This is a genomic window from Moorena sp. SIO3E8 (assembly GCF_010692445.1).
Taxonomy (GTDB): Bacteria; Cyanobacteriota; Cyanobacteriia; order Cyanobacteriales; family Coleofasciculaceae; genus Moorena; species Moorena bouillonii.
Genome location: NZ_JAAHHM010000007.1, coordinates 1 through 57671 on the forward strand (window position 1 = coordinate 1; position 57671 = coordinate 57671).

A 57671-nucleotide genomic window follows, 5' to 3' on the forward strand; every position below is an offset into this window, starting at 1 on the left:
CTACGGGTATCGGTAATAACTTTGAGTTGGTTGGAGTTGTCCAAAAAACCCCGAAAAACTACGGTGCGGTTAGCAGGATAGCCCTTGGGGTCAACCGTTGCCAGTTGAAAGTAACGAGCATAAGCTAGGCTCCGATTTCGGTGGAGTGCGCGAGCTAGGGGCGATCGCCAAAGAGCAATAGGCATTTTTTTTGAGACATAGCCCATAAAATAGCGCAAAGGTGCGCTTTCCGCATCTAATTATTAAATTCGCCACGGGTCGCACCTAAATGTAGGGTAGTTTCAAGCTCAGGATGGAAGCAAGCCCCAAGTTGGCTGACTAAACGTTAGAATCCCAATTAGAATCCCAATTTCATCAGCCATACAACTATTGGCAGCACAACCAGCACCAGGAGATCAACTCATGTTCCTTAATGAACTGACACCAATTTTTGAAGAATTTACTCAGCAGCCTGTCGCTTTTTTGGGCGGATTTTTTTCAGGAGTGTTCCGCCTGAATCTCTCAGATGATCCTCTCAAGAGTTGGCTAGAGGCTCAAAATGGCTCTGAGATATACAAAGATGGTCATAACAGAAGCGAAAATGATAAAAATAAAGGGCCGCAGTCTATTTCCATTGATTAAGAGCTAATTCAACTATATTTAGCGTGGTTGTTTGGGGTCTAATTGGTGCTTAAGCACCACCCCAAGACATTTTTTTGATGAATTATTAAATACTGTCAACTAGACAACCACTGATAATCCCGTAAGTGAGCTATCATGAAACGGTATTCACAAGTTCAGTGGATTCCTTTGGTAAAACTTTGATTTTGCTTCCCCCCCCTGAGGTGGTTGCCCACTGTCGAAATTTACCACTGGTTCCTCAGATATGACCGTGAGCAACCAAAATACGTTGTACTCCGTTATTCTGTGCCTCTGAACTTTAGTTCTATGTTCTGCCTCATCGATCGACATGACCATTTACGTCGGAAACCTGTCCTATCAAGCCACCGAAGACGACTTAAAAACAGTTTTTGGAGAATACGGCACCGTTAAACGAGTTGTTATGCCCACAGACCGTGAAACCGGCAAAATGCGGGGGTTTGCCTTTGTGGAAATGACAGAATCAGATCAAGAAGACTCAGCTATAGATCAATTGGATGGTGCTGAGTGGATGGGACGTAGAATCAGGGTCAATAAAGCCAGACCTCGGGAAAATCGTAGTAACGCTCCACGGCGCAATAATTCCTGGTAGTAACTGGTAATAAGCTGTTGAACATCTAATCGGTATAACTGATTAAGTGTTCTTTAAGAGTTCTGAATTTGACCGTTGACCGTTGACCGTTGACCACTACCAGTCAACAGTCAACAAGATTCATGTACTTAAAAGGTTCATGATATCAAAACAGTCTAATCTCCTAGACAAATACCCAATCCTCTAGCGGTTCTGACCAAAGTTCCGTTGGGATTGACGGCTTGATAATGCTTAATGGTTTCCTCAATCGGTACGCTGACAACCTGGCGATATTGCCATGTAACCATCTGGTCATATCGTTCATTGGCGATTAAGTCAACTGCTGCGACACCAAAGGCTGAGGCAATTAAGCGATCAAGGGGTGAAGGAGTGGCACCCCGCTGGGTGTGTCCAAGAACTGTAACTCGCGTTTCCGCTCCAATGGCATTACAAATCTCTTGGGCTAGATATTGACCAATACCACCTAAGCGACATTCACCAAATCCAACATTACTCTGAAGCACCTCACCGCTTGCAGTGCGAACCGCCTCGGAAACCACGATTAGACAAAAGTTTCGCCCTTGGTCCTGAAGCTGCTTGATTTTGTGGCAGACATTCTCAAGGGTATAAGGAATTTCTGGAATCAGAATAACGTCAGCCCCTCCTGCAATGCCAGCACTGATAGCAATGTGACCAGCATCACGCCCCATCACTTCTAAAATCATCACCCGGTCGTGGCTAGCCGCTGTGAAATGTAAGCGATCTAGAGCTTCGGTGGCAATGTTAACGGCAGTGTCAAACCCAATGGAGCGCTCGGTAATGGCAACGTCATTATCGATAGTCTTCGGTATACCTACCAATTTCATCCCCCCTTGTTGGGCAAGTTTGCGCAAAATAGCCAAACTACCATCGCCCCCAATACCAATTAGACCGTCTAGACCCAGTTGGTGATAGCCATCAGCAATATCAGCGCTGCGATCGCATAGCGTACCATCTGGCATCGGAAAAGCAAAGGGGTCGCCTTTGTTAGTAGTGCCAAGCATTGTACCACCCATAGTCAAGATCCGATCAACCTTGTCCAAAGTTAGGTTAATCGCTTGAGGCGGATTTTGCATCAACCCCTGAGTAGCCCGACAGATGCCAAGCACCTCCCAGTTGTAAGTAGCCACAGCTCGGTGAGTCACAGCTCGAATCACCGCATTGAGACCAGCACAATCTCCACCACTGGTGAGAATGCCAATGCGTTTACGTTCTCCCATAATCTCCGTTTAAGGTTGTAATGCCTATGTTCACATCAATTTGACCTCAGGTATAGGCTCCAAGACAAGAAAAATGGTGTGAAGATTTGATTTCTGTATTTCTTCTAAAGTTATTAAGCATCATCAAAAATGCCTCCCTAAGATAGAGAGTGAAGAGGACTAGGCACTGGGCCAATCGGTACTCTTGCGAACACCAACATCTCTGACAAACCACGTGCCCTAAGACCTAGGGAGGACAAAAATTATGGCAGAGGTAGCTGAAGCTAGAACTCAAGAAAGAGCCCTGGATCGGGATTGTAAAACGTTATCCCGTCACGTTTTCGAGCAACTCCAAAGTTTTTCCATGGAGGCACAAGACCTAAGTGCCCTCATGAATCGCATCGCCCTAGCTGCTAAGCTAATTGCTCAACGCATGAGCCGAGCTGGTTTGATGGAAGGGGTGTTAGGATTCACGGGTGAAGTCAATGTGCAGGGTGAATCTGTCAAAAGGATGGATCTCTATGCCAATGATGTTTTCATCTCGGTATTTAAGCAAAGTGGTCTCGTCTGTCGCTTGGCCTCCGAGGAAATGGAAAAACCCTACTATATCCCGGAGAATTGCCCAATTGGACGTTACACTCTGCTGTATGACCCCATTGATGGTTCCTCCAATATCGACACGAACTTGAATGTTGGTTCGATTTTTTCGATTCGTAAGCAAGAAGGAGATGATCTAGACGGGGAAGCCCGTGATCTTCTCCAAAACGGGCATAAGCAAATTGCTGCTGGCTACGTTCTCTATGGTCCTAGCACAATCCTGGTGTATTCCATCGGTACTGGTGTTCATGCCTTCACCCTCGACCCAAGTTTGGGAGAGTTTATCCTGTCGAAGGAAAACATTGAGGTGCCAGAACATGGCCCAGTGTATAGCACCAATGAAGGAAACTTCTGGCAGTGGGAAGAATCCATACGGGACTATATTCGCTATGTCCATCGCCATGAAGGCTATACCGCTCGCTATGGCGGGGCATTAGTGGGAGATTTTCACCGCATCTTGTATCAGGGCGGTGTCTTCCTTTATCCCGGTACTGTTAAGAAACCAGAAGGGAAGTTGCGTCTACTATACGAATCTTCTCCCCTAGCCTTTTTGATAGAACAAGCCGGAGGCGCTGCCAGTACAGGTACCGAAGACATTTTGGATACTGTGCCAAAAACCCTCCATGCTCGTACTCCATTAATTATTGGCAGCAAAGAGGATGTAGCTTTGGTCAAGTCCTTCATTGAGGAAAAGGCAAGGCAAGCGCAAGAAAATTTGGAAGTGGCAGGGCACGTAGATCAGGGTTAAAAGGTTGAAGGTTAACCGGTTGAAGGTTAATCGGTTGCAGGTTAATCGGTTGAAGGTTAACTGGTTGAAGGTTAAGCGGTTGAAGGTTAAGCGGTTGAAGGTTAACAGGTTGAACGCGATCGCGTGGCCTTTTGGCCAAGGTTAAGCGGTTGAACGCGATCGCGTGGCCAAAGGCCAAGGTTAACTGGTTGAAAGCGATCGCGTGGCCAAAGGCCAAGGTTAACTGGTTGAAAGCGATCGCGTTCAACCAACCAACCTTCAACCTTCAACCTTAAACCTTAAACCTTAAACCTTCAACCAACCAACCTTCAACCTTCAACCAACCAACCTTCAACCTTCAACCTTCAACCAACCAACCCTACACCGAACCCGAAAGGTGAACAACCTTAAACCCTTGAAAAATAACACATAAGGAGCTAAGCAATGACAACGACAGCCGAGAATCCGATTTTTCAGATTGAAAAAAATTATGGTCAGAGTATCTGGATGGATAATCTCAGCCGCACGCTGATTGAGTCTGGAGAACTAAAAGAACTGATTAAAACCCGGGGAATTTGTGGGATAACCTCCAACCCAGCAATTTTTGAAAAAGCGATCGCAGGCAATGCCATCTACGATGCAGATATTGAAGCCGGTATTCGTGCCGAGAAGTCGGTGATGGAAATTTACGAATCCCTGGTATTTGAAGACATTTCTAATGCTTGTGATATCTTCAAACCTGTCTACGACCAAACCAATGGGTTAGATGGTTACGTCAGCATTGAAGTCCCACCCACTATCGCCAAAGATACTCAAAGCACGATTTCCGAAGCCCAACGCTATTACGAAGCTATTGGTAGGGAAAACGTGATGATTAAGATTCCCGGTACCCCAGAAGGGTTACCCGCAGTAGAGCAAGCTATCAGTGAAGGCATCAACGTTAATGTCACCTTGCTCTTCTCTGTAGAAAGCTACGTTGAGACATTCTGGGCTTATATCCGGGGTTTGGAAAAACGAGCCGCAGAAGGGAAAGATATTAGCAAGATTGCTTCTGTAGCTAGTTTCTTCCTCAGCCGCATTGATACCAAAGTGGATGCCAAATTGGAGGAAAAAAGTGCGGCGAGCGATGACCCCAATGTGACAGAGAAGCTAAAGGGAATCGAAGGCAAAGTTGCGATCGCTAACGCTAAAGTTGCCTACCAGAAGTACAAAGAAATTATCCAAAGCGATCGCTGGAAAGCTCTATCAGCAAAAGGTGCACAGGTACAACGGTTATTGTGGGCAAGCACCAGCACCAAAAACCCTGCCTACAGCGATGTAATGTATGTTGATGAACTCATTGGACCTAATACTGTCAACACCCTGCCTCCCAATACCATCGAAGCTTGTGCCGATCACTGTTCCCCAGAAAGTCGGATTGAGACAGGTGTTGAAGAAGCTTACCAAACCATAAACTCTCTTAACGATCCTGATGTCAATATCAATCTCAGCGAAGTTATGGATGAATTACTTGAGGAAGGGATCGTTAAATTTGTTAAGCCCTTTGATTCCTTAATATCATCTTTAGAAAGCAAAGTCAAACTATTGGCTACGGTGTAATAGAAGACGTTGAAGGTTGCCAGTTAATTTAGGTTGAAGGTTGTTGGGTGACAAAATAGCTTCGTAAGAAAGCTAATGTAAAGTCTTAACCTTGGCTTTTAGGCCACGCTACGCGAACACCCTTCAACCTACCCTAAAAGGGACGCCTGAGCAAAAACAACCTTTAACCTTTAACCTTTAACCTGATAACCTTTAACCTTTAACCTTTAACCTTTAACCTTTAACCTTTAACCTTCACCTTGATCACCTTCAATAGGCAAAGATGGTTACTCTGCTAGAAAATCCCTTAAGAGTGGGCTTGCAACAGGAGCGCACGCCAGAACCATTGATTATGGTGATTTATGGCGCGTCCGGAGATTTGACTAAACGCAAGCTCGTACCAGCACTTTACCAGCTTAAACGAGAACGACGCTTACCACCAGAAATTACCATCGTTGGTGTTGCCCGTCGAGATTGGACTCATGACTACTTCCGGGAACAAATGCGGGAGGGAATTGAGGAATTTTCCGACGGGATTCAATCGGAGGAGTTGTGGCAAGACTTTGCCGATGGCCTGTTTTACTGTTCCGGTGACATGGATAAAGCCGAAAGTTACCAGAAGCTGAAAGCCTTCTTGGCAGAACTCGATGGTAAACGGGGAACACGGGGAAACCGGGTATTTTATTTAGCCGTAGCTCCCAGATTCTTTACAGAAGCCATCCAGCAATTGGGGGCAGCGGGAATGCTGAGTGACCCAATGAAGCAACGCTTGGTAATTGAGAAACCTTTTGGGAAGGATTTAAGTTCAGCTCAATCTCTTAACCGAGTGGTACAAAGAGTCTGCAAGGAAGAGCAAATTTACCGCATTGACCACTATCTGGGCAAAGAAACAGTTCAGAATCTGTTAGTGTTTCGCTTTGGTAATGCTATCTTTGAGCCTCTTTGGAATCGCCAGTTTGTTGACCATATCCAGATTACCGTAGGCGAATCAGTAGGGGTAGAGGAACGGGCAGGTTACTACGACAAATCCGGCGCACTGCGGGATATGGTGCAGAACCATTTGATGCAGCTATTTTGCCTAACGGCCATGGAAGCTCCCAATGCTCTGGACGCTGACAGTATGCGTACTGAAAAGGTCAAGGTAATTCAAGCTACTCACCTGGCAGATATTCATAATCTAGAAAATTCAGCAGTGCGGGGTCAGTATGCAGCAGGTTGGATGAAAGGCAAACAAGTGCCTGGGTATCGGGAAGAAAAAGGGGTTGACCCCAATTCCACTACTCCCACCTATGTCGCCCTAAAGCTACTGATTGATAACTGGCGCTGGCAAGGAGTTCCCTTTTACCTGCGCACGGGGAAACGACTACCGAAGAAGGTCAGTGAGATCTCCATTCAGTTTCGTAAAGTTCCCCTAATGATTTTTAAATCTGCGGCTCAGCAGACTAGCCCCAATGTCTTAACTCTGCGCTTGCAGCCCAATGAGGGAATTTCTCTGCGTTTTGAGGCGAAACGGCCAGGACCAGATTTGCGCACCCGTACCGTAGATATGGACTTTAGCTACGGTTCTTCCTTTGGTGTGGCAACCGCTGATGCCTATAATCGGCTGTTACTTGACTGTATGTTGGGGGATCAAACCTTGTTTACCCGTGCTGATGAAGTGGAAGAAGCTTGGCGGGTAGTGACACCAGCCTTGGCAGCTTGGGATGGTCCAGCTGATCCAGCATCCATACCTCAGTATGAAGCAGGAACTTGGGAACCGAAGGAAGCCGAACACCTAATTAATCGAGATGGACGTCGCTGGCGCAGACTTTAAGTTAGTTAGTCAGTAGTCACTACTGACTAGTGACTACTGACTAATCAGGACTTACGCACAGACTCAATGGGTAGGGTGGGCAAAACCTTGCCCACCCTACAGGTAGCGTTAAATTGCGGGATTTGCCTAAGTCCTATAATGACTAGTGAGTAATGACTATTGACAAAAAACAAGTGAATTGCTATGGCTACACAATCTCCTCCGTTGCTTTCGATACAACCACCCAAAGATGTTTCCTTGGGTGAAATTGAAGCGGAACTGCGTCAAATTTGGCAAAGCTATGGTGAAAACGGTGACTCTCCCAGTGCGATCAGGGCAACGACCTTTAGTTTAGTGGTTTATGAACCGGAAGAAACCCAGCAGCTATTAGCAGCACTGGGATATTATTCCGGTCCAATTGATGGTATTCTAGGCCCGCGCATGGTCGCTGCTCTCAAGGCAGCACAGAAAGCCTACGGATTGGAAAGAACGGGTAGAGCAGATGAGGCGACTAAGGCAAAACTACGGGAAGAATACAATGAATCTGTCCAGAAGGGACAGACCCAGAAGAAGCTAGAGTATTCCGGTGATTTAGAAGGATTTGGAATTGCCGATGCGATCGCAGCCTCTAACCCCTGTCGCATTATTGCCCTTTGTCCTATTGCCGGAGAAGATGAAGGGGTTAAGGCTCAGGTATCTGCCTCTTGCCCAATTCAAAAGCAAAGCCAGAGTACATTAATATGTTGTGAATACATCACCCTAACTGGCACCGCTGCTGCTTTGGAACGGATTAGTGGTGTCATTTCGGAATTGATGTTACCAGAACTGCCGAAATTCCTCTGGTGGAAGGGAACTCCTGATCCTAATTATGGGTTGTTCCAACGCTTAGCAGGGCTAAGTAATACCGTCATTGTTGACTCAAGTAGCTTTAGCAATCCAGAGGAACAGTTATCACAAATGTGTGAGCTGATCAATCAGGGCACACCAGTGGCTGACCTGAATTGGGCACGGTTGGCAGCATGGCAAGAGTTAACCGCAGAAGCATTTGATCCACCAGAACGTCGTGGGGCAATCTACGAAGTTGATCAAGTTACCATTGATTACCAAAAAGGGAATGAGGCTCAAGCACTGATGTTTCTCAGTTGGTTAGCGTCTCGCTTAGAATGGGTTCCCAAGTCTGATCTCAAAGAGGGTGGGGATTACGACCTGCGGCGTGTTAAATTTATCAGACCCAACCAGCAACCTGTAGAAGCAGAATTGGCAGCTATCCCGGTAGCTGATGTCGGAGATGTGGCAGGTGATTTGATTAGCCTGCGCTTGGGTTCGACCAACCTGCAAGCTGATTGCTGCACTGTATTGTGTTCACAAACCACTGGTTGTATGCGGATGGAAGCTGGTGGTGGGGCTCAGTCTTGCCGCATTCAGCAGGTATCGCCTTTGTTTGACCAGAAGACAGAGTTTTTGCTCTCTCAGCAATTACAACGCTGGGGTCGGGAGATGCTATACGAAGAAAGTATGGCAGTGACCAAGGAAATTTTGAAGTTGACGGTAACAAGTTGAAGGTTTGACAGAAGCGTTGAAGGTTAACAAGTTGCACGTTCAATGTTGAGATCATAAACTTTAACCTTAAAACCTTAAACCTTCAACTCTTCAATGGCTTTAATCATTGCTGGTGAACGTAGTGGGGTGGGCAAAACAACAGTTACGCTCGCCCTATTATCGTATTTATCCAGATGTAACTATACAATTCAATCCTTTAAAGTCGGTCCGGATTACATTGACCCGATGTTTCATCAGCGGGTTACGGGACGTCCTTGTCGGAATTTAGACCCAGTATTAACCTCTGAAGATTATGTTAAAGATTGCTTTTATCGCCATTGCCAGGGAGTAGATTATGCCCTGATTGAAGGGGTGATGGGGTTATTTGATGGAGCATCAGGAAAAGATGATTTTGCCAGCACAGCTCATGTAGCGCGGCTGTTAGACGTGCCAGTGTTATTAGTGTTGGATTGCTCTCGGTTATCTCGTTCCGTGGCTGCGATCGCATATGGCTATCAATCCTTCGATCCCAGGATTACCATAGCTGGGGTAGTTTTGAATCGAGTCGGAAGCTCACGCCATTTGGAATTGCTGAAGGATGCTCTCGAACCGTTACACATTCCTGTATTAGGAGAGCTACAGCGTCAGGATAATATAACTATTCCCGATCGGCACTTGGGCTTGATACCTACTGCTGAAATTACTCAACTGGATGCTTTGATTAACCGACTTGCTGATCTAGGACAGAATTGCTTTAATTGGGAGCATCTTGACTCACAGTTGAAGGTTGGCCACCAGCAACCTCTAACCTCTACTAACCAGCAACCTGCTCTAATCCGAATTGCTGTAGCATGCGATCGCGCTTTTAGTTTCTATTACCAAGACAATCTCGATAGTTTGGAACAGCTAGGAGCAGAGTTAGTGTATTGGAGTCCCCTCACCGATACCACTTTACCTCCTGATATACAAGGGATGTACTTTGGTGGTGGTTTTCCAGAAGTTTTTGCTGAGCAACTCGCCGAAAATACTAGTGCGCGAGAGTCAGTGCGAACAGCGATAGAGTCAGGAATGCCCACTTATGCTGAGTGTGGCGGATTGATGTATTTAGGGGAGCAGATTACAGATTTTGACGGGAAATCTTGGTCAATGGTAGGGGTATTACCCACGGTTACGGTGATGGGAAAATCCCTTACTTTAGGATATCGACAGGCAACTGCTTTGGTCGATGGACCATTGTTACCTGTCGGAGCAACGGTTTGGGGACATGAATTTCATCGCTCCCACTTGACAGTCATGCCCTCCCATCCCTTATTTGAGTTACAGGGATATCACCAGAGAAAGGTTGGAGTTGAAGGTTGGCAAGTCTATCAGCTCCATGCTTCCTATGTTCATCTCCATTGGGGTAGTTGTCTTGAGGTTCCCCTGCGATTTTTGCAACGCTGTCAGCAGTTCACTTTTGAGGGAGTGACAAGCTAGTTCAGGACTACATAGGCAATCAGTCTAGTTTCTTCTTTAAAAGTTTCTCAAATCAACATTTGCCTCTTGCCTCTTGCCTTTTGCCTCTTGCCTCTTGCCTTATTTAACTACTTTTTTATGAGCTATTCCACCAGTACAAAAAAATAATAACGGAAGTGACAACAATGAATTGAAGTACCGAAACCATCAAATATTAGCACTGTTCCCTGTTCCCCGTTCCCTGTTCCCTTGAAACCCAAATACTATATCCTCAACTATTCTTCCCTTGCTATATTTTCAGGCAACGCAATAATATTCAGTCTTCCTTGTAAATCCTCCCTAGAATTTATCGGAATTAGCTGCCCTAGGTAAGGCTGATATTGATATAGTTGATAGTTCTTGGATATGAGAAAATCAGCAACAGCTAGGTTACTCCCCCGACTCCCTGCAATATTTTCGTACAGTATCGTTGGGGTAAATTCCGTCAAAATCCTGTTGCTCCCTGCTAAAACTTGCAGTTCGTGACCTTCTGCATCAATTTTAAACAAATCAACCTTGCTAATAGCTTCTTGCTCCATCAAACTATCCAGAGTAAAGCAGGAAACTTCCTCAAAATTACCAGATTTTACAGTTGCTTGTTCATCACTAGAAACAATTTCATTAAGTTCGCTCGCACCATGAAGAGCCAGTTGAGCTGTACCATTGCGATCGCTAGCTGCTCCTGCACACACTTTCACCCAGTCTAACTGATTAATAGTACAGGTTTCTTCTAAACAACGAACACAACCAGAAAACGGTTCAACCGCTAGCACACAGCCTTCTGATCCTACTCGTAAAGCAGCACTAAAAGTGTAGACTCCCACATTAGCACCAACATCAATAACAGTCATTCCAGGTTGGAGCCAGTTGCGCCAAAACTCCATTTCTTTTTCAAACCAGTCTCCTTGAGCAATTAACACACTTGTCACCAAACTCCGGAGACTTGGCTCAACCGCTAATAGTAACTCCTCTTCAAAGGTCACATAAGTAAATGGACTTTCAACCTCCAATTCAGTCCATTCAAACCCGATTAAATCCGAATTTTCGTCCTTAATCTCGCCAGCCCTAGCTAGCCCGATATCTCGCCAATACTTAGCTAAGTCTATCTGTCCTAAATCTCGATAAGCGAGGTATAGGGATTGTATAATCCTAGCAGAATATGGAGCCAAATTTTTAGCCTGGTGTAAATTAAATAATCCTTCCCATTGACTATTGATCAGGCTAGCAATTCCCAACTTTAAATGAATAGAGGGGGAATCGGAGAATAGTTGAACAGCAAGATGGAGAAATCGCAATCCCGTAGCATTATAAAATACCAATTGTGAGCGACATAAAACCTCACTTAACAAAAAAATTGATTGAGCGTAGCCATCCTCAGCGTCTAGAATGTGAGCCAATTGCTCATACCGATTATCTGTAAAGTCATTTCCAGGAGGTAGATAAACTAGTCCTAGAGGAATGGATTGCTCATTAATATCAGCAGGATGTAGGGTATTAATTAACGTTGGAAATGCTGTTTGTATCCCCTGCTCCATTTCTCCAGTCATGGCGAAAACTAAAGCTAAATGAGCAGCACACAGGGGATGACCAGACAACTCAATTCCCTGATTCAAAGCATCAAAAGCCATCTCAAGATACATGGCACGTAGGGATGAGTTTTCATATTGCTCAGCTTCAACTAATGCTAATACCGCACAGTTGTTCAACTCTATAGCAGAAGTCGGATTATCCCAAGACGTACTTTCAATACTGGTCTCTACAGTAGATAAAGCCTCTGAATCCAGATTCAGACCAGCACTTTCGAGATATTGCCAATAGGAATCAGCATAATTGACAGACATTTCCACTTTCTCTTAATAAAAGGTTAGCTGTCCTATTTTTCCCTCTAACACGCAGTGATCGAGTGATAGGAAAGACGATAATGATCTATTTTTGTTCACCAATCCATTACGATTACTATATGGATTATCCCACAATCTGATCAACAAACCCCGTCAGCTTTTATGAATGCGATCGCTTCAACCCTCGAACCAATTGTCGAAAATTCCAATATCTACACCTGGGAAAACCTAGACCCAAGCTGGCAAGAGCGAATCAAACCAGCCATTGCTCCCGACACCCTTCCCAAGAGTATCATTTACCCTAGCACACCCGAGCAACTAGCCCAAGTCATAGGTCTAGCTCATTCCCAACATTATCATCTCCTCCCCTGTGGTAACGGCAGTAAATTAGGCTGGGGAGGTATCGGTAAAGACATTGATGTGGTAGTTAGTACCAAGCACCTAAACCAAATCATTGACCACGCCGTAGGAGACTTGACAGTTACCGTAGAAGCCGGAGTTAAATTAGCTGACTTACAAGCTATTTTATCAAAAACCGGTCAATTTCTAGCATTAGATCCAGCTTATCCCCAAGAAGCAACCATTGGAGGTATTATTGCTACCGCAGACAGTGGCTCCCTAAGTCAACGCTATGGAGGGGTTCGGGATATGTTGCTCGGCATTTCCTTTGTCCGCAGTGATGGACAAATCGCTAAAGCCGGGGGTCGAGTGGTAAAGAATGTCGCTGGATATGATTTGATGAAGCTGTTTACTGGCTCCTATGGCACCCTCGGAATTATCACTCAGGCAACCTTTCGGCTATATCCAATACCAGAAGCATCAGCAAGTATGGTGTTGACAGGTGAAATGGATGGAATTGCCTCAGCTGTAAAAACAGTATTAGCCTCAGCCTTGACTCCCACAGCACTAGACTTATTATCCCCTAAGTTAGTCACAGAATTAGGGATTGGTCAGGAGATGGGATTGATGGTAAGGTTCCAAAGTGTAGCAGACAGTGTCAAGGAGCAATGTGCTCGAATACAGTCAGTTGCGGAACAGTTAGGGTTACGCAATAGTTTTTATAGTAACGGGGATGACACGAGTCTATGGGAATCATTAGCAAACTCAATTGGGAAATTGGGACAATCCTCAACAATTGTCTGCAAAATAGGAGTATTACCAACTGCTGCGGCTAAGACATTGAACACCTTGGAAAGCTTAGGAGGATTGGGATTGATTCATGTTAGAAGTGGCTTAGGTAAAGTGTGGTTTGAATCCCAAGCAGTTAGTTCAGAAATGATTAAAACTATGCGCAATTTTTGTAAAAATGAACAAGGATTTATGACAGTATTAGAAGCTCCCATAACCTTGAAGCAGGAGTTAGATGTTTGGGGATATCAAGGTAATGGATTAGAGGTAATGCGTGGAATTAAACAAAAGTTTGACCCAGAAAATGTTTTAAGTCCTGGTCGATTTATTGGAGGAATTTGATTTATGGGTTTTAGGGAGTCGGAACCCACCCCTAACCCCTCCCAGGAGGGGAACGGGAGTCGGGAGTCGGGAGTCGGGAGTCGGAAGTCGGGGTAAAAAACTTGAAAGTATCTTATAACTATCATAAACGCTATATCAATCATAAATGATAAATTCCCAATCACCATTCACCAGTAAACCTTAAACCTTAAACCTTAAACCTTCCCACCTTAAACCTTAAACCTTCCCACCTTAAACCTTAAACCTTCCCACCTTAAACCTTAACCCTTCCCACCTTAAACCTTCAACATTACAACCTTAAACCTTTAAAAATGACCAATATCCAACAACTAACCACGAATAAGCAAAATGGTTTTGATGCTGAAAAACCGCCCAAGCAGGAATTGATTGATTCCTGCGTTCATTGTGGCTTTTGTCTTTCCACCTGTCCGAGTTACCGAGTTATTGGGAAAGAGATGGATTCCCCTCGGGGTCGGATCTATTTAATGAATGCCATTAGTCAAGGGGAGGCTCCCCTGGCCAAGGCGAGCACACAACATTTCGATTCTTGTTTGGGATGTTTAGCTTGTGTAACAACTTGTCCGTCTGGGGTTCAGTACGATAAGCTAATCTCCGCCACTCGTCATCAAGTTCAGCGAAATCAGCCTCGTAGTTTTCCTGATTGGGTGTTTAGACAGCTAATTTTTAGATTGTTTCCCTATCCGGGGCGATTGCGTTCATTATTGTTTCCCTTATATCTCTACCAGACCTTGGGCGTACAGAAACTAGTGCGCTCTACGAATTGGCTCAAACTGCTATCTCCTCGGTTAGCAGCCATGGAGTCAATGCTGCCAAAAGTTACTCTAGATTCGTTTCGGGATAATTTGCCCGATGTTATTCCCCCTGTGGGCAAGAAGCGTTACCGGGTAGGAGTAATACTTGGCTGTGTGCAACGGTTGTTTTTCTCCCCAGTGAATGAAGCAACGGTGCGGGTGTTGACCGCCAATGGCTGTGAAGTGGTGATTCCCAAAACCCAGGGCTGTTGTGCGGCTTTGCCAGAACACCAAGGACAAACAGAGCAAGCTCAAGCCTTGGCACGACAGATGATTGATAGCTTTGAGGGCACAGAAGTTGATGCCATCATTATTAATGCTGCTGGCTGCGGTCATACCTTGAAGGAGTATGGTCACATCCTCGAAGATGACCCCGAGTATGCCCAAAAAGCTCAGGAATTTGCGGGTAAGGTAAAGGATGCCCAAGAGTTTCTAGTTAGTGCAGGACTAACGGCAACCCTTTCACCGCTTAGGGATGAGCCATTGACTATTGTCTATCAGGATGCTTGTCACCTATTACATGGACAGAAGATTAGTGTACAACCGCGACAGTTATTGCGGCAAATTCCAGGAGTGACTTTACGGGAACCGATGGATGCCGCCTTGTGTTGCGGTAGTGCTGGAGTTTACAACATGCTGCAACCGGAAGTAGCGGATGAGCTGGGACAACAAAAGGTGAATAATTTATTGAATACTGGGGCAGAGTTGATTGCTTCCCCGAATCCAGGCTGTTCATTGCAGATCAAGAAGCATTTGAAGCTGCAACGAAAAGACATTACCTTAATGCATCCGATGGAGTTACTGGATTATTCGATACGAGGATTAGGAATTTAGCTTTAGGCACACAAGAACAACTGTCAACAAGTAACTAACTCACACAAGACCTAAGTATCCAACCAATCACCAAACCCAATCCCCCAAAGCGCACCCCATGCCAAAACGGTTCCCGTAGACTATGCCAAGAAAACAACTGACTCTCTAAATTGAGCTCCAAGACTTCCAGTTGTTCCTGGATTTGCCTTAACTCAGCCTTTAGGGCTTGTCGATTAGTTTTAGTATTAGTAGTTTTAGTCTTATTACTATTAGTCTGATTACTTTTAGTCTTGCGCAAGTCTTTCCTAACTTGCTCTCGACGCTCCTGGAGTTGAGCTTGCTGTCGCTGATCCCGCTGCACCTGAGTATAACGTTTCTTGAGAGTATTAAGCGATCGCTCTATCTGACCCAATTCCTCTTCAAACTCAGCAACATCTTGTTGATCCTCTCTATTTTTTGCTGAATTACGGTAAGATGAATCAAACGATTCTGGAGGCATATAGCAATCCTAAATCCTAGGTTAAAATAGTTGGGAGTTAGTCAGCACTGACACACTCCCCCACTCAGCACTCAAAAAACAATGCCTGAATCCATCCAATTCCCCAAAACTGATGCTAAGATCGAACCTAGCACTCTGGAATTGGCTCAAGCCTTAGCAGAGCGTTTGGCGATCAGACCCAATGATTGGCATCGCCTCAAGTCTAATCGCTCCGCCCGAGCCAGTGAGCAGGCTGCTGCTGCTTTGGTATTTCTGCTCAATGAACATCCAGAAGAAGCCCTTGAACGATTGCGCCAAGCATCTGGATGGCTAGACCGCTCTATTTCAGCTCCCCCGTGTCCAACTCATGGGACACGAAACCCTAAGTAACGAAACCCTAAGTAAAATAGGTGCTTAAGACAATAGGGGCCGCTTAGAGGGATGCTTCACTTGTTTACAAAGCCTAATTTCTGTGCCCTGGTTATTCCAGAGGACTTGATCGAAGATTTGGTGAAGGAGGCTCATGCCCCTACCGCTTTCTGATTCATCGCAGGGTAGGCTAACGTCGGTAGTCTCTTGGTCGTCACCATGGGTAAAACCAGACCCTTCATCTGAAATTACCCACCAATATTCACCATTGACTACTGAAAATTGAACCTCTACGGTCTTACTTGGGTCTAAATTATTACCGTGCTTTGCTGCATTCACTAATGCTTCTTGTAATCCCAGCCGGAGTTCCGGTTGCCATTTATTGGGAATTTGTTCAAGAAGCAAATCGAGGATCGGGCAAAGGTAAAGGGTAGAAGCAAAGCTAACCGTTTCCCAACCGCACTCAGCCGGACTCAAAGATGTGCCAATCACTCAAGAAACCCCTAGCTTTTTTTTGGTGGACTTGATATAATAGGAGGCTAGATACCTGATTTTTATCGGTTTACCCCTAAGCACGGCTGAATCGTGCTCAGGGAGAACTGGACTAGGAACTCTCGATTTCTTGAGGTTGGCTTCTATATTCAGACATGAAGATTCCTGCTAGCATAGCTAAACTACAACCTCTATATGGTTAATTATTCTGTTAATTAGTTCAATAGGTTTTTCACTAATGTCGCTGCTTTACCTATCAGCTCAATGGCAAAAATGCCTAAACAGCGCTATAATAGCCATTTAGCGTTACTCATATTCTGTAACCTTGTTTATTTCTGATTCCCTACGTCTATAGTATCAGAAAATTTTCGCCCAGACCAGACCCTTCTGGGTAATTTCCTCATGAAATACCAGTGAAATAGGTAAATAATTGATGTAGATAATTGAGACTATACATAAAGACTATACATAAACAAACTATTTCTATGCCCATGGAACCCTTGGGTAAGCTGCCAATTCCCCATCACCAATAATTCCCCATCACCAATCAGGGATGATGCTTGGGTGTTCCACAATTGGGCAACGCCAATATCAGTGCTCGAGAAAAGCAGCACATTCTACATGGGAGGTTTGAGGAAAGAAGTCAGCAGGTTGGATGTGGGTTAACTGGTAGTAACCGTTGAGGCAAAGGAGTTTGAGGTCTCGTGCTAGGGTAGCTGGCTTACAGCTGATATAAACGATCCGTTTTGGTGCCACTTGCCTGAGGATGTCAATCACTGCTGGAGAACATCCCTTACGGGGTGGGTCAAGTAAGACAATATCTGGCGCTATAGTCAAATGGGGGAGTAACTGGTCAACTGATCCCGCCTGAAATTTCACATTAGTGATCCGATTGTTCAAGGCATTTTGCTCAGCTTGCTCTACTGATGCGGCTTGCACTTCAATACCGATAGCTTGGCTTACCTGTTGAGCAAGGGGTAGAGTAAACGTCCCAATGCCACAGTAAGCATCAACTACACATTCATCCCCCTTCAGGGCTAGCTGTTTAATGATTAGGTTTAACAAAACCTCAGCCGCTTCAGTATTAACTTGGAAAAACGTATCTGGTCGCAGCCGCAACTCAAGACCAGCAAAGTTCTCCCTCAAGTATGGCTGACCGGCAACACAATAGGTTTGGGAACCAAAAATGACATTACTGCGGTGGGGGTTATGATTCACACAAACACCAACCAGTTGGGGATAACGATTTAGCCAAGTTTGCCCTTGGACATCCAAGTCTTTTAAATTCAGATCCGTTGTGACCAAGGTCAGCAACATCTCGCCAGTCCGTTGTCCAATCTGTAACGAAAGGTGACGCAATCGTCCTTGGTGGCGGCTTTCGTTGTATATCGACCAACCCAATTGCTGAATATCCTGCTTAATTTCCCCTAGCAGAGGATTCAATCGCTGGTCTTGCACGGGGCATTGATTAAGATTAATCAGCTGGTGGCTACCTTTTTGGTAGTAACCCGCTTGAACTGAACCCGTTGCTGAGCGTTTGAGGGGATAGGTAGCTTTGTTTCGATAGCCCAAGGGAGAATCTGTGGTTAAGATTGGTGCTACGGCGGGTTCGCTAAATCCACCAATGCGTTTGAGGGCTTGAATCACCTGATTTTGCTTAGCCAACTTCTGATAATCCCAGCTAACATGCTGCCATTGACAACCACCACACTTATCCGCGACGATACATCGGGGACGAACACGATTAGGGGATTCCACTAACAGTTGGTGTAACTTACCAGTGGCATAGTTAGGTTTGACCCGCATCAGGCGCACCAAAGCTCTATCCCCTGTGACAGTATCCGGAACAAAAACGACCCGATTTCCTAGGCGTCCAACGCCATCACCACTATCACTGAGGTCTGTAATCATTACCTCAATCAGTTGACCTTGTTGCCAACACTCAGGGCTGGGCTGATTAGTTATCATCATTGGCATTATATAGCAAAGGGAACAGGGAGTAGGGAGTAGGGAGTAGTGAGATCGGATTCAGTCGCTCATGGTGGAAACCCCCTCAGGTCGGCGCACCCTTCGCTACCTGTAGGGTGTATTATTAAGGTATCCTAGTAGTTATAGCGTTTTTGCGTAAATCCTGATAGTTTTGTTGTAATGCCAGCTTGAGATGGCAAGAGGGGGCAACGGATAGTTCAAGGGAATGTAAAGGATGGGGTAAGAGGGGAAAGAGACTATCGATGCAAGCATGCATGGGTTTTGCTCTATTTGTTGATCTTATGCCCAATGCCCTTCCGTTGTGTCACCCAAAGTCGGTAAACTACTAATTAAAAGTTCTGGCAAGAAGTCCCGAGCTAAAATCTGTAATTTAGCTTGGGATGAATCGCCTGAGTAACTCAATAAAAAACTCCATAAACTAATAACATGAGTGTAGTTAGTCAAGTCATTCTCAAAGCCGACGACGAGCTGAGATACCTCAGCTCTGGTGAACTCAGAAGTATCAATGATTTTTTGCAAAGTGGTGAGCAGCGATTGCGCATTGCTGCCACCCTGTCGGAGAATGAAAAAAAGATTGTACAAAAAGCCAGCAGTCAGCTGTGGCAGAAACGCCCTGACTTCATAGCACCAGGAGGCAATGCCTATGGTCAGCGTGAACGGAATCAGTGTTTACGGGACTATGGTTGGTACTTGCGGTTGGTCACCTATGGTGTACTTGCTGGTGATCAGAAACCTATTGAAGACATTGGTATCATCGGGGCAAGAGAAATGTATAATGCCCTAGGTGTGCCAATGGCAGGGATGTCAGAAGCGATAAATTGCTTAAAAGAGGCATCTTTGGGAATCCTAACCGACGAGGAGGCTGAGCTGACAGCTCCTTTCTTCGATTACATTATTCAAGCAATGTCTCCTAAGTCCTAAGGTAAGCTATCAGCTATCAGCTAATGCGCTACGCGCACGCATGCGCGTTCAGCTTATGGGCATAGGGCAAGCTACACTGAACAGCTTTTGAATAAAACAGGTAAGCATTCGTTTAATCTCTGTTACGTCAGCTGTCAGCTGACAGCTGGCGGCTGACAACTGACCTCCTAAGTCATTGGTGATTAGTCATTAGTCATTGGTCATTGAATACTAGGATATGGTTAATTGTCCATGGTCAATTAACAATTAGCCATTAACAATTAACAATTAACAAAATACTAATGATTAATGACCTCAAATCCCACGCATTTTAGTCGTGGGATTCTTTAACAAAAACTCGCGGAATTCCCCAACCTCTACGTTCGCGTAGCGTGGCCTACGGCCAAGGAGGTTGGGGATAGATAGCGAGCCAGGAATTTGAGGCAACACCTTGACACCTTACTGTGAACTCTACATAATAGTAAGTAAGGTCGATAACAGGGTTGAGTGCAATGAAACATAAAGCCGTCAAAGTCAGAATCTATCCCACAAAAGAACAAGTAATGATACTAGCTCAGCACTTTGGATGTGCTCGCTGGTGGTGGAATTATGCATTGAATCAATGTATAGAAACCTACAAAGAAACGGGAAAAGGACTGAAGCAATCTGCACTCAACTCTATGTTGCCGAAACTCAAAAAAGAAAAAGAGACTGAATGGCTAAAAGAATGCTACTCTCAGGTTTTACAATCTGTGAGCTTGAATCTTAGTCGTGCCTATCAGAACTTTTTTGTTCGCGTAGCGTGGCCAATAGGCCAAGGAAGAGCAAAATACCCTAGATTCAAGTCATATCATCATCGCCAGTCAATCCAGTATCCCCAAAATGTAAAACAGGTGGGCAATAGCCTAAAGTTCCCAGGAAAATTAGGAGTTGTTAAAGCTGTAATTCATCGACCATTAGAAGGGGAAATTAAGACTGTAACAGTAAGCTTTGACCCTTCTGGCAAGTATTACGCTTCTATTCTAGTGGAATACGAATCAACAGAGGTTAAAGTATCTCAAGAAGGGAACGTGATTGGCATTGACTTGGGCATCAAGGATTTTGCGATTACCTACGATGGCGAGAATAATTCTAAATTTGGCAATCCCAAACACTTAGCTAAATACGAAAAGAAATTAGCTAAAAAACAACGTATCGCAGCCCGTAAAAAGAAGGGCAGCAATGGTTGCAAAAAAGCGCGCAAAATTGTAGCTAAGGTATACGAACGTATTGGAAATGTCCGCCAAGACTATCTGCACAAGCTATCTAGAAAGATAGTAGATCAAAATCAAGTGGTAGTAGTCGAGAACTTAAATGTCAAGGGCATGCTGTGCGCTACGCGCACGCTTCGCGAACGTAACCACAAATTAGCTAAAGCAATATCTGACCTGGGTTGGGGAACTTTTGTAAATTTCCTTTCTTATAAATGCGAAAAAGAAGGAAAAATATTGCTCGAAATAAACCGGTGGTTTCCCAGCTCTAAAACTTGCTCTAATTGTCATTACCGAATCAAAGAGTTACCACTAGATGTAAGGTCTTGGACTTGCCCAAACTGTGGCAGCCATCATGATAGGGACGGTAATGCAGCTAAGAACATGTTTAGCAGAAGGTATCAGAATGCTATCCTCCTCTGGGACGGGGGAGGTCAACGCCAGGGTCGAAGAAGTAAGACCAAAACGAGGACGTCCATCCAAGTTGAGGTGCGACCCGTGGCGAATTTAATTCGCCGACGGAAAGCGCACCTTCGGCATTCTTCCGTGTTCGCGTTCGCGCAGCGTCGCCTACGGCGAAAGCGTGGCCAAAGGCCAAGCTGGAAGCCCCTACCTCAATGAAGTAGGTCGGGGTAGTTCACATGTGGTTAATCAAAAAATTGCCCTGGCTTTCATTATCAATTCTTCTGTTAAGCCATAGTATTTTTGGCTGGATGATATCTGTTGACTATCAGGAATTGATTACGGTAGAACACACTACATCAGGCTCAGATCTTTCCTTATTTAAGGTATCGGTATGGCTCTGGCTGATCGGAGCAGTTTATATCTTGTTGATGGCTTTGGCTATAACTGCTCCAGTGTATCAGATTAGAAAATTGTACGGGACTTGGATGAAATCTGATGCTAAAGCTTTTGTTTCCGTAATTTTCAGCTCTTTCCTAGGCGTTATCATCCTGCGCTGGATTCATTATTCTAGCCGTATCCTGGTGCTGATTGCTGCTGCTGCCTTAACCAGATTAGATCTTCAAACAGAAGGATACGGTGAATGGCAGGCTTTCTGGATTATCTGTGGGGTTTCTCTAACAGGTTTTAGTGTAGGGTTATTACTAAATCAGTTACTAATAGCAATTATATAGCCATGTTGATAGAAATGAGTGTCGTTTTTTTGGTAATGGGTAATGGGTAATGGGTAATGGCGATATCCGAGTCGTCAACCTTAAACCTTCTAACCTTAAACCTTCTAACCTTAAACCCTTAGTGGTGCAGAGAAGTCTTGAAAGTAGTGGTAGGTATAGAGTCTCAATAATAAGACAGGGATAGCATGACAGGGGGATTCCATGAGAAGCTTAAGGTCCCAAACTTAAAGCAAATTTCATGGAATCTCCCCTTTTGCATCGTCAACTACAAGACCAATTGTGTCAATGGGTTCTACCCAAAGATCAACGTCACCTGCAAGGGTATAGTGAAGCCGTCGCTGCCATTTTGCAATCCGAGAGTGCTTGTTTGAGTAAGTGGATTCCCTACTTGGATCATCGAGACTGCACAGCCCGTGCCCACATGGAGCGGCTTAGCTATTTGGTTCACAATGAGCATATCAGTGCTGAGCGCTTCTATGACCCCCTACTCCAACACGTGCTTCAAGCCTTTGAGGGAGAGTCCCTCACACTGACCTTAGACACCAGTATGCTGTGGGATCAGTTTTGCCTGATCGAGGTGTGTTTGGCGATTGGTGGACGCTCGTTGACCTTGGCTCAAACAGTGATCGAGCATGGCAGCGCCACGGTTGCCTTTGAGCAGTATCAGGGGGTTTTAGAAACTGCTAAAAGTTTGGTGCCCCTCGGCTGTCACGTTACCTTATTAGCTGACCGGGGCTTTGAACATGGTGCATTGCTACGCTGGTTAGACCAACAGCAGTGGGCTTGGGTCATTCGGGTCAAGTCTGAAAAGTTAGTCACCTTAGCCTCGGGACGAACCCTCTCGGTTCAAGCGTATGCTAAGCCCCCAGAGCAAGCGTATCTGTTCAAAGAGGTCACTGTCTTAGGGGATCTTGATTGCCATTTGGCCACGGCTCATGTCCCTATCGCTGAAGACCCCTGGGCGGTCAAGTCGAGTCAACCACCCTCACTCAAAACCTTTGAGCTCTATGGCAAACGCTTTGGCGGCATTGAACCGCACTTCAAAGATTACAAGTCGGCTGCCTTTGATATCCTGCGTTCTGGCTTGCGGGATGAGAAAGGGCTTACTTGCTTGGTGATGTTGCAAGGGTAGTGCTTCACTCATTGCCTTGATACTGGGCATGATGCTCGTTCTAAAGGGCCAGCGCCCTCGGATTGATTGGCATGGCCAAAGGGGACTGAGTTTTCTGCAACTTGGCTTGCGGGAACTGGCTCGACTTTGCTATCAACGCTTACCGTTACCCAAACTTATTGGCTTGACAAGATACAATCCTCCTCCTGCTTCGGCTTCGTTGCGAAAACAGGATGAATGGAACTGCCGAATTGAGTTTAGTAGGGTCGTGTTTATTCTCAACCTGAGACTTCTCAGAGTTTTCTGCACCACCAAGCCTTAAACCTTAAACCTTCTAACCTTCTAACCTTCTAACCTTAAACCTTCTAACCTTAAACCTTCTAACCTTCAACCTTCTAACCTTCAACCTTCTAACCTTCTAACTAACCTTCTAACCTTCAACCTTCTAACCTTCTAACCTTCTAACCTTAAACCTTCTAACCTTAAACAATAAACACTATTAATCTGTCTGGGGCAGTTTAATTTGAACTGCTCCTTCTGGTGTGATGATAACTTTACCACCTAGGGCTTCAATTCTACTAATGGCGATTTTGCTAGTGCGAGGGTCAGGGGAGTTATTTAAAACCATTGACCAAGCACTCACTTGAGCTATCTTACTAGTAGGATTGCGCCTTATAAATTCAGCAGTTTTGCGGGAAATTTCAGCAATGTTTTGACTTTCTTCATCAGGGGATTTACTTGCCCAATCTGCTGATTTTTCAAAGGATTGTTGGGCAGCTTTAGGGTCACCCAAAAATAATAATTCATCAATTCCTTTGTAACGCCACACATAATAAGACTGAGGAGGAACTTTAGGGGATAGTGACTGGAGTCCTTTTTCCATTAAGGCGACAGATTTTTCTGGCATTCCTGCATATAAGGAGCTACTGCTAGATAGAAAGAAATACGCTGTTAAAAATTTGGGGTCTCGGTTTATAATAACCTCAAAGTACTCTGGGCTAAGCTGATAGCTAGTAATTTGGCGAGCGTCTTGATCACCAAAGTACTGAAGGAAATTCAGAAATACCCAATCAGCTAATACATTATCGAAGCCAAATGTAGGTAGTCTCTCAAGCAGATTGAGATACACTTGTGTTGCTTCTACATCTCGCTGGAGGTCTGCAGGTGAGGTGTTTTTGGAGCTTTGTTTGAGGGCATTGAGTTGGGGTTGCTGTAGCTTGCCAACTGCTATCATACAACCTAGGAGAATTATGATTGCTCCTAGGGATTGGGTTAGTCTTTGAGGAAATTGCCAAGGCATCTGTCTAAGATGAAGCATAAAGGCTGAAGTATTAAGTACCTAGGAGCTGAGGGGGTGACATGAGCACTAAAAAGTTATATAAGGCTTTGATGCGAATAAGCTCATGGAAGATACAGTCCCAAATTAACCCTCGATTCATTGTCTTGATGCAGTCGCTCATGGGGGAAACCACGGCAGTTGCTCATGGGGGGAACCCCCTTTGGCGGCACTGCATCGCTAAGTAACTTATGGGCTGAAATTATTACCCAGTAATGATTTCAGCTTGCATGTCACCCCCCCAGGAGTTTTCATTATCCTTCGGGGGCTCGTTCTTCCTTCTCCATCTACTCAGACTTTCTTCTTCTTGGCAACCCCCTCTTGGCAATGCTTTCAGCTACTTGTGTCAGTCAGCCAGGGTAAGAGGTGACAAATCCTGTGTACCTCATAGTCATGAAAAACATAGTATAGTTATGAAAAACGCTGTACTTTCTATAGACTTTACTTATACCTAAACTGCTATATATTATTAATCATGTATACAAATATCTGTCCTTTTTGAAATCATCCAAATTCATGCAACGTCGTGACCTTCTCTTTAAATATGGAGTTCCAGGCCTTTTAGCTACTGTTGCTCTTGTACAGCAGTATGCTTCCCATCAATTGTCTCTTACCCCTTGGAAAGGCGGAGGGTTTGGCATGTTTTCTACCCTTGATTCACCAGCCGCCCGCTTCCTTCGAATCTATATTGTGACTGACCAAGGGAAGACTCAGGTCAAGTTACCTAAATGGTTGGGTAAGCTCGCAACGGAGGTACGCACGATCCCCACAAAAAACCGTCTATTACGTCTGACTCGTGAGCTGGCTCAAAGCCAATGGATAAGTTACGCTTCGCCTAGCTCCGAGCCACCTACTCTCAATGAAGCTACTGTCAATGCCACGGAGGGAGATACCTCAAGCGACTACGTCTCCAACTTGGATTCGGAGGCTCCCGATCTTATAGATCGCCAAAGCGAAGTCCAACTTCAAATACAACGATTAACCCAATTATTGCCTCCGGAAGTTCTAAAAAAAGGTAAATCACTACCTAGTAAGGCTGAATTTGTCGCTGTTAAAGAGGTGCAAGTTGAAGTATGGCAATATATGTTTGATCCTGAATCAAGCCAGGTCAAGGCACACAAACTTTCATCATCTGTCGTCAAAAGATTGTCCTAAAGAGATTTGAAGAGTATGAGTATCTCAAAAAGTAGCCAGGTGGAGATTCAGAAACAGCCAGCAACGGAGATAAATACAGATGAGATAAACCTAAGTTTGGGAGCTTTTATACGCTATATCAGGGAAGCAGATATATTTGATTTGTCGGCAATCATGACTCTGCTACTGCTGTTGACTTATCCTACCGATTTTTGGTACGTGGTAGTGCCAGTCCGAATTCTTTGCATTTTAGGACTTGTCTATCCAGCTTGGCAGCGGAATTACAGATTTTGGCTCTTGATTACTAGCATCGTTTTGGCAGGTGACCTCTACAACTGGTTCACCATAGACAACCATAAGTACCTTTTGGCCTACTGGTGCTTGGCGATGTGCTTCTCTGCCCGAAGTAGCAATGTTAAAGAAACACTTGCAGTAAATGCGAGACTACTGATTGGCTTGTGTTTTCTTTTCGCAACAATCTGGAAAACTATCTCTCCTGATTTTCTCAATAGCATAGCGTTTCACCATATTCTTTTGACCGATGTGCGCTTTGCCAATGTTGTGGATCTGCTTGGAGGGTTGCCCAAGGATCTCCTTGCTGAAAATCGGTCAACCCTTAGTAGTCTAGTTGCTCCTATGAGCAATCTCGAGTCAGTTGTATTGCAAGACTCTCAAACTGTTGGGATATTGGCTAAATTGTTCACCTATTGGGGTGGGGCGATCGAAGCTCTCGTGGCGATCGCTTTTCTGTTTACCAAAAGTCAGTGGCTGTCCAAGATACGTGATCTATTTCTGTTAACGTTTATAGTCACAACCTATGCGATCGCACCTGTTATGGGTTTTGGCTGGACGCTGATTATTATGGGCATTTCACAAGCAGAGCCCACCTTTAAAAACATCCGCTTGTACTATGTACTGGCATTTGTTCTACTCCAAATCTACCTATTTCCCTGGAGAGACATTGTTGAAAATTCACTTGGTTTCCTTAGTTGATACTGTCGGTATTAACCTTTGGTATAATCCGGTTACTCTTGAAAGATTTAAGACAGGATTATAATACCCACCGACATATATCTATACCTTAGGTACTGACTTTTTTACACTATTAAAAAATACTAATTTTGATAGTGTTGACAGGGTTCAAGCCATCCTCTATGTATGGGAAGAAACTTTCAATTCCCATACCTGGTGATAATTGAAACCTGTAAGGGCTAGATATCATATTGGCAAAAAAAAACGGAAAGTGTGGGAAGCAGGCCATAGGAGAACGGTAAACCCATCTGATCTTTAGTATTTCTATATTATATATGTAGTCTTTATTAAATTCAATATATCCTATACATATATATAAGACATTGTCAACAATCACAATCACGCCTGGTTTATGAGAAATATCTCACGTTTGTTGACAAGATAACTCTACCCTGTATAATTAAGCAGGTGGACAAAATCAATTCCACATTTAATAAAACTCAAAGCCTTACAATGTAAGGGTTACAGAGATAGCGAGTAGGTAATTATTTCTGCAATCGCTGCTTATCAAGTTATAGCTTTAGGAGATAGGTATGAGTTGTGCCTTACGCTAGTGCCCCTTGGGTAGATTCCCTTGGAAAATCAGAAAGCTGATGGCTGATCATAAAATCACCAATAAAGCCCTATTATGCCCAGGACAAAAGCATCTACATTCTAGAAGCCTTGGTCAGAAAAGATTTCAAGCTTAATAAGTAAAAGTACTTATTTAATTAATTTCATATCCACTAGGCATTCCAAAATAAGATGCATTGACCCTGCTATTATGTCCTAGATAAACAAAACTTTTCCATCCAATTCAATTCGGTATCAGGAACAGTAAAACCATGGAAGCAGCAATATTTTTATATGATGGAGACTGCGGTTTTTGTAATGCCACTGTTCTGTTTCTTCTAGAAAGAACAAAGCTGACATCATTACTGTTTTGTCCTCTCCAATCAAAATATGCAGAGAGTTTCTTCGCTGAGCATGGGTATCAGCCCCCTGATCTAACCACTGCATATCTCTTTTATAATGGCCGTCTTTATCAAAAGAGTTCAGCGGTTCTGATGGCAATTACCTTAGCAGAAGGACCGGTTAGGAATCTAGGGATATTTTTGGCTATTCCCCCATTTATTCGAGATGGTGTGTACAATTTTATTTCTTCAGTACGTAAACAGATAGAGCTAGGCCAAAGTAGTTGTCGGTTATTGACCCCTCAAGAGCGCAAAAGGTTTCTGTTACTATGAGTCAGTATTATAGTTAGTACCTTAGGTTGTTACTGGCTTCTAAACTCCTACCCCCATTTACTTTGAAAGCCTCTCATCTCCATACTTAAACTTACCCTAGGATGATTTTACCTGGAGGAGCAAGAAAGATTATAAAAGTTATTTAGGGGCACTATAAATTAAATATAGCAATCCTAAATGATCTGTGAATACAGATAGGGGTAAAATACTGATAATATCATAGGGAGTTATAGATAAATCAACTGTTTAAAACCTATTTAGAGATGCTATAACTTCCTCAAACAAAACCTTTAATAACAACCATTTTATACATGTCATATCAAAAACCTAAAATAGTAATCATCGGGGCTGGTTTTGCCGGATTGAGAGCGGTCAAAAATTTGGCCAGAGTCAATGCAGAAGTTTTATTGATAGATCGCAACAACTATCATACCTTTGTGCCTTTACTGTATCAAGTAGCTACTGGTTTTATTCCCCCAGAATCGGTAGCCTATCCATTGCGAAAATTCTTGCGACACGCTCCTAATACCAGTTTTTTGAAAGCAGAAGTTTTAGAAATAGACTTTGCCGCTAAACTTGTAAAAACTGATCAAAAAAATATTAATTATGACTATTTGATCATAGCTACGGGGAGTCAAACTAAGTTTCTCGGTGTAGATGGCGCACCTAAATACACCTATCCCTTGCAAACTCTTGATGATGCAGTAGCCCTACGAGATCGCATTTTGAGTAATTGTGAACAGGCTATTAGTTGTACTGACGAGGAAAGACGAAAACAACTACTTACGTTTACAATTGTCGGTGGCGGTGCGACAGGGGTAGAGTTGGCAGGAGCTTTAATTGAGTTAATTACAGATACCTTAGCTAAAGACTATCGGGAACTTGATTTAAAAGAAGTAAAAGTAATCTTAATTCATTCAGGAAATAGATTGCTTGCTGATTTTCCCGATCATTTAGGAGACTACACTGAGCAAGCGCTATGCCGTCGGGGAGTTCAAATTCATTTTAACACTCGTGTTAGTTCGGTCATGCCTGGAGCCATTGAATTAGAAGAAGGTTCCATAATTGAAACAGGCACTATTATTTGGGCTGTAGGAGTAAAAGCTAATCTTCCTGTAGAGTCTGACAAGTTAGCTACAGCTAGGAAAGATCAAGTTTGTGTGCGCTCAACTTTGCAATTATTAGAACATCCAGAAGTCTATGCTGTGGGAGATGTTGCCTATGTTAAGCAAGACGACAAACCACTTTTAGGGATTGCACCTGAAGCTTTACAGCAAGGAACGGCAGTCGCTAGTAATCTCAAACGACAGTTTGGAGGATTATCTCTCAAACCTTTTAATTATTTCAATAAGGGAACAGCAGCAATTATTGCTCGCAATGCAGGAGTTGCTTATCTGTTTGGCAGAATTTCCTTAAAAGGCTGGTTAGCTTGGCTGTTATGGTTAGGTATCCATTTATATTATCTTCCCGGTTTATCAAATCGTTTAACTGTTTTGGGTAGTTGGATTAGAGATTATCTGACAGGAGAACGCAACGTACGCCAAATTTTCTCTGTGTCTACCTCTAGCAAACTAACTTTTTCCGACATACGGTAACCAGGGTAAACGCATCTTGTTGGATAACCAGGCATAGTTATGAATAAACCCTGCCTTGTTTTGATGTCTTGATACAAAGCATGCATCAAGACAAGGCAAATAAAAAAACTTGTTGGTTGCTAGGATATAATAAAATACCTAACAGTTCTGTTTAGTTGTTTTTGATTTTAAGGGCCTCCCCTAAGGAATGCTTAGCAACGGAACTGACCCAAGGAGTCTGGACTTACGTAAAAGCCTTTGTCCTTAAAGTCAGAAAACATTGGACATACTGAACCAGAACCACCTGCGGTCTCATACATTTCTTCATTAGAACAGCCTTCTGTTAAACACTCTGAAGCATAGCTTTCGTAGAGGTCTTGTAATTCACCGTTACTACATCCTTCATTGTTGCACTCCTCATTCCAGTTTGCAAAAGCAGCTGGAGTGAGCGCAAAGAAGCCTACCATTAAGAAGACCATTCCAAAAATGAAAATGTCAGAGAATATCCGCTTTAGACCACCAAAAAATTCGTTATTCATTGTTACTGTCTCCTTTAGAGATAAATTGCTATTATTCCCAGAAAGTTATCATAAACAATCTAGGATTCCTGTACCATGGTTGGCCAAAAAATATCCTAGTATTTTGACGAATCTAGACTAATTTTTTAGCTACCATGGTTAGCCTACAGTATTTTTTTTCTGCGGTCAAGATAGGTCTATTTTTTTGTAAAATTTCTTAACTTTATGGTGTATTAAAGAAGCTATAAGCTAGACTGAATCAGGATTATAGGGAATAACAATAAATGACAAGAACAAATGAACTCCTTGACAAAGGGACCTGAGGGGGTGACATGAGCCCTAACAAGCTTAGTATATAAGGCTTTGATGGGAATAAACTCATGGAATATAAAGTCCCAAATTAACCCTCAATTCATTGTCTTGATGCAGTCGCTCATGGGGGAAACCACGGCAGTTGCTCATGGGGGTAACCCCGATGAGCAACTGCATCGCTAAGTAACTTATGGGCTGAAATTATTACCCAGTAATGATTTCAGCTTGCATGTCACCCCCCCAAACCTAGGATACTATCAAAACATTCCCACTTTACTGTCAATTAACTCTGAAGGTAACTCTTCAAGAAACTGAGAAGGGTTAGCTGGTTCCCGATTCCCATAAAAGCGTCGCTCATGAGCATGGGACAAAAACAGTTGTTCCTGAGCGCGAGTAATCCCTACATAACACAAACGCCGCTCTTCCTCCAACGCTACAGGATCTCTGAGACTACGACTGTGAGGAAACAGTCCTTGCTCTAGGCCGACTAGAAAGACAATGGGAAATTCTAGTCCTTTAGCAGAATGAAGGGTCATTAAAGAAACTGCTTTTTTTCCCTCTTCCAGGTTATCCATGTCAGAGGCTAGAGAAGCATTAGCAAGAAACCCTTCTAAGGTGGTTTCTTCGTTTTCTTCTTGAAATTGCAGGACTGCATTAAACAATTCCACAATATTTTCCAATCGATTCTCAGCTTCTTCAGTGCCTTTGTTTCTCAAATCGCCAATATAACCAGACTCCTCCATAATCCCTTTGAGAATCTCTAATGCTGAGAGGTCTTCCAATTGCTGCTGCCATTGAGACATAAGCTGAGCAAATTTCTTTACTGCTTTAGCTGACCGTCCAGCAAATGTATGAACTGAGGTCTCATCACTGATAATTTCCCACAGAGGAACTCCTAATTCTTGGGCAGCTGCAACCAGATTGTTAATGGTAGTTTGTCCAATTCCTCGTCGAGGAGTATTGATAATGCGCAATAGACTAACAGTGTCGGATGGGTTTGCGATCGCTCTGAGGTAAGCCAGAGCATCTTTAATTTCTTTACGGTCATAGAACTTTAAGCCACCAACTACAGTATAGAGAATATCCGCTCTAATCAAGACATCTTCAAAGGCACGGGATTGAGCATTAGTACGATAAAGAATAGCAAAACTGCCACCATCCAGTTCTGGATTTTGTCGTTTTAGCTGGATAATTTTACTGACTACAAACTGAGCTTCTTCCAATTCGTCATCAGCGCTATAAAAATAAATTTTTTCCCCGACACCCCGTGTTGCTCGCAGAACTTTATCAATTCGCTGGGTATTATTTTCGATCAGGTGGTTAGCAGCTTGAAGAATATTTTCCCTAGAGCGATAGTTTTCTTCTAGCTTGACCATAGTGCGAGTATCTTGATCCGGTAAACCGTCACCAAAGTCTTGCTGAAAACCCAGAAGGATAGTGAAGTCTGCCATTCGGAAACTGTAGATAGAGTTATGAGTAAGCAATCCATCGCTAAAGTAGACATGGTGCTTCTCTACCTCTAGGCTATACACCAAGCCATTGTATTCCTGACGCTGAATCCTAATCGGTTTCCAAGCCACTGTTTTGCCACCCTGATAGACGGCTATATCCATCAGTTCTGGTAATAAGTTAATCGCTGCTAGCTCGATAGTACTTTTACCCCGTCCCCCTTGATAGGCAATGTCAGGGCGGTAAATGGGGTAGTTTGGGTCGAGTCCAAAGTCTTGAAGACAGGAAATCCCCCGTTCTGGTAACACATCACCCAGTGCATTAAATAACTGCTCCAGCATCTGACGGGTGTACTCAGTGGCACCATTAATTGGTTCAAACGGGGCAGTGGGAATACCATAGCGAGCGGCAATATAAGAGACTTTGAAGGAAGCTTCTGTCCGATTGTCGGTTGTCATCAGAATCCAGGCGGCATCTGCTTTCTCAACCCTGGCTCGATAGCCTAACTGAAATCCACCATCGCTTTTAAATAGCTTGCACCATCCGACTCGGTACCACTGACCTCGGCGGATTAGGTAGACAACATGAGTCTTTTCCTTAGCTTGCTGATTCCACCGGATTGGCCATCGATGGTTTGGTGTGGAGCGAGTAGTTTGGCTATCAACCGTTACCTCAATCAGATTGCCACTAAAAGGACGACTGGCTTTGTTGAAACGATAACCTTCGACTCTGCCAACTACTGCGGAAGAATGAGGGTTATAGCTGACTAACCGATGTTGATTTGGGTCTAGTGCTTCGATGGGAACATATCCTTCAGTAGTGAGTACCTGAGTACCTGGTGGCTGACACTGGTCTGCATCCCCTACTACAAAAACTGAGCGATTCTGCCAATCCCACTGACTCTTTTGAGTTTCTCCCTTGGTAGTTAACAAGCGAATCAGTTCATACTGAATCCGATTGGTATCTTGATATTCATCCACTAAAATGTGATAAAATTGCTGATGCCAGTAGCTTAAGACCGACTCATTCTGTTGGAATAGCCTCATTGGCACTAAGATGAGGTCATCAAAGTCCAAAGCATTGTTAGCAGCTAACTGTTCTTGGTAGTGACTATAGACATCAGCAATCACTCGTCCCCGGAAATTGGACTGTTCTCGCTCAAATTCCTGGGGAGATAAACCGCGATTTTTGGCATTGCTGATACCATAGCGCACAGAACGGGGGTTAAATTTGTGGTCATCAAGATTTAAGGTTTGAGTGACAATGCTTTTAACCAGGGTCTGGGCATCGGATTCGTCAAAGATGGAAAAGTTCCGATTCCACTTCCGTCCCTGCTCATCTTGATATTTATTGATATCAAACCGGAGAATCCGAGCAAATAGACTGTGGAAGGTGCCAATCCACAACGGTTTGGTGATTGTTCTGTAAACACGCGATCGCAACTGGGTTTGTTGGTCTTCTGGCAGAAGCTCCAACCGTTGACCATACTTCTGTTCCGCCAGCTGCTGAGCAAATATTTGCTCAATCCGCCCTTTCATTTCCCGTGCGGCTTTGTTAGTGAACGTCACCGCCAAGATATTTTCTGGTGAGACCTTGTGTTTGAGAATCAGATTAGCAATACGATAGGTCAAGGCTCGGGTTTTGCCAGACCCTGCACCAGCAACGACTAACAACGGACCGCAAAAATGTTCAACGGCTTGAAGTTGGGAAGGGTTGAGGTGGCTCAGGAAATCAGGGGTTGTACTCATAGGGGCGGATAAAATGCGATCGCAGATCTATCTAGATCTATTTATCTTATAGCTGAGGCTATTCTAATGTTTAGTTTTTCCACTGTAATTCTAAAAATCCCATGATCTAGCAGCGCTCAATAGTCCATGAACACTTTCCCGATTCCCGATTCCCGATTCCCGATTCCCTACTCCCTACTCCCTACTCCCTACTCCCTACTCCCTACTCCCTACTCCCTACTCCCTACTCCCGATTCCCGATTCTTGACTGATGGTTTACACACGCCCCCTCGCTCGCTTAATTGAAGAGCTACAACGCCTGCCTGGAGTTGGTCCAAAGACTGCCCAACGACTAGCCCTTCATATCCTCAAGCGTCCAACACCGGAAGTCAAAGCCCTAGCGCAAGCGTTGGTGGAAGCCAAACAACAAGTTGGTTTTTGTAGAGTATGCTTTCACTTGTCTGCTGAACCGGTCTGCCAAATTTGCCGCAATTCCAACCGGGACCAGAAGACTATCTGTGTAGTTGCCGACTCAAGGGATGTGATTGCCATCGAAAAAACCCGCGAGTACCGAGGCCAATACCACGTTCTGGGAGGAGTGATCTCCCCTATGGATGGCATTGGTCCAGAACAACTCCATATCCAGCAACTTGTACAACGAGTCAGCCAGAAAACGATTCAAGAAGTCATTTTAGCCATCAATCCCAGTGTAGAAGGGGAGACAACCACACTATATATAGGTCAACTGATCAGGCCGTTTACCAAAGTGACTCGAATTGCCTTTGGTTTACCCATGGGGGGAGACCTAGAATATGCAGATGAAGTCACCCTAGCTAGAGCCTTAGAAGGACGCCGTGAGTTGGAGTGACATACTCCCACACTGGCCTATCGGTTCAGTGTGGGCTTCTTACCAACTCCACCTACTGGTTCGGATACTCGGTAAGCTTTATTAACGATACGGGATGCCCCTCCGCACCGGAACAATACAACTCGTTCTATTTTTTTAGGCACGCAGGTGGCGGTTAGCTCTTAATTTGTCTTCCCTGCTATGTTCATTATAGACGATCTCAAAATATTAAAGACCCTGTCCGCGATTCATCTGACACTCATGGAGTAGCATTGAGATGTGAGGCATAAGAGCGGATGAAGCTAAGAATTAGTAAAGGATGAAGTATCAAGTATGACTTGATACTTCATCCTTTACTAAACTACTTCAACTTTTGCTTAATAAACGTCACCAGCTGACCTAACTGTTTCTTCAAGGCATCAATTTCCTTCTGCATTTTGGCAACCTTTGCCTTCAACTGTGCAATTTCTTGAGCTGATGCGACGGAGGACTGATCGGTAGCTGCACTAACTGTTGGTGGTGCAGTTGCTGGTCGCTTCTTAGCCTTTTGCATAGATTCTTTGATAGCGTCCGTCAACTGCTTTTTATTAAAAGGCTTTTCAATAAAGGAAAAATACTTAAAAGGTTCTTTAATTTTAGCAGTTACCTCTTCTTTTCTTCCTGACATTAATACTAGAGGAATTTTTTGTAATTTAGGCTCATTTTGAAGTTTCTCAAAAATCTCAAATCCACTCATTTTTGGCAGGATAAAATCTAACATTATAAAGTTAGGGTCTTCCTGGTAAATTAAATTAATTCCCTCCACCCCATCTTTAGCTTCGAGGACTTCAAAACCCGGAGGTAACATCTCTTTGACACGCTTGCGGATTACCGTACTATCATCGATTACCAGGATTTTATGACTTGCCACGACTGACTCCTTTCCAAGGTAGTTTGAGGTAATTTTAAAAAAACAAATGTTGAATGAAGCGACTGTCGCCGACTCCAGAGGCTAATGTGGACACCCTAACTTATGTTCAGGGGAGTGCCAGTTTGCAAGAGCGATGATCGACAAGTCACGACCTACCCAACTAAGATAACTCAGCCCTATCAATCTATAGCCATACCCAGATAAAAAGCTGTGGCAGATGTCACAACCTATCCCTACTTAGTGCCATTCTAGGGTAAGACCCTACACCCGTTCAGGGTGAAGGGGTGTTGAGGCTGCCCCGTTGGAATACGAACGCGCCCCGCGTGGCCTACGGCCAATAGCATTCCGATGCAAAGTACTTGGTATGCTTCAGTTATGATTAACCAGTTCCTATCACGGCCTAAATTTACCCTAGACTAGGTCACCACACACCCTAACCAGGGACTGATTGCTCGGTATAATCAAAACAACTTAACTGCCAATCTTTTCTTTCGACAACCAACGAGGCAAAGTAACCCGGCACAGGGGTTAGACCAGCGATAGACCAACGGTAAACTGCCTGAGGGTCTTTGTTGATGCTCAGCAAGGCAGTCGGTTCAGCTGGATTTACAGAAACTTCGACCTGTTCCAAGCCAGCTAGTCCTTCACCAATCGCTTTGAGATAGGCTTCCTTACTGGTCCATCCCTGGAAAAATGCCTTGTGCTTTTGCTCCTCAGACACAGAACAAATCACGGCATACTCTTGGGGGGAAAAGAAACGTTGAGCGAGTTGCTCAGCATCTGGCATTGGTCGCAGATATTCTAGGTCAACGCCAATCCGCTGATCCTGGGTAATAGCATACAGAATTAGTCCATGAGAGTGAGATACATTAAAACGGAGTCTTTTGCCCCCACAAGTTTCCTTGAGTGCTGGCTTGCCCCGCTTTCCATAACAAAACTCCACTTGGCATGGGTTCATGCCCAAATAGCGACCCAAGATTTGGCGCAGAAGACCCCGACCTGCTATAAAATGCTTCCGATCCCGCTCAAAGTAAAATCGCTCAGCTCTTTGGTGCTCGTCCTCAGAAAGAGTGGTTGCCAATTTCTCAATCAATACTCCACTCAGCTCCAACTGCGCACGCCAGAGATGGACATCATGGTTCAATAGTTGTAAATCTGTTGGGGGAATTAGCCACACTGGGGTCATGGTTCAATAAAAACTCATAAACATTAGTAGTTTCACAGGTATACCCAATAGTCAAATTTCATAAATTTAATGATTTTTACAGATACTTAACAAGTTGGCTTAGTATTAAAGTTAATGTAAAGATGTTAAGCTTCCATGAGCTTTCCCAATAAATTTAAATTCTTGTTCCTTAGTTACTCCAAAGAACCTCAAACCCGTAAAATAGATCAGCTTTGTATAGGGAATAGATAGAGCCTATGAGTTTTATCCCATCTCCATCTAATCAAGAATCAACCTTCCCAGCTACTTCTGACCTGTTTCTGCGCCATCGACTTAAAATTGTAGAGGATTTGTGGGAATCTGTTCTCCTATCTGAATGTGGTCAGGAACTCGTTGATTTACTCAAGCAACTGCGGGAATTGTGTTCTCCAGAAGGACAAGCGACTGAAGATCCTCAATCCTCAGTTGCTGATTTAATCCAACAGCTTGACCTTAACGAGGCTATCCGGGCATCACGAGCGTTTGCTCTTTACTTTCAGCTGATCAATATTGTCGAACAACATTATGAACAGCGAAATCAACAACTCTCAAGACGCCGCTCTTACCGAAGAAGCACTGAACCTGAGTTAAGCCCCTTCGGCCAAGGTATTTTAACAAAAAATGGTAATTCCTCTTTCTCAACTGTTGTAACTGTTGACAAAGAGGTGGAAATAGGCAATGAGGTTACTCAACCAGGGGGTGCCGTTACCAATGTTATCGAAAAGAGCCACCAGGAAAACCAAGGATCCGAAAGAAAATTAGGGCTACTGGATTGGTTATTTCCCCACTTACACAAGCAGAATGTGCCACCAGGTCAAATTCAGCGGCTGATTGACAATCTTGATATTCGCTTGGTTTTCACAGCTCACCCCACAGAAATCGTTCGTCGTACCATTCGGGGTAAACAGCGACGGATGGCTAAGATTCTGGAACAATTAGACCAAGCGGAGCAAACCTATGGTACCTTAGGAATCACTTCGTCCTGGGAGGTGACTGAATGTAGCCAAAAGCTCATGGAAGAAATTCGCCTCTGGTGGCGCACCGATGAGCTACATCAGTTTAAGCCAGGAGTACTTGATGAAGTAGATTACACTCTTCACTACTTCCAAGAAGTACTGTTTGATACTATACCCCAATTGTATAGTCGCTTCAAGCAAGCCTTAAAGGGTTCATTCCCCTGGCTTAACCCACCAGCTAAGAACTTCTTTAATTTTGGCTCTTGGGTAGGGTCAGACCGGGATGGTAATCCTTTTGTGACTCCCCAAATTACCTGGCAAACTGCCTGCTATCAACGAGATTTGGTGCTGGGTAAATATATAGGTGAGGTTAAGAATCTGACCGAATTATTAAGTCTGTCCTTGCACTGGTGTGATGTGCTACCGGAACTGTTAGACTCTCTAGAACAAGACCGCTCTCAATTGCCAGAGGTTTACGAACAGCTCGCCATTCGCTATCGGCAAGAACCCTATCGACTTAAACTGACCTACGTTAAGCAAAAACTGGAAAACACCCGTGAGCGAAACCAACAGCTTGCCAATGGTATGCCTGTACCAGATGAGATGGCTAATGGTAAAAGCTGGAGTTTTTACCGCTCTGGAGAAGAATTCTTGGCAGAACTAAAGCTGATTGAGAGTAATCTGGTGGAAACCGGGTTGAACTGTCGTGAGTTAGACAATTTAATCGGTCAGGTGGAAATTTATGGCTTTTACCTGGCTCACCTAGATATTCGCCAGGAAAGTTCTCGCCACTCAGAAGCCCTCAGTGAAATTGCTGAGTACCTGCAAGTTTTGCCTAAGCCCTACAACTTGCTATCGGAATCCGAAGCATGCTTGTGGTTAACCGCTGAGTTGCGAACCCGACGTCCATTAATCCCAACAGAACTGCCATTTTCGGAAAAAACCTGCGAGACTATCGAAACCTTCCGGATGGTGCGGCAACTGCAACAAGAGTTTGGTCCCCAAATCTGCCAAACCTACATCATCAGCATGAGTCATACGGCCAGCGATTTGTTAGAAGTCCTCTTGTTGGCGAAGGAAGCTGGTCTGTATGACCCAGCCACTGGTCAAAGTACCATTCGCGTAGTGCCACTGTTTGAAACAGTCGAAGACCTCAAGCGTGCTCCAGCAGTAATGAAATCCCTGTTTGAGCTACCCTTGTATCGTGCTAGTTTGGCTGGTGGATATCAACAGTTGCAGGTTAGCCCATTAAACCTAACCTACTCGAATGCCAAAGGCGAACAACCAAATAAGTTACCATCCTCAAACGCCAAAGCTGAACAACCAAATAATCTTCAAGCTTTAACCTCTCCTAACTTACAAGAGGTAATGCTCGGCTACTCCGACAGTAACAAAGATTCTGGCTTCCTCAGTAGCAACTGGGAAATCCACAAAGCTCAGAAAGCCTTAGAGCACGTGGCCCAAGAGTACGGTATTGTTTTACGGATCTTCCATGGTCGTGGTGGTTCAGTCGGTCGTGGTGGTGGTCCATCTTATGAAGCTATCCTGGCGCAACCGGGTCGCAGTATCAATGGCCGAATCAAAATTACCGAACAGGGGGAAGTCCTTGCTTCTAGGTACTCTCTTCCAGGACTAGCGCTCTATCATCTCGAAACAATAGCGACAGCAGTGATTCAAGCTAGCTTACTCAATAATGGCTTTGATGATATCCAGCCCTGGAATGAAATTATGGAGGAGTTAGCTCAGACCTCCCGTACCCATTACCGAGCTCTGATTCACGAGCAACCAGATCTGGTAGATTTCTTCCATCAAGTGACACCGATTCAAGAAATTAGCCAGTTGCAAATTAGTTCTCGACCTGCACGGCGTAAATCAGGGAAGAAGGATTTAAGCAGTCTGCGGGCAATTCCTTGGGTCTTTAGCTGGACTCAAAGCCGCTTCTTGCTACCGAGCTGGTACGGTGTTGGCACTGCACTACAAAGCTTTGTCGATCAGGATCCAGAGGAGAATATCAACCTATTGCGCTGTTTCTACTCAAAATGGCCCTTCTTCAAAATGGTTATTTCCAAAGTAGAGATGACCTTAGCCAAGGTGGATTTACAAATTGCTCACCACTATCTCAAGGAACTTTCAAACCCTGAAGACCTGGAACGCTTCGAGCATTTGTTTGAGCAAATTGCTAAGGAATTTAACCTTACCTGCAATTTAGTCCTGACGATCACAGGACACCAAACACTGCTAGATGGCGACCCAAATTTACAACGGTCTGTACAGTTGCGTAATGGTACCATCGTTCCCTTAGGATTTTTACAGGTATCTTTGCTCAAACGTCTGCGTCAACATAGCAACCAGGTAACATTGGGTGTGGTTCAATCCCGGTATAGTAAGGGAGAGTTACTACGAGGAGCCTTATTGACGATCAACGGTATTGCTGCTGGCATGCGTAATACTGGCTGACCTGTAAAGAATGGAAAGTGAAGGATGAAGGATGAAGGATGAAAAACGAACCAATGGCGAAGTTATTCACTGTTAGTCTTTTTTTGTCCGGAATCCTTGTAATTGCCAATTTAGCCTAATGATTAAATAGATGTTCAACTCTGTTGATATCCTTGTGGCGCTGTCTGGCTTGCATCCTTTGTTTCCATTTTCTAATCGCGATCGCCGTTTTTTCTGTAGGAGGTGTATACTTCTGACTTTTCCCGGTGTTTTGCTTTGCCTGTCGTTGGTTTTGATTAGCTTGAGGTTGAATAACTAGAAACTCGGCAAGATTCTCTTGAAGTGATTTATTCTCCAAAGCCCTTAGGATCGCTCTTGCGTTTGAATAACGCTCTTTGAGGGAAATAGCCAGCATTCTGTTGAGAATATTAGCAAAGGAATCACTCAATTCCAATGCTTTGCCCCACTTCAGTTCACCAGTTTGGCGCTCGCTCTGAAATGGTAGGGGGGCTTTTCCAGTGAGTAGGTAAAGACAGGTAACCCCTAGGGAATAAATATCACTGCTATACACGGGTCGTAGGCTAAACTGTTCCGGTGGTGCAAATCCTACAGTACCGATGAAATGGGTAGTTGGGTTTTTTACACTGCTATCTGATGCTTGGGCAATTAACTCCTTAACTGCCCCAAAATCAATTAGTACCAACCGACCATCATGAGAAAGAATAATATTCTGAGGTTTGATATCACGATGTATTACCCCATGGTCATGGATGTACTGCAATAACGGTAGTATGTCTCGCAGAAAATCTTTAACGGCTCCTGGGGATAAGCAACCAGAACGCCTCACCAACCGAGCTAGGGTAATGCCTCGAATGTACTCTTGAACCAAGTAGAATTCTCCATCGTCTACGAAATAATCGAGCAGCATGGGGATCTGGGGGTGAGTCCCCAGTTTGTTCAAAATTTTTGCCTCTCTCTCAAACCGCTGACGAGCGTTATGTAATGCTTTTGGATCACTGAATTTGGGACGAAGTTGCTTGATGACACAAAACGGCTGACCCGGTAAGGATGTATCTTTGGCTAAAAAGGTGACACCGAAACCACCTCGACCAATCATCCGTAACACTTCATAGCGATCGCGAAATAGCTGCTTTTTGCCACAAAGTTGACCTAACTCGGTATTCTTTAAGACATCACTGTGAAAAGAAGATAGCTTGACTTGCGGGAAATTCATTTATTTTTATATAGAAGGAGTAGCCATCAGCACCGATATGCTTTTAGTTTAGGCGTAAATATACGGGTTTGGCAGAATTATTCAGAGAGAAAAAAAATTTCCTACAGTTAATTAAAAATTAGGTAAAGTTGGTTGATAATACAGGGGTAAACAGAAAACATGACTATGCATCACAAACTAAACGAAGCCTTGGACCAAGGTCGTTGCCTGAAAGTAATTAGTGGCTTAAATACTTTTGATCCCCAGAAAGTTGCTGCTGTAGTCAAAGCAGCTTCACGGGGTGGAGCGACTTTTGTCGATATTGCCGCCTCACCCGATCTAGTTAAGTTGGCACGAGGGTTAACGGATTTACCAATTTGTGTTTCTGCTGTAGAACCAAAGCAATTTGTTATTGCTATCCAAGCTGGCGCTGATCTGATTGAAATTGGTAACTTTGATAGCTTTTATGCTCAGGGGAAGTGGTTTGATGCTTCCGACGTATTGGCACTGACCATTCAAACCCGTAAATTACTACCCAATATAACCTTATCAGTAACTGTTCCCCACATTCTAAAGTTAGATCAGCAAGTAGAACTAGCGGCAGAATTAGTCAAAGCAGGAGCCGATATTATTCAAACTGAAGGGGGTACCAGCAGTAAACCTCGCTCCGCTGGCACCTTGGGTTTAATTGAAAAAGCAGCACCAACCTTAGCAGCTGCCTATGAAATTTCTCGTGCTGTGTCAGTACCAGTGTTGTGTGCTTCCGGATTATCCAGTGTGACCGTTCCCATGGCCATTGCTGCTGGTGCTGCTGGTGTTGGCGTTGGTTCCGCTATCAATCAGTTAGATAGCGAAGTGGCCATGGTAGCAGCGGTTCGCAGCTTGGTAGAATCCCTGGAAGGGGTCAAGGGTGAAGGGTTGAACGCGATCGCGTGGCCAATAGGCCAAGGTTTGAAGGGTTGAAGGTTTGAAGGGTTGAAGGTTTGAAGGGTTGAAGGTTTGAAGGGTTGAAGGTTGAAGGGTTGAACGCGATCGCGTGGCCAATAGGCCAAGGTTTGAAGGGTGGAAGGTTGAAGGTTGAACGCGATCGCGTGGCCAATAGGCCAAGGTTGGATGCTTGAAAACTACTCCTCTAACCTTCAACCTGTTAACCTACCCTACGAGAACGCCAAGGGCGAACAACCTGTTAACTTTCAACCTTCAACCTTCAAGCTATTAACCTTCAAGCTATTAACCTTCAACCTTCAACCATCAACCTGTTAACCTTCAACCTTTAAACTAAAGAGTCCTTCAATCCATAAACTACCTGTTGCTGTTCTTCAACGGTAAGTTCTGGGAACATTGGCAAGGACAATACTTGATTACAGACTTGCTCAGCAACTGGAAACTGACCGATGTGATAGCCTAAGTCTTTGTAGACTGGCTGCAAGTGTAATGGCAGGGGGTAATAGACCATAGAACTAATACCTGCCTGCTTTAATTTTTGGCGTACCTCGTCCCGATAGTTGCTATTGCTGCTATCTTGAGTTAGGCGAATGGTGTACTGGTTCCAGACGGAGTGTCCCCCAGGGGTTTCCCGAGGCAGGATTATCTCAGGTAATGGCTCCAATAACTGGTGATACCGGGTTGCTACCTGGCGACGGGCATTGTTCCAACCATCGAGATAGGGTAGCTTTACGTTAAGAATAGCGGCTTGTACGGCATCTAAACGGCTGTTGATACCATTGATTTTATGGTAATAACCAGAGGATCTACCGTGGTCTCGCAGCATCCGTATTGAGGCCGCAATAGTTTTGTCATTGGTAGTTACCGCACCACCATCGCCACAGGTTCCCAGATTCTTGGTGGGATAGAAGCTAAAACAGCCAATATGTCCAATACTGCCAACTTTTTTTCCCACCCATTCAGCACCAGTCCCTTGGGCGCAGTCTTCAATTACTGCAAGACAATGAGTCTTGGCGATATCCATCACACCAGTCATATCCACTGGCTGTCCGAATAGGTGAACTGGTATAATTGCTCTAGTATTATGGGTAATAGCTTTTTCAATCTGATTGAGATCGATATTAAAGGTTTCGGCATTGATATCGACAAAGACTGGAGTAGCACCAACTTCAGCAATTACTTCAGCGGTAGCGATGAAGGTAAAGGGTGTGGTAATTACCTCATCACCAGGTCCGATATCTAAAGCTCGCAGGGCGAGATACAGAGCGTCTGTGCCAGAGTTACATGCAATGCATTCCAGGGTACCGATGTAAGCGGCAAACTGTTGCTCAAAGTGCTCTACCACTGGACCACCAATATAACGTCCAGAAGAAAGAACGTCACCGACAGCAGCACTGACTTGTTCTCCAATAACTTGGTACTGCCGTTTTAAGTCAAGAGGGGGTATAGTATTCACTTGTTCCTCACACCTTAAGTTGCTTGTGAACTACCCCGACCTACTACGTAGAGGTCGGGGCTTCCAGCTTCACTGAAGAATGCCTTAACTTGGACGGACGTCCGCGTCTTGGTCTTACTTCTTCTCCACTGGCGTTGACCTCCCCCGTCCCAGAGGAGGATAGCATTCTGATTCCTTCTGCTCTAATGTTTTTTGCCGCATTACCATCTCTATCGTGGTGAGTTCCACAGCTTGGACAAGTCCAAGATCTTACATCTAGTGGCAACTCTTTGATTCTATAATGACAATTAGAACAGGTTTTGGAACTAGGAAACCATCGGTTTATTTCAACCAACACTTTCCCTTCTTTCTCGCACTTATAGGAAAGAAAGTTGACAAAGGTTCCCCAGCCCAGATCAGATATTGCTTTAGCTAATTTGTGGTTACGAACCATGCCCTTGACATTTAGGTTTTCGACTACTACTACTTGATTGTTATCAACTATATTTCTGGATAGCTTATGTAAGTAGTCTTGACGGACATTTCCAATCCGTTCGTATACCTTAGCTACAATCTTTATGGCTTTTTTTCGCCCGCTACTGCCCTTTTTCTTTCGAGCAGCAATACGTTGTTTTTTTGCCAGTTTCTTTTCGTACTTAGCTAGATGCTTGGGATTTCCAAACTTAGAGGTCTTTTCGCCGTCATAGGTGATCGCGAAATCCTTAATACCCAAATCAATCCCGATCGCTTTTAGCGGTTCCTTACTGACCATCACCTTCCCTAGGTGCGGCTGACCTTGGCGAATTAAATTCGCCAAGGTTAACCGCACCTCTGTAGAAGGTTGTACATCATCTAAGTCGTCGTACTCCATTAACACAGAAGCATAGTATTTACCGGATGGAGTTTTGCTGACAGTTACAGTTTTAATTTCTCCATCTAGTGGTCGATGGATTATTGCCCTGATAGTACCTAGTTTCCCAGGAAACTTCAAGCAGCTCCCAATTTGTTTCACGTTTTGGGGATACTGAATCGATTGGCGATGATGATATGATTTGAATCTAGGATATTCAGCCCTACCCTCAAAGAAATTTTGATAGGCACGACTAAGGTTGAGGCTCACAGATTGTAAGACCTGAGAGTAGCACTCTTTTAACCATTCAGTCTCTTTTTGTCTTTTGAGTTTTGGCAGCATAGAGTTGAGTGCAGACTGTTTTAGCCCTTTGCCAGTTTCCTTGTAAGTTTCTATACATTGATTCAAGGCGTAGTTCCACCACCAGCGAGCACATCCAAAATGCTGAGCCAGTATTTGAACTTGCTCTTGCGTAGGATAAATTCTAACTTTGACGGCTCTATGCTTCATTGCACTCAACCTCTTGATCGACCTTCCTTACTATTATATATGTTTTGCATTAAGGCGTCAAGGTATAAGTCAAGTCCTTGGCTCGCTATCCATGCCGGAGACGAAACCTCAGTATAGTGGAGCCTTTACACGGGACTGGTTATCAGAAAAGGGGTTAAAACTTATTAACTAAGGCTCCACTATACTTACGGTAACTTCGTTCCCCAACCTACAACGCACGAGGTTGGGGAATTTCGCGATTTTTGTTACAATACAATTCTTCCCAAAAAGGGTTCAAATTTTACCTGTAGCTTAATTTTTACTCCTGGCCTTGAAGGTTGGAAGGTTGGAAAGTTGAACGCGCACCCGTGGCCAATAGGCCAAGGTTGAATGGTTGAACGCGCACCCGTGGCCAATAGGCCAAGGTTGAATGGTTGAACGCGCACCCGTGGCCAATAGGCCAAGGTTGAACGCGCACCCGTGGCCAATAGGCCAAGGTTGAATGGTTGAACGCGCACCCGTGGCCAATAGGCCAAGGTTTGAACGCGCACCCGTGGCCAATAGGCCAAGGTTGAACGCGATGGACGTTCGCGTAGCGGAGGCCGTAGGCCACGCCAAAGGCGAACGGCTCTGCCGATAGTCCCGCTTTGCTGCGAAGCGCGTGGCCAATAGGCCAAGCTGGGATGGTGGATGCTTGAAAACTAGTCTTCTAACCTTCAACCTGTTAACCTTCAACCTGTTAACCTTCAACCTATTAACCTTCAACCGGTTAACCTTCAACCGGTTAACCTCCAACTGCCATCACAATTAACAGACCATCTGAGACAATGGATTAAAACAAGTTAGCTGTGGTGGCTGGTGGATTCTTTAATTGAACTCGATCTTAGCGATTTAGCGTGGGGATTGGGCATGATGGCGATCGCAATTGGTTTATCCAGCTGGCAAAGGCTGGGTTTGGAAGTTGAACTAGCGATCGCAACTGGCCGAACTATCGTGCAACTCATTGTTGTGGGATATGTACTGGCTGTGATTTTTGCCTTAGATCACCCGATCCCTGTTTTAGCTATCTTAATGGTAATGCTGACTATTGGTACGATTACTGCCCGCAATCGGATTAGTAACCACAAGATCCCGAGACTTTTACCAATAGTTTTCAGTTCCCTGTTCTTCAGTACAGCATTGACCTTAATCTATACAAATCTATTGATGATTCAACCAGAACCTTGGTATGCACCCCAGTACCTGATTCCCTTAGGAGGTATTGTGCTGGGCAATGCCATGAATGGGGCTGCGATCGCAGGGGAACGCCTAGTTAGCACCATTAGCAAGAGCACTCTGGAAATCGAAACCCATTTGAGCTTAGGCGCAACGGGACAACAAGCAGTAGCCGGTTACCGTAAGGATGCGATTCGGGCTGGGTTGATTCCTACTCTTAACTCCATGATGGTAGTGGGACTGGTGACTTTACCGGGAATCATCACAGGTCAATTGTTAAGTGGTATTGATCCCTTGAATGCTGCTTCCTATCAGATATTAATTATGTTTATGCTCGCATTTACTAACTTGATCGCAACCTTATTGATAACCTATGGGTTGACACGGCAATTTTTTAATCAGTCTGAGCAGTTAACCATATAGCATTTATCCATTGGGTGAGGTACACAGTCCCATGTTTTAGGGAGTAGGGAGTAGGGAGTAGGGAGTAGGGAGTCGGGAGTAGGGAGTCGGGAGTCGGGAGTAGGGAGTCGGCGAAAGACCATTAGTTCTCACATCATGTCCGGATAATTAGTGATAAAAAACATTCTGTCTTGAAACCTTACTCCTTTACTTCTGCCTTCTGCCTGCCCCCCTTCCGGGCGGGGGGTTAGGGGGGATTCCCTCTGCCTTGCTTTCGCGCCTTGTGTCAGTTTAAACCTATTATTATATCACTCTTGAGGCAATTGAGCAAATTCTTGGGAATAGACTTCAATCACCATATCTGGATCATCACGCTCGGAAAGCGATCGCATAACCTGACCCAACAATACCGGCTTGGATACACCAGTTTCCGGATGGATTATCGTCCGGGCTCGAATCGTTAACTGGTTATTTGCGCCACCGAGGCGTCCATAGGAATAAAAATTACTAGCAGCTTGCCGCAGTGTCGCTTCTACTTCCGACTCTGTCGCAGTAGGGGGCAAAGCAATCACCGTTTGGTTACCACCATTATCGTAGACTACAGTATATCGGATTGCCCCTGGAATGGTAGTACGGGTAAAGGGTACTAAAGATAAGGAGAAAAAGCTAGCGGTTAGCACCAGCATAAACCCAGTGACTCCCACCAGGCGAAACCGGAGACCCCATTTTAAGATAAAACCGAGTATAGCAATTAAGCCACAGGCTAAAGTCAGAATACCTGACCATTTAGTGTAGATCAGAAAATCAGCTGTTGTTGGCATAGTTTAGAGAGTTGATAATTGGTAATTTAGCAAAGGGAACAGGGAACAGGGAACAGGGAACAGAGAACAGGGAATAGGGAGTAGGGCATCAAAAATTATCACAATGGATTTAGGATTGCTATTGCTAATCGGTAATGAATAATTGCTAACTGACCACTCAACCAACTAGAGTAGCTTCTAGATTCGGGAGCATCCTATTTTTGGACATAACACTTTTAATAAGCTTTTGAAGACCTATAAAAAAATACCAACCAATTAACTTAGGGTGAGCAAAGTTATATTATCTATAATACTCAAAATAACCAATTTAGTTGAAACCATAATCAACCATTTATCAACTATCATTATAAACTAAAAATAAATAAGATAAGCGATAATTGATACAATAGTAGAACAGCTGGCCGATCGGTTCAATTTTCTATTGTCCATTGTCCATTTTAAAGCACTATATTAGACTACTATGTTAAGAGCCGGAATTGTTGGACTGCCCAATGTAGGCAAATCAACCTTATTTAATGCCCTAGTTGCCAATGCCAAGGCAGATGCTGCTAATTTCCCTTTTTGTACCATTGAGCCGAATGTGGGTGTAGTTGCTGTCCCAGATCAGCGGTTGCAGGTTCTGGCAAAGATTTCTGAATCTCAGAAAATCGTGCCAACTCGGATTGAGTTTGTGGATATTGCTGGTTTAGTCAAGGGAGCCAGTAAAGGGGAAGGCTTGGGTAACCAGTTTTTAGCCAATATCCGAGAAGTCGATGCTATTGTCCATGTGGTGCGCTGCTTTGATGATGATGACATCATCCATGTTTCCGGCTCCGTTGACCCAGGGCGGGATATTGAAGTAATTAATTTAGAATTAGCCTTAGCGGATTTAGGGCAAGTGGAACGCCGGATTGAGCGTACCCGGAAGCAAGCTCGTAGTAACAAAGATGCCAAGATGGAACTTGATGTCTTGGAAACCTTGAGCGCTGGGTTGAATGAAGGCAAATTAGCGCGCCAGATTAGTTTAACAGAAGAAGAAGCCGAGTCAGTCAAGCAATTGGGATTACTGACCAGTAAGCCAGTCATCTATGCCGCTAATGTATCTGAAGATGACTTAGCTACTGGTAATGACTGGGTCGAGCAAGTGCGGCAAATTGCTGCTACCGAAGATGCTCAAGTGGTAGTGGTTTCTGCTCAAGTAGAGTCAGAACTAATTGAGTTACCTGAGGAAGAGCGAGAGGATTTTCTTCAGTCCCTTGGTGTGGAAGAAGGGGGATTAAAATCTTTGATTGGTGCTACCTACGAATTGTTGGGCTTACGTACCTTTCTCACCACTGGTCCCCAGGAAACTCGTGCCTGGACTATTACTGCTGGCATGAAAGCCCCCCAAGCGGCTGGGGTAATTCACACGGATTTTGAGCGAGGCTTTATTCGGGCGGAAACCATTGCTTATGGGGATTTGGTAGCCGCTGGAGCCATGACCGCTGCTAAGGAAAAAGGGTTAGTTCGCTCAGAAGGTAAAGATTATGTTGTGCAAGAGGGAGATGTGATGCTTTTCCGCTTTAATGTGTAAGTAGTGGTGCTCTAAGGGGTTATACCCATGGATATTGTTAGTCTTTTAATTGCATGTTTGGTTACTGCAATCAGTTTGTTGATCATTTCCAAACTCCCAACTGGTGTCGAGATTGATAGTTTTGAGAAAGCATTGGTTTCAGCAGTGGTGTTCGGCATTCTCAATGCCCTATTGAAACCAATCCTGGATGTTTTAGCTCTTCCTCTTACTATCTTGACTCTTGGGGTTTTTGCTGTTGTGGTCAACGCCATTATTTTTGGCTTAGCCGCTGCTTTGGTAACGGGATTCCGACTGCGCTGGGGATTTTGGAGCGCTTTGATTGGCGCAATTGCCCTTGGTTTCGTTAATTCCTTGATCTATAAGCTGCTCGGAACCTTGACTTGATTGTTGGTCACTAAAAGGTAGACAGACAGGTAGACAGACAGCTTATGCGCTACTTGAGATGCTACTTGAGGTGCCGTCAGCCGTCAGCCGTCAGCTAATCAACGGTCGATAGTAAACAAGCATCGGGGGTGCTGGTACAACTGCTTGGAAATCCCTGGTCATTTTACTCATCCGACCTGGTGCAGCGATCGCGTCCGGTAGCTGATAGCTGATAGCTGATAGCTGAATGCTTAAACAGACAGGTAAACACAACAGGTAAACACAACAGGGGCAAAGGATAACAAACTCTAGCTCCTTGGCCTGTTGGCACTACACGGATATACAAACACCGAAGATACACCGATAACAAATGACCATCTGATCCGTGCATCTAGGTTAAATCCGTGTAGTTTTCGTTTGTCTTGAAATATCCACGCCCGAGCCCTGCACTCCCTACTCCCTACTCCCTACTCCCTACTCCCCACTCCCTACTCCCTACCACTTTATACCTTACCCAATTGAGAACTACTATATGAATTCAATAGCACCAGCAGTCTACATCATCGGTGCTGGACCAGGCGCTCCAGACTTATTAACTGTCAAAGCCTTGAAAATCCTCCAAAAGGCAGATGTTATTATTGTGGCAGATTCTCTAGTGCCCAAACAGATGTTAGAGAGTGTTCGTGCTGATGCCGAAATTATTCGCTCTGGCAACAAAACCCTAGAAGAGATTGTGCCACTGATGATTGAACGAGTGCGATCGCATAAATCTGTGGTCAGGCTACACTCAGGAGATTTGACTCTATATAGTGCTATCCACGAGCAAATGCAAGCTCTAAAGGAAGCCTCTATTCCCTTTGAACTTATCCCAGGTATCAGCGCCTTTCAAGCAGCAGCGGCACAACTTGGTGTTGAGCTAACTATACCGGGACTAGTACAAACGATTATCCTGACTCGGATCAGTGGTCGTGCTTCTGCGGTTCCAGACTCAGAGGAATTAGCATCCTTAGCTGCCCATCAAGCTAGTTTGTGTCTCTATCTCAGTGCTCGTCATGTAGAAGCGGCTCAAGCCAAACTCCTAAAACACTATTCTGCTGATACACCAGTAGCGGTTTGCTTCCGCATTGGTTGGCCAGATGAAAAAATCTGGCTAGTTGACCTTGACAAAATGGCAGCAACTACTGATGAGCACAATTTAATTCGGACAACCCTTTACTTAATCAGTCCAGCACTAAGGACAGCTTTAAACCCTGATGGCCTTAAAACCCGTTCCCGTCTCTATCATCCTGAACACTCCCACCTCTTTCGTCCTCACCCCTCTATTGTGTAAACTATAACTAAGGTTAGGTTAATTTTTGTGTGGAAGTGTGAAGCAACTTAATTGCCCAAAGTGTACAGGAACATTAGAGCCAGTTACCTGCCATGACATTGAAGTAGACCGCTGTGTCAACTGCAAAGGCATTTGGTTTGATTCCCTAGAGGCCGAAATACTCAAAAAGATTAAAGGTTCTGAGAGTCTAGATATTGGAGACCCGGAAATTGGCTCTGAGCTTAATCAGATCAATGATGATATTTACTGTCCCCGCTGCGGAGCTAAAATGGTCCGCATGCTTGATATTGATGAGTACAGCATCTGGTACGAAAAATGTTTCGAATGCCACGGGGTTTGGCTAGATGCTGGAGAATTCAGGCAGTATAAGCATAATTTTCAGCCCAGAGGTGTTCTACATCGAGTTAAGCGCATGTTTAGAACCCAAAAGGACATGCCCAATCCTGTGTTTTGAAAACCAAAATTCTGTAAACTAATTGCCATTGACCGTTCGTGCAGCGTCGGGCTTTGCCCAAAAGCTCACGCTACGCGATCGCTAAAAAGTATCGGAGAAAGACTCGTGCTAGACGAACAAGCAAAAAAGACCATGCTGCGCAAAATTCCCCATGGTCTATATATCTGTGGGGTCAGGGATGGTGAAGAAACAATCAATGGCTTCACGGTCAGCTGGGTGATGCAGTCTTCCTTCAAACCGCCACTAATAGTTAACTGTGTTAAACAAGATACTGGCTCCCACGGCATCATTAAGAAAACAGAGGTATTTGCCCTAAGCTTCCTCGATAGTGGGCAAAAAGATATGGCAGCCAAATTTTTTAAACCCCAAAGTCGCGTTGGTAATAAGTTTGCTGATGTAGAATTTTACTTTGGAGAAGTAACTGGTTGTCCGATCATTTCTGACTCCCTCGGTTATGTAGAATGCCAGGTCAGAGGAACTGTGGAAGAAGGCGATCACACGGTCTTTGTTGCTGAAGTCGTTGGTTCCGGCATTCATCGGGAAGGAGATCAGTTGTTACTAGAAAGCACTGGTTGGCAGTATGGCGGTTAGAGCAATCAGCAATCAGCAATCAGCAATCAGCTTTCGGCTGACGACTGACGGCTGACGGCTGATAGCTGACGGCTGACAGCTTAAAATTTATCTTCAAAACCTCAACTAGAGTGTGATATCAAGACTATGCCGCTAATTAAAGTTCAAACTTCTATTGATGCTCCAGAATCAGCAGCGGTTGAAGGGTTGCTGAAAAGCCTTTCTGGAAAACTAGCCGAGCATGTGGGTAAACCAGAAGCTTATGTGATGACAGCGTTTGAGTCTGGTGTGGCTATGACGTTTGCTGGTAGCTTTGACCCTGTTTGCTATGTGGAAATTAAAAATATTGGCACCATGAAGCCCACTCAAACTAAGGCCATGAGTCAGGATTTTTGCAAGACGATTAATGAGACCTTGGGTGTAGCACTTAACCGAATTTATATTGAGTTTGCTGATGCCCAGAGACATATGTGGGGGTGGAATGGGTCAACGTTTGGTTAGAGGTTAGGGAGTAGGGAGTAGGGAGTAGGGAGTAGGGAGTAGGGAGTAGGGAACAGGGAACAGGGAACAGGGAACAGGGAACAGGGAACAAGTGGTGGGTGTGGTTTCCACCATGAGCGATTGCATCAAGACAATACAATAGTTCTCAAAGATACCAAGATTTTCGCCAACTATTTTATCCCTTTCGCCTCTCTCCACACTCTTGGCCGCTCAGCTCACTTTAAAGTCAGAAATAGTCTCAATCCATACCCGTGCTCCACAGTGTAGGGGATTATCCGGGCGATACATGACCCGACAAGGGCCATTGACTTCGACGGTATGACCGTAAGTGTTTTTAGAGCCTCGTTTGACAGTAATCACCGGATTGCGTTCGCCGGTGTTGTGATTTTGGCGAATCACTTTCTGGTTCACGTGGATCACAGCCTTAGTGTAATTTGTACGCTTTGACCAATTCCGCTTTGGTCCACGAGTGCCAGGGGTAACCACGGGCATGCCATCAAATAAGGGAATCACCCAAGTTCTACCGACCTTATAAGCACCTTTAACTCTGCCCTTGCTCAACAGGAAACGGACGCGAGTGGCAGAGATACCTAGTAATTCAGCGGCTTGTGCGGTAGAAATCATCATGGCGAAAAACCGTTGTTTTGACGATATTGTTATCTTAACACGATTTTTTAAAAGATGCAAGCTATGGGTGGTAAGCGTGGAGAGTGTGGTTGGTTAAAAAAAACTATTGCATTGTCACTATGGGTGGTAAGGATGTTAAAAGTGGTTAACGTGGATAGTTAGAAAAACTATTGCACTGTCACTATGGGTGGTATAAGTGGTTAACATGGAGAGCTAAAAAAACTATTGCACTGTCGCTAGGGGTGCTGTGAGTGCATCTCATTAAAGCTGCTTGACCCAGTGGTGCGTTACTGCCCGATTCCCGATTCCCGATTCCCGATTCCCGATTCCCTACTCCCTATTCCCTATTCCCTGTTCCCTGTTCCCTCAATAAAAAAAATTCGGTCAAGTCCTGGTTAATTCCAATGCTTGACCGAATTATTTCTTGTAATAGTCAATAGCCCTAGGGTTCTTGACTATGTGTTCACCAAATCAACAACATACCAACTTAGGTTTGATACTTTAGACTTCGTACTTTCTGCTGAGTTTTGACCTGTCGCCAGGGATTGGAATCCCTGGCAAGTTCCTATCTTAATCTACCAACAGATATCGACTCAATATACTGATAACCTGTCCAGAATTTCCAGTAGGTTGAGGAGTGCTCCACTCATGAACTTGGGCGTAGCCACGGCTATAAAGGTTATAGATTGTGACCCGGACGGTTTTGGGAGAACCGATCAATATATGTTTGATTTGCTCCCGTCCTGGCTGCCCTTGGCCAGATAATTCAGGGAAATTAGGATTGTTGGGATTATACTCAAAGTTTGGGAGAAAGTTTTCGATGTCCATACTGTTTTTTGTTGTTGAATTTTGGGACCTTTCTATGTTAATAAATAATTATTTATTTTGTCAAGTATTTTTCAGATTTTTTTTTGAATATTTTTTTGCTGTGGGGGGGTATTAATAAAAAATATTAGATTATTTTTATTGCTTTTTTAGTTTAATTTAGTAGTAGCGATCGCATTTTTTTTTGAGAGCGTTTTTTCCTGGTATATTTCAGAGCGTTCGCGCAGCGTGACATGCAGATAAATCGCATTTTTTATTAAAATTATCATGACTTTCTATAGCATTTTATAGCTCGATCCCCCCCAGCCCCCCTTATCAAAGGGGGGAGTCAGTCAAGTCCTGTTTATCAAAAGTTTAATTCCGGAAAGTCCCCCTTGTTAAGGGGGATTTAGGGGGATCGAAACCCAGGAGTTAAGGGTTAGATTGATGAATTAGGGGTTAGGTATTAGAGTTGGGGAGTGCGATCCTATAGTTTATAAATAGTTCCATGGCTTTCTATAGCATTTTATAGCTCGATCCCCCCCAGCCCCCCGTGTACATTGGGGGGAGTCCGGAAAGTCCTGTTTATCAAAAGTTTAATTCCGGAAAGTCCCCCTTGTTAAGGGGGATTTAGGGGGATCGAAACCTAGGGGTTAAGGGTTAGATTGATGAATTAGGGGTTAGGTATTAGAGTTGGGGAGTGCGATCCTATAGTTTATAAATAGTTCCATGGCTTTCTATAGCATTTTATAGCTCGATCCCCCCCAGCCCCCCGTGTACATTGGGGGGAGTCCGGAAAGTCCTGTTTATCAAAGGTTTAATTCCGGAAAGTCCCCCTTGTTAAGGGGGATTTAGGGGGATCGAAACCTAGGGGTTAAGGGTTAGATTGATGAATTAGGGGTTAGGTATTAGAGTTTGGGAGTGCGATCCTATAGTTTATAAATAGTTCCATGGCTTTATATCACATTTTTTAGCTCGATCCCCCCCAGCCCCCCGTGTACATTGGGGGGAGTCAGTCAAGTCCTGTTTATCAAAAGTTTAATTCCGGAAAGTCCCCCTTTTTAAGGGGGATTTAGGGGGATCGAAACCCAGGAGTTAAGGGTTAGATTGATGAATTAGGGGTTAGGTATTAGAGTTTGGGAGTGCGTTCGCCTAGCGTGACATGCAGGTCAATCGCTTAGCAGCTCAGAGCATCGCATTTTTTTTCGGGATGATAAATTAGTTAAGTGTAGCGTTGATAATGGTAAAAAAATACACAGTTTTTTACCTATTGCTTGCTCCCTGCTCCCTACTCCCTACTCCCTACTCCCAATAATAAAATTACTTACCCAATTTAAACATGCTATACTATAATAAATACTATCTAAACTAAAGCATTGTTTGAGGTAGTCGTGGCGTTGGACTTACTGAGCGAAATCTATAGTTCCTTTGAACCTTTTCGGCCTGCCCTTAAAGAGGTTTATGTTGACTGTCAAGACGTTCGTGGAGGTTGGGAAGTTATTCGAGAGTTAGGACTTAAAATTAGGCGCTCTAAGCAGCCAACATGCCAGCTCTACACTGGGCACCGAGGAGTCGGTAAATCTACTGAACTTTTACGGCTAAAAGACTATTTAGAAGAACAGAAGTATTTTGTGGTTTACTTTGCCGCAGATGACGAAGATATTGAACCCCAAGATGCTGATTATGCAGATATTATCTTTGCTTGCACTCGCCACTTGGTAGAAGCAATTAAGCTTAAAGAGCATAATCCATTACTAAATTGGATGAAAGATCGTTGGGAATCCTTAAAGGATATTGCCCTGACCGAGGTAGCGTTTGATGGGTTAAGTTTAGAGGGGCAAATCTCACAGTTTGCTAAGATTACTACTAACCTTCGAGCAACACCAGATAAACGCCGTGAACTCCGCCAAAAAATCAACGCCAATACGCCATCTTTAGTCGAAGCTCTCAACGACTTTATCCAGGAAGCTCAAAACTCCTTGTCTGCTGACAGTCAAGGAATTGTCCTGATTGTTGACAACCTTGATCGCATGGCAGAAACCCAAGAAATAGGGAAACCAAGTAACTATGATGACATTTATCTGAATCGCAGTGAAATGTTACGAAGATTGGCTTGTCATGTAGTTTATACCGTGCCAATAAAGATGGTGTACTCAGGACGGGCAACTCAGCTCGAAAATAATTACGATAAACCTGATGTATTGCCAATGATCATGATCCGCAATCCAGACGGAACAGAAAATAAACTAGGGCTAGACAAAATGAGGGAATTGATCTGCCGTCGGATTGGCCTGATCGAACCCAACTTACTTCAAACCCTAGAGGGGAAAGTAGACGGGCTAGATTTTCCGCCGGTATTTGATAACGGTGAGACCTTAAAGAATCTTTGTCTAATGAGTGGTGGACATGTCCGAAACTTGATGCAATTAATCCAGAAAGCGATTGACTGGACAGATGAACTACCGATTACTGGAAAAGCAGCAAAGCGAGCGATTGAAGAAACACGAGAGACCTATCAGAAGACTGTACAGGAGAGTGAATGGGAAACTTTAGCGCGAGCATGTCATCTCAAGCAGGCATATAATGATGATGCTCACTTAGATTTGTTGTTTAAGCGCTGTCTCTTGGAATACCGCTATTATGATCAAAACGATAACCTACAGATTTGGTGTAACGTTCATCCACTAATCGAAGGGATTCCAAGATTTCAAGATGTACTTGCCAAGGTGAGAGCTTTATGAGTGTTGCTAACTCATCTAACGATAGTCAACCCTCTAGGGAGGAAATTTACCAAGCCTTTTTGCGATCGCTGAGGCGACGGAGGGGATTTGGGATTGTGTTCATGCAATGTCCTCCAGCGGAGGCTAAGCGGATCATTGGGCGAGTGCATCAGGATTTACCCCAGAAGCAAATAGCAACCTTAACATTAACCGAGCCCATTGATAATCTTTATGATCGTGTTAAATATATTCTCGACCGCGATCACTTGAGTATTCTTTTCATTCAAGGTCTCGAAAAATCTTTAGAACCTTATATCAAGCCAGGATATGGCGGAGACGGGGATTACTACAATCTTGATACTGTCCCTACCATCTTGAGTCACTTAAACCAACGGCGGGAGCTATTTCGAGATAATTTTCCAACTCTTTGCTTCGTTTTTGTGTTGCCAGCGTTTGCTATTAAATACTTTATTCGCCGTGCTCCGGATTTCTTTGATTGGAGCGCAGGTGTTTTTGAGTTTTCTGTAGATAAGGTAGACGTTACTGCTACAATAGCAATGTCAGTTGATAAGGGAGAGCATCAGATAGATGTTACTAACTATGTTCAGATCGGTGACACTGTTTATACTGACCGTGAGCTAAGTGATTTACGACGGTCTCAAGGGGAGCAACTTGTTGAATCTAAACAGTTTGATGAAGCCTTGATTTATTATGAGGAAGCACTACAACTTTACCGAAAGTTAGGTGATCAAGCCGAAATAGCGAGCACCTTAACAACAATAGGTAATGTGTTTCAGGGTTTGGAACACTATGATCAAGCACTATCTTCTTATCAAGAAGCTGTAGCTATTTCTGAACAGATAAATAATCAAGTTAGTCAAGCAAGTGCCCTGGGGGGATTAGGTGAAACCTATTTGTCTTTGGGTGATTACCAACAGGCGATTGACTATCTTCAACCAGCTTTGACCATCCAACAGCAGATTGATGATGCTAAGGGCGAAGCATTCTTATTAGCTAATTTGGGTAATAGTTATCAATCCTTAGGTCAGTATACACGAGGGATTGAATATTTTCAACGGGCTTTAAGAATTCAAAGAGACATTTGCGATCGCAAGGGTGAGGCAGCTTCTTTAACTAGCTTGGGTAATGCTTACCGAGCATTAGCACAATATCAACGAGCGATTGAGTATTTTCAGCAGGCTTTACCAATCCAAGATCAGGTTGGTGACCTTAATGGAAAAGTAGATTCTTTAAGTAGTTTGGGGAGAGTATTCTATTCCCTTAAGCAGTATGAACAATCCATAGCTGCTTATGATACGGCAATCAAGATTTCCCAAGAATTGGAAATTGATAAAACGGCTTTCTTTAGTCAGCTTCTGTTTAATAGAGGTAATGCTTTAAAGAGTATAGGGCGGTTAGAGGAATCAATCAAGAGCTACGATCAAGCCATTGAAATTGAACCAAGCTCAGATGAAGCTCGATCTGAGCGCCAGAATGCTCTAGCTCAGTTGGGACGATTAACGAAACCGTGGTCAATCCCGAACATTGCGGAATCGTTGTTGGGGATTGTTTCGGGAAAAGGATGGGATCGCTTAACTCAATCCCTGACTAAAATCGATGTGGAAAAAGCCATCCAAGCTGGAGCAGAAGCAGTTGATGAATGGGAAAAACAACTCGATAGTCAACAGCGCTTATTTTTTAACGCTCCCCCAGATGGCTGGAATGGAGTTAAGAAGTTTTGGCGCGACTATTTTACTAAGTCTGCTGTTTTGGCGGAATTCCAAAAACCCTTAATCAATCAAGGTAAGCCAGACCGAGAGATTTTAATCACGGTATTTCAACAGCAAGCTGAAGCTAATAATATTAAACTAAATCAAGACAGT

At 44.2% G+C, this 57671-nt stretch carries 55 protein-coding genes and 3 pseudogenes (1 of these 58 running past the window's edge); 32 read left to right on the forward strand and 26 right to left on the reverse strand.

What is annotated here, in order from left to right; translation table 11 throughout:
* Nucleotides 1-185 (reverse strand): annotated as a pseudogene (locus tag F6K46_RS04835) (pyridoxamine 5'-phosphate oxidase); the annotation flags it as partial.
* Between the two features lie 217 nt (nucleotides 186-402).
* Here F6K46_RS04835 and F6K46_RS04840 point away from each other — a divergent pair.
* A complete protein-coding gene (locus F6K46_RS04840) occupies nucleotides 403-621 on the forward strand; it encodes a hypothetical protein (protein WP_070394887.1) in 219 nt (72 codons plus the stop codon).
* Between the two features lie 328 nt (nucleotides 622-949).
* On the forward strand, nucleotides 950-1231 hold the full coding sequence (locus F6K46_RS04845; RefSeq protein WP_070394885.1) for an RNA-binding protein: 282 nt from the start codon (nucleotides 950-952) through the stop codon (nucleotides 1229-1231).
* A 155-nt stretch (nucleotides 1232-1386) separates the two neighbouring features.
* On the opposite strand, the gene F6K46_RS04850 is transcribed toward F6K46_RS04845, so the two are convergent.
* Nucleotides 1387-2469, reverse strand: a complete 1083-nt coding sequence (locus F6K46_RS04850; RefSeq protein ID WP_075902799.1) for an ATP-dependent 6-phosphofructokinase — start codon at nucleotides 2467-2469, stop codon at nucleotides 1387-1389.
* Between the two features lie 244 nt (nucleotides 2470-2713).
* Here F6K46_RS04850 and fbp point away from each other — a divergent pair, with 244 nt between their 5' ends.
* A complete protein-coding gene (fbp, locus tag F6K46_RS04855) occupies nucleotides 2714-3793 on the forward strand; it encodes a class 1 fructose-bisphosphatase (RefSeq protein WP_075902797.1) in 1080 nt (359 codons plus the stop codon).
* Here fbp and F6K46_RS04860 read toward each other — a convergent pair.
* Complete coding sequence (locus F6K46_RS04860; RefSeq protein ID WP_293053336.1) at nucleotides 3726-4055, reverse strand: hypothetical protein; 330 nt, start codon at nucleotides 4053-4055, stop codon at nucleotides 3726-3728. The genes fbp and F6K46_RS04860 overlap by 68 nt on opposite strands.
* A gap of 161 nt (nucleotides 4056-4216) precedes the next feature.
* Here F6K46_RS04860 and tal point away from each other — a divergent pair, with 161 nt between their 5' ends.
* The 4 genes from tal (at nucleotide 4217) to F6K46_RS04880 (ending at nucleotide 10157) form a co-directional block, all read left to right on the forward strand.
* Complete coding sequence (gene tal, locus F6K46_RS04865) at nucleotides 4217-5371, forward strand: transaldolase (protein ID WP_293053334.1); 1155 nt, start codon at nucleotides 4217-4219, stop codon at nucleotides 5369-5371.
* A gap of 262 nt (nucleotides 5372-5633) precedes the next feature.
* Entirely contained in the window at nucleotides 5634-7163 is a 1530-nt protein-coding gene (gene zwf / locus F6K46_RS04870; protein ID WP_293053332.1) for a glucose-6-phosphate dehydrogenase, read from the forward strand.
* A gap of 183 nt (nucleotides 7164-7346) precedes the next feature.
* Nucleotides 7347-8702 (forward strand): glucose-6-phosphate dehydrogenase assembly protein OpcA, encoded by a 1356-nt coding sequence (gene opcA, locus F6K46_RS04875; protein ID WP_075902789.1) that lies wholly within the window; start codon nucleotides 7347-7349, stop codon nucleotides 8700-8702.
* A gap of 93 nt (nucleotides 8703-8795) precedes the next feature.
* Nucleotides 8796-10157 (forward strand): cobyrinate a,c-diamide synthase, encoded by a 1362-nt coding sequence (locus F6K46_RS04880; RefSeq protein WP_293053330.1) that lies wholly within the window; start codon nucleotides 8796-8798, stop codon nucleotides 10155-10157.
* A 254-nt stretch (nucleotides 10158-10411) separates the two neighbouring features.
* On the opposite strand, the gene F6K46_RS04885 is transcribed toward F6K46_RS04880, so the two are convergent.
* On the reverse strand, nucleotides 10412-12016 hold the full coding sequence (locus tag F6K46_RS04885) for an FkbM family methyltransferase (protein WP_293053328.1): 1605 nt from the start codon (nucleotides 12014-12016) through the stop codon (nucleotides 10412-10414).
* Nucleotides 12017-12178: 162 nt separating this feature from the next.
* Between F6K46_RS04885 and F6K46_RS04890 the strand changes: the two genes are divergently transcribed.
* Both F6K46_RS04890 and F6K46_RS04895 read left to right on the forward strand, forming a co-directional pair.
* Complete coding sequence (locus F6K46_RS04890) at nucleotides 12179-13486, forward strand: FAD-binding oxidoreductase (RefSeq protein ID WP_293053326.1); 1308 nt, start codon at nucleotides 12179-12181, stop codon at nucleotides 13484-13486.
* 311 nt (nucleotides 13487-13797) lie between these two features.
* Entirely contained in the window at nucleotides 13798-15132 is a 1335-nt protein-coding gene (locus F6K46_RS04895) for a heterodisulfide reductase-related iron-sulfur binding cluster (RefSeq protein WP_293053324.1), read from the forward strand.
* Nucleotides 15133-15166: 34 nt separating this feature from the next.
* On the opposite strand, the gene F6K46_RS04900 is transcribed toward F6K46_RS04895, so the two are convergent.
* On the reverse strand, nucleotides 15167-15610 hold the full coding sequence (locus F6K46_RS04900; RefSeq protein WP_293017399.1) for a DUF2203 domain-containing protein: 444 nt from the start codon (nucleotides 15608-15610) through the stop codon (nucleotides 15167-15169).
* 81 nt (nucleotides 15611-15691) lie between these two features.
* Between F6K46_RS04900 and F6K46_RS04905 the strand changes: the two genes are divergently transcribed.
* Nucleotides 15692-15979, forward strand: a complete 288-nt coding sequence (locus tag F6K46_RS04905; RefSeq protein WP_293053322.1) for a DUF6439 family protein — start codon at nucleotides 15692-15694, stop codon at nucleotides 15977-15979.
* Nucleotides 15980-16003: 24 nt separating this feature from the next.
* Here the strand turns inward: F6K46_RS04905 and F6K46_RS04910 are convergent, their stop codons facing one another.
* The 5 genes from F6K46_RS04910 to F6K46_RS04930 form a co-directional block, all read right to left on the reverse strand.
* Nucleotides 16004-16450 (reverse strand): anti-sigma regulatory factor, encoded by a 447-nt coding sequence (locus tag F6K46_RS04910; RefSeq protein WP_293053320.1) that lies wholly within the window; start codon nucleotides 16448-16450, stop codon nucleotides 16004-16006.
* A 449-nt stretch (nucleotides 16451-16899) separates the two neighbouring features.
* On the reverse strand, nucleotides 16900-17025 hold the full coding sequence (locus F6K46_RS04915; protein ID WP_293053318.1) for a hypothetical protein: 126 nt from the start codon (nucleotides 17023-17025) through the stop codon (nucleotides 16900-16902).
* A 16-nt stretch (nucleotides 17026-17041) separates the two neighbouring features.
* On the reverse strand, nucleotides 17042-18427 hold the full coding sequence (gene rlmD, locus F6K46_RS04920) for a 23S rRNA (uracil(1939)-C(5))-methyltransferase RlmD (protein ID WP_293053316.1): 1386 nt from the start codon (nucleotides 18425-18427) through the stop codon (nucleotides 17042-17044).
* 115 nt (nucleotides 18428-18542) lie between these two features.
* Nucleotides 18543-18695 (reverse strand): hypothetical protein, encoded by a 153-nt coding sequence (locus tag F6K46_RS04925; RefSeq protein WP_293017404.1) that lies wholly within the window; start codon nucleotides 18693-18695, stop codon nucleotides 18543-18545.
* Nucleotides 18696-18718: 23 nt separating this feature from the next.
* On the reverse strand, nucleotides 18719-18841 hold the full coding sequence (locus tag F6K46_RS04930; RefSeq protein WP_269087059.1) for a hypothetical protein: 123 nt from the start codon (nucleotides 18839-18841) through the stop codon (nucleotides 18719-18721).
* Nucleotides 18842-18865: 24 nt separating this feature from the next.
* On the opposite strand from F6K46_RS04930, the gene apcD reads away from it, so the two are divergent.
* The 4 genes and pseudogenes from apcD to F6K46_RS04950 all read left to right on the forward strand — a co-directional run bounded on the left by apcD (nucleotide 18866) and on the right by F6K46_RS04950 (nucleotide 23158).
* A complete protein-coding gene (gene apcD, locus F6K46_RS04935; protein WP_293045677.1) occupies nucleotides 18866-19360 on the forward strand; it encodes an allophycocyanin subunit alpha-B in 495 nt (164 codons plus the stop codon).
* A 491-nt stretch (nucleotides 19361-19851) separates the two neighbouring features.
* A pseudogene (locus F6K46_RS04940) lies at nucleotides 19852-21100 on the forward strand (RNA-guided endonuclease TnpB family protein).
* Nucleotides 21101-21302: 202 nt separating this feature from the next.
* Nucleotides 21303-21725 carry a hypothetical protein gene (locus F6K46_RS04945; protein WP_229415439.1) on the forward strand — a complete coding sequence of 141 codons (423 nt, stop codon included), beginning with the start codon at nucleotides 21303-21305 and terminating at the stop codon, nucleotides 21723-21725.
* Between the two features lie 238 nt (nucleotides 21726-21963).
* A pseudogene (locus F6K46_RS04950) lies at nucleotides 21964-23158 on the forward strand (transposase).
* A gap of 177 nt (nucleotides 23159-23335) precedes the next feature.
* On the opposite strand, the gene F6K46_RS04955 reads toward F6K46_RS04950, so the two are convergent.
* Nucleotides 23336-24154: a hypothetical protein gene (locus F6K46_RS04955; RefSeq protein WP_293053312.1), complete on the reverse strand. Its 819-nt coding sequence runs from the start codon at nucleotides 24152-24154 to the stop codon at nucleotides 23336-23338.
* Nucleotides 24155-24688: 534 nt separating this feature from the next.
* Between F6K46_RS04955 and F6K46_RS04960 the strand changes: the two genes are divergently transcribed.
* The 4 genes from F6K46_RS04960 (at nucleotide 24689) to F6K46_RS04975 (ending at nucleotide 29159) form a co-directional block, all read left to right on the forward strand.
* Entirely contained in the window at nucleotides 24689-25327 is a 639-nt protein-coding gene (locus F6K46_RS04960; protein ID WP_293116818.1) for a hypothetical protein, read from the forward strand.
* Between the two features lie 15 nt (nucleotides 25328-25342).
* Entirely contained in the window at nucleotides 25343-26299 is a 957-nt protein-coding gene (locus F6K46_RS04965) for a hypothetical protein (RefSeq protein ID WP_293053308.1), read from the forward strand.
* An 863-nt stretch (nucleotides 26300-27162) separates the two neighbouring features.
* The gene (locus F6K46_RS04970) at nucleotides 27163-27564 is read left to right on the forward strand and encodes a DCC1-like thiol-disulfide oxidoreductase family protein (RefSeq protein ID WP_293053306.1); all 402 of its coding nucleotides are present in this window, start codon (nucleotides 27163-27165) and stop codon (nucleotides 27562-27564) included.
* A gap of 311 nt (nucleotides 27565-27875) precedes the next feature.
* Nucleotides 27876-29159, forward strand: a complete 1284-nt coding sequence (locus F6K46_RS04975; RefSeq protein ID WP_293053304.1) for an NAD(P)/FAD-dependent oxidoreductase — start codon at nucleotides 27876-27878, stop codon at nucleotides 29157-29159.
* 191 nt (nucleotides 29160-29350) lie between these two features.
* Here the strand turns inward: F6K46_RS04975 and F6K46_RS04980 are convergent, their stop codons facing one another.
* Together F6K46_RS04980 and F6K46_RS04985 are read right to left on the reverse strand one after the other, a co-directional pair.
* Nucleotides 29351-29677, reverse strand: coding sequence for a hypothetical protein (locus F6K46_RS04980; RefSeq protein ID WP_293053302.1), 327 nt, complete (start codon nucleotides 29675-29677; stop codon nucleotides 29351-29353).
* Nucleotides 29678-30225: 548 nt separating this feature from the next.
* Nucleotides 30226-33165 (reverse strand): UvrD-helicase domain-containing protein, encoded by a 2940-nt coding sequence (locus F6K46_RS04985; protein WP_293053298.1) that lies wholly within the window; start codon nucleotides 33163-33165, stop codon nucleotides 30226-30228.
* A gap of 126 nt (nucleotides 33166-33291) precedes the next feature.
* On the opposite strand from F6K46_RS04985, the gene F6K46_RS04990 reads away from it, so the two are divergent.
* Nucleotides 33292-33450 carry a hypothetical protein gene (locus F6K46_RS04990; RefSeq protein ID WP_293053296.1) on the forward strand — a complete coding sequence of 53 codons (159 nt, stop codon included), beginning with the start codon at nucleotides 33292-33294 and terminating at the stop codon, nucleotides 33448-33450.
* The gene (gene recR / locus F6K46_RS04995) at nucleotides 33416-34012 is read left to right on the forward strand and encodes a recombination mediator RecR (protein WP_070396891.1); all 597 of its coding nucleotides are present in this window, start codon (nucleotides 33416-33418) and stop codon (nucleotides 34010-34012) included. Before F6K46_RS04990 ends, recR begins: the two co-directional genes overlap by 35 nt.
* A gap of 340 nt (nucleotides 34013-34352) precedes the next feature.
* Here the strand turns inward: recR and F6K46_RS05000 are convergent, their stop codons facing one another.
* Nucleotides 34353-34901, reverse strand: coding sequence for a response regulator (locus F6K46_RS05000; RefSeq protein WP_293053293.1), 549 nt, complete (start codon nucleotides 34899-34901; stop codon nucleotides 34353-34355).
* Between the two features lie 433 nt (nucleotides 34902-35334).
* Entirely contained in the window at nucleotides 35335-36087 is a 753-nt protein-coding gene (locus tag F6K46_RS05005) for a 4'-phosphopantetheinyl transferase superfamily protein (protein WP_293053290.1), read from the reverse strand.
* Between the two features lie 236 nt (nucleotides 36088-36323).
* On the opposite strand from F6K46_RS05005, the gene F6K46_RS05010 reads away from it, so the two are divergent.
* Entirely contained in the window at nucleotides 36324-39518 is a 3195-nt protein-coding gene (locus F6K46_RS05010; protein ID WP_293053287.1) for a phosphoenolpyruvate carboxylase, read from the forward strand.
* Nucleotides 39519-39633: 115 nt separating this feature from the next.
* On the opposite strand, the gene F6K46_RS05015 is transcribed toward F6K46_RS05010, so the two are convergent.
* Nucleotides 39634-40731: a serine/threonine-protein kinase gene (locus F6K46_RS05015; RefSeq protein WP_293053284.1), complete on the reverse strand. Its 1098-nt coding sequence runs from the start codon at nucleotides 40729-40731 to the stop codon at nucleotides 39634-39636.
* 159 nt (nucleotides 40732-40890) lie between these two features.
* Here F6K46_RS05015 and F6K46_RS05020 point away from each other — a divergent pair, with 159 nt between their 5' ends.
* The gene (locus F6K46_RS05020; protein ID WP_293053281.1) at nucleotides 40891-41673 is read left to right on the forward strand and encodes a DUF561 domain-containing protein; all 783 of its coding nucleotides are present in this window, start codon (nucleotides 40891-40893) and stop codon (nucleotides 41671-41673) included.
* On the opposite strand, the gene F6K46_RS05025 is transcribed toward F6K46_RS05020, so the two are convergent.
* Nucleotides 41615-41809 (reverse strand): hypothetical protein, encoded by a 195-nt coding sequence (locus tag F6K46_RS05025; protein WP_293053278.1) that lies wholly within the window; start codon nucleotides 41807-41809, stop codon nucleotides 41615-41617. The two genes, F6K46_RS05020 and F6K46_RS05025, sit on opposite strands and share 59 nt — an antisense overlap.
* 14 nt (nucleotides 41810-41823) lie before the next feature.
* Here F6K46_RS05025 and F6K46_RS05030 point away from each other — a divergent pair, with 14 nt between their 5' ends.
* On the forward strand, nucleotides 41824-41973 hold the full coding sequence (locus tag F6K46_RS05030) for a hypothetical protein (RefSeq protein ID WP_293053275.1): 150 nt from the start codon (nucleotides 41824-41826) through the stop codon (nucleotides 41971-41973).
* A 10-nt stretch (nucleotides 41974-41983) separates the two neighbouring features.
* Here the strand turns inward: F6K46_RS05030 and F6K46_RS05035 are convergent, their stop codons facing one another.
* From F6K46_RS05035 to F6K46_RS05045, 3 genes are all read right to left on the reverse strand, one after another.
* On the reverse strand, nucleotides 41984-43111 hold the full coding sequence (locus tag F6K46_RS05035) for a DegT/DnrJ/EryC1/StrS family aminotransferase (protein ID WP_293053272.1): 1128 nt from the start codon (nucleotides 43109-43111) through the stop codon (nucleotides 41984-41986).
* Between the two features lie 43 nt (nucleotides 43112-43154).
* A complete protein-coding gene (locus F6K46_RS05040) occupies nucleotides 43155-44450 on the reverse strand; it encodes an RNA-guided endonuclease TnpB family protein (RefSeq protein ID WP_293053269.1) in 1296 nt (431 codons plus the stop codon).
* Between the two features lie 245 nt (nucleotides 44451-44695).
* Nucleotides 44696-45106, reverse strand: a complete 411-nt coding sequence (locus tag F6K46_RS05045) for a hypothetical protein (RefSeq protein WP_293053266.1) — start codon at nucleotides 45104-45106, stop codon at nucleotides 44696-44698.
* 181 nt (nucleotides 45107-45287) lie between these two features.
* On the opposite strand from F6K46_RS05045, the gene fetB reads away from it, so the two are divergent.
* Nucleotides 45288-46067 carry an iron export ABC transporter permease subunit FetB gene (fetB, locus tag F6K46_RS05050; RefSeq protein WP_293053263.1) on the forward strand — a complete coding sequence of 260 codons (780 nt, stop codon included), beginning with the start codon at nucleotides 45288-45290 and terminating at the stop codon, nucleotides 46065-46067.
* On the opposite strand, the gene F6K46_RS05055 is transcribed toward fetB, so the two are convergent.
* Together F6K46_RS05055 and F6K46_RS05060 are read right to left on the reverse strand one after the other, a co-directional pair.
* Nucleotides 46043-46189: a hypothetical protein gene (locus F6K46_RS05055; protein WP_293053260.1), complete on the reverse strand. Its 147-nt coding sequence runs from the start codon at nucleotides 46187-46189 to the stop codon at nucleotides 46043-46045. The genes fetB and F6K46_RS05055 overlap by 25 nt on opposite strands.
* Nucleotides 46190-46354: 165 nt before the next feature.
* The gene (locus tag F6K46_RS05060; protein WP_293053257.1) at nucleotides 46355-46867 is read right to left on the reverse strand and encodes a Ycf51 family protein; all 513 of its coding nucleotides are present in this window, start codon (nucleotides 46865-46867) and stop codon (nucleotides 46355-46357) included.
* Between the two features lie 460 nt (nucleotides 46868-47327).
* Here F6K46_RS05060 and ychF point away from each other — a divergent pair, with 460 nt between their 5' ends.
* Nucleotides 47328-48419 carry a redox-regulated ATPase YchF gene (ychF, locus tag F6K46_RS05065; protein ID WP_293053251.1) on the forward strand — a complete coding sequence of 364 codons (1092 nt, stop codon included), beginning with the start codon at nucleotides 47328-47330 and terminating at the stop codon, nucleotides 48417-48419.
* Nucleotides 48420-48446: 27 nt separating this feature from the next.
* Entirely contained in the window at nucleotides 48447-48803 is a 357-nt protein-coding gene (locus F6K46_RS05070) for a phage holin family protein (RefSeq protein ID WP_293053248.1), read from the forward strand.
* A 163-nt stretch (nucleotides 48804-48966) separates the two neighbouring features.
* On the opposite strand, the gene F6K46_RS05075 is transcribed toward F6K46_RS05070, so the two are convergent.
* On the reverse strand, nucleotides 48967-49173 hold the full coding sequence (locus F6K46_RS05075) for a hypothetical protein (RefSeq protein WP_293053245.1): 207 nt from the start codon (nucleotides 49171-49173) through the stop codon (nucleotides 48967-48969).
* Between the two features lie 141 nt (nucleotides 49174-49314).
* Between F6K46_RS05075 and cobM the strand changes: the two genes are divergently transcribed.
* The 4 genes from cobM to F6K46_RS05095 all read left to right on the forward strand — a co-directional run bounded on the left by cobM (nucleotide 49315) and on the right by F6K46_RS05095 (nucleotide 51637).
* The gene (gene cobM / locus F6K46_RS05080; protein ID WP_293053242.1) at nucleotides 49315-50112 is read left to right on the forward strand and encodes a precorrin-4 C(11)-methyltransferase; all 798 of its coding nucleotides are present in this window, start codon (nucleotides 49315-49317) and stop codon (nucleotides 50110-50112) included.
* Nucleotides 50113-50149: 37 nt separating this feature from the next.
* Entirely contained in the window at nucleotides 50150-50566 is a 417-nt protein-coding gene (locus F6K46_RS05085) for a zf-TFIIB domain-containing protein (protein WP_293053239.1), read from the forward strand.
* Nucleotides 50567-50671: 105 nt separating this feature from the next.
* The gene (locus F6K46_RS05090) at nucleotides 50672-51157 is read left to right on the forward strand and encodes a flavin reductase family protein (RefSeq protein WP_293053236.1); all 486 of its coding nucleotides are present in this window, start codon (nucleotides 50672-50674) and stop codon (nucleotides 51155-51157) included.
* Nucleotides 51158-51283: 126 nt separating this feature from the next.
* Entirely contained in the window at nucleotides 51284-51637 is a 354-nt protein-coding gene (locus tag F6K46_RS05095) for a phenylpyruvate tautomerase MIF-related protein (RefSeq protein WP_293017429.1), read from the forward strand.
* A gap of 3 nt (nucleotides 51638-51640) precedes the next feature.
* On the opposite strand, the gene F6K46_RS05100 is transcribed toward F6K46_RS05095, so the two are convergent.
* The 3 genes from F6K46_RS05100 to F6K46_RS05110 form a co-directional block, all read right to left on the reverse strand.
* Nucleotides 51641-51763 (reverse strand): hypothetical protein, encoded by a 123-nt coding sequence (locus tag F6K46_RS05100; protein WP_293053234.1) that lies wholly within the window; start codon nucleotides 51761-51763, stop codon nucleotides 51641-51643.
* An 84-nt stretch (nucleotides 51764-51847) separates the two neighbouring features.
* Entirely contained in the window at nucleotides 51848-52264 is a 417-nt protein-coding gene (locus F6K46_RS05105) for a helix-turn-helix domain-containing protein (protein WP_070394850.1), read from the reverse strand.
* A 570-nt stretch (nucleotides 52265-52834) separates the two neighbouring features.
* Complete coding sequence (locus F6K46_RS05110) at nucleotides 52835-53092, reverse strand: hypothetical protein (RefSeq protein WP_293053231.1); 258 nt, start codon at nucleotides 53090-53092, stop codon at nucleotides 52835-52837.
* Between the two features lie 1352 nt (nucleotides 53093-54444).
* Here F6K46_RS05110 and F6K46_RS05115 point away from each other — a divergent pair.
* Together F6K46_RS05115 and F6K46_RS05120 are read left to right on the forward strand one after the other, a co-directional pair.
* Entirely contained in the window at nucleotides 54445-55809 is a 1365-nt protein-coding gene (locus F6K46_RS05115) for an ATP-binding protein (RefSeq protein WP_293053228.1), read from the forward strand.
* A protein-coding gene (locus F6K46_RS05120; protein ID WP_293053225.1) for a HEAT repeat domain-containing protein crosses the window boundary here: on the forward strand, nucleotides 55806-57671 show its start. The gene runs 3036 nt beyond the window's last position; only the first 1866 of its 4902 coding nucleotides appear in the window; it begins with the start codon at nucleotides 55806-55808; its stop codon lies beyond the right edge, outside the window. The genes F6K46_RS05115 and F6K46_RS05120 overlap by 4 nt, the downstream gene beginning before the upstream one ends.

What these genes read in the sequence shown, in the direction of transcription:
- F6K46_RS04970 (WP_293053306.1), top strand. Translation starts at nt 27,163, where the DNA reads ATGGAAGCAGCAATATTTTTATATGATGGAGACTGCGGTTTTTGTAAT.
- F6K46_RS04905 (WP_293053322.1), top strand. Translation starts at nt 15,692, where the DNA reads ATGCCTGAATCCATCCAATTCCCCAAAACTGATGCTAAGATCGAACCT.
- F6K46_RS05105 (WP_070394850.1), bottom strand. Translation starts at nt 52,264, where the DNA reads ATGATGATTTCTACCGCACAAGCCGCTGAATTACTAGGTATCTCTGCC.
- F6K46_RS05055 (WP_293053260.1), bottom strand. Translation starts at nt 46,189, where the DNA reads ATGGTCTTTCGCCGACTCCCTACTCCCGACTCCCGACTCCCTACTCCC.
- F6K46_RS05040 (WP_293053269.1), bottom strand. Translation starts at nt 44,450, where the DNA reads ATGAAGCATAGAGCCGTCAAAGTTAGAATTTATCCTACGCAAGAGCAA.
- F6K46_RS05070 (WP_293053248.1), top strand. Translation starts at nt 48,447, where the DNA reads ATGGATATTGTTAGTCTTTTAATTGCATGTTTGGTTACTGCAATCAGT.
- F6K46_RS04895 (WP_293053324.1), top strand. Translation starts at nt 13,798, where the DNA reads ATGACCAATATCCAACAACTAACCACGAATAAGCAAAATGGTTTTGAT.
- F6K46_RS04990 (WP_293053296.1), top strand. Translation starts at nt 33,292, where the DNA reads ATGAACACTTTCCCGATTCCCGATTCCCGATTCCCGATTCCCTACTCC.
- apcD (WP_293045677.1), top strand. Translation starts at nt 18,866, where the DNA reads ATGAGTGTAGTTAGTCAAGTCATTCTCAAAGCCGACGACGAGCTGAGA.
- fbp (WP_075902797.1), top strand. Translation starts at nt 2,714, where the DNA reads ATGGCAGAGGTAGCTGAAGCTAGAACTCAAGAAAGAGCCCTGGATCGG.
- F6K46_RS04845 (WP_070394885.1), top strand. Translation starts at nt 950, where the DNA reads ATGACCATTTACGTCGGAAACCTGTCCTATCAAGCCACCGAAGACGAC.
- ychF (WP_293053251.1), top strand. Translation starts at nt 47,328, where the DNA reads ATGTTAAGAGCCGGAATTGTTGGACTGCCCAATGTAGGCAAATCAACC.
- F6K46_RS04840 (WP_070394887.1), top strand. Translation starts at nt 403, where the DNA reads ATGTTCCTTAATGAACTGACACCAATTTTTGAAGAATTTACTCAGCAG.
- F6K46_RS05015 (WP_293053284.1), bottom strand. Translation starts at nt 40,731, where the DNA reads ATGAATTTCCCGCAAGTCAAGCTATCTTCTTTTCACAGTGATGTCTTA.
- F6K46_RS04890 (WP_293053326.1), top strand. Translation starts at nt 12,179, where the DNA reads ATGAATGCGATCGCTTCAACCCTCGAACCAATTGTCGAAAATTCCAAT.
- F6K46_RS05020 (WP_293053281.1), top strand. Translation starts at nt 40,891, where the DNA reads ATGACTATGCATCACAAACTAAACGAAGCCTTGGACCAAGGTCGTTGC.
- F6K46_RS04980 (WP_293053302.1), bottom strand. Translation starts at nt 29,677, where the DNA reads ATGAATAACGAATTTTTTGGTGGTCTAAAGCGGATATTCTCTGACATT.
- F6K46_RS04960 (WP_293116818.1), top strand. Translation starts at nt 24,689, where the DNA reads ATGCAACGTCGTGACCTTCTCTTTAAATATGGAGTTCCAGGCCTTTTA.
- F6K46_RS04885 (WP_293053328.1), bottom strand. Translation starts at nt 12,016, where the DNA reads ATGTCTGTCAATTATGCTGATTCCTATTGGCAATATCTCGAAAGTGCT.
- zwf (WP_293053332.1), top strand. Translation starts at nt 5,634, where the DNA reads ATGGTTACTCTGCTAGAAAATCCCTTAAGAGTGGGCTTGCAACAGGAG.
- F6K46_RS05075 (WP_293053245.1), bottom strand. Translation starts at nt 49,173, where the DNA reads ATGCACGGATCAGATGGTCATTTGTTATCGGTGTATCTTCGGTGTTTG.
- F6K46_RS05095 (WP_293017429.1), top strand. Translation starts at nt 51,284, where the DNA reads ATGCCGCTAATTAAAGTTCAAACTTCTATTGATGCTCCAGAATCAGCA.
- F6K46_RS05060 (WP_293053257.1), bottom strand. Translation starts at nt 46,867, where the DNA reads ATGCCAACAACAGCTGATTTTCTGATCTACACTAAATGGTCAGGTATT.
- opcA (WP_075902789.1), top strand. Translation starts at nt 7,347, where the DNA reads ATGGCTACACAATCTCCTCCGTTGCTTTCGATACAACCACCCAAAGAT.
- F6K46_RS04955 (WP_293053312.1), bottom strand. Translation starts at nt 24,154, where the DNA reads ATGCTTCATCTTAGACAGATGCCTTGGCAATTTCCTCAAAGACTAACC.
- F6K46_RS04850 (WP_075902799.1), bottom strand. Translation starts at nt 2,469, where the DNA reads ATGGGAGAACGTAAACGCATTGGCATTCTCACCAGTGGTGGAGATTGT.
- F6K46_RS04965 (WP_293053308.1), top strand. Translation starts at nt 25,343, where the DNA reads ATGAGTATCTCAAAAAGTAGCCAGGTGGAGATTCAGAAACAGCCAGCA.
- F6K46_RS05030 (WP_293053275.1), top strand. Translation starts at nt 41,824, where the DNA reads ATGCTTGAAAACTACTCCTCTAACCTTCAACCTGTTAACCTACCCTAC.
- F6K46_RS05005 (WP_293053290.1), bottom strand. Translation starts at nt 36,087, where the DNA reads ATGACCCCAGTGTGGCTAATTCCCCCAACAGATTTACAACTATTGAAC.
- F6K46_RS04945 (WP_229415439.1), top strand. Translation starts at nt 21,303, where the DNA reads ATGATATCTGTTGACTATCAGGAATTGATTACGGTAGAACACACTACA.
- cobM (WP_293053242.1), top strand. Translation starts at nt 49,315, where the DNA reads ATGAATTCAATAGCACCAGCAGTCTACATCATCGGTGCTGGACCAGGC.
- F6K46_RS05010 (WP_293053287.1), top strand. Translation starts at nt 36,324, where the DNA reads ATGAGTTTTATCCCATCTCCATCTAATCAAGAATCAACCTTCCCAGCT.
- F6K46_RS05110 (WP_293053231.1), bottom strand. Translation starts at nt 53,092, where the DNA reads ATGGACATCGAAAACTTTCTCCCAAACTTTGAGTATAATCCCAACAAT.
- F6K46_RS04985 (WP_293053298.1), bottom strand. Translation starts at nt 33,165, where the DNA reads ATGAGTACAACCCCTGATTTCCTGAGCCACCTCAACCCTTCCCAACTT.
- recR (WP_070396891.1), top strand. Translation starts at nt 33,416, where the DNA reads ATGGTTTACACACGCCCCCTCGCTCGCTTAATTGAAGAGCTACAACGC.
- F6K46_RS04900 (WP_293017399.1), bottom strand. Translation starts at nt 15,610, where the DNA reads ATGCCTCCAGAATCGTTTGATTCATCTTACCGTAATTCAGCAAAAAAT.
- rlmD (WP_293053316.1), bottom strand. Translation starts at nt 18,427, where the DNA reads ATGCCAATGATGATAACTAATCAGCCCAGCCCTGAGTGTTGGCAACAA.
- tal (WP_293053334.1), top strand. Translation starts at nt 4,217, where the DNA reads ATGACAACGACAGCCGAGAATCCGATTTTTCAGATTGAAAAAAATTAT.
- F6K46_RS04975 (WP_293053304.1), top strand. Translation starts at nt 27,876, where the DNA reads ATGTCATATCAAAAACCTAAAATAGTAATCATCGGGGCTGGTTTTGCC.
- F6K46_RS04880 (WP_293053330.1), top strand. Translation starts at nt 8,796, where the DNA reads ATGGCTTTAATCATTGCTGGTGAACGTAGTGGGGTGGGCAAAACAACA.
- F6K46_RS04925 (WP_293017404.1), bottom strand. Translation starts at nt 18,695, where the DNA reads ATGCATGCTTGCATCGATAGTCTCTTTCCCCTCTTACCCCATCCTTTA.
- F6K46_RS05100 (WP_293053234.1), bottom strand. Translation starts at nt 51,763, where the DNA reads ATGCAATCGCTCATGGTGGAAACCACACCCACCACTTGTTCCCTGTTC.